The organism is Teichococcus vastitatis (genome assembly GCF_003604215.1).
In the GTDB taxonomy this organism is placed as follows: Bacteria; Pseudomonadota; Alphaproteobacteria; order Acetobacterales; family Acetobacteraceae; genus Pseudoroseomonas; species Pseudoroseomonas vastitatis.
This window is the reverse complement of record NZ_QXGS01000006.1, coordinates 1-55156: the sequence shown is the minus strand read 5'-3', so window position 1 is coordinate 55156 and position 55156 is coordinate 1. Positions and strand designations below refer to the sequence as shown.

Annotated in this window: 55 protein-coding genes (1 of these 55 cut by a window edge); 26 read left to right on the top strand and 29 right to left on the bottom strand. The window is 71.5% G+C overall.

Annotated features, from left to right (window positions below):
- A protein-coding gene (locus D2K64_RS10925) for a DmpA family aminopeptidase (protein ID WP_202910627.1) crosses the window boundary here: on the top strand, positions 1-70 show its end. The gene continues 1001 nt to the left of window position 1, outside the view; 70 of the gene's 1071 nt are visible here — the last part of the coding sequence; its start codon lies off the left edge, out of view; its stop codon occupies positions 68-70.
- A 15-nt stretch (positions 71-85) separates the two neighbouring features.
- Here D2K64_RS10925 and D2K64_RS10920 read toward each other — a convergent pair whose 3' ends face one another.
- Entirely contained in the window at positions 86-505 is a 420-nt protein-coding gene (locus D2K64_RS10920; RefSeq protein ID WP_120008393.1) for a hypothetical protein, read from the bottom strand.
- Positions 462-1538: a P1 family peptidase gene (locus D2K64_RS10915; protein WP_306418942.1), complete on the bottom strand. Its 1077-nt coding sequence runs from the start codon at positions 1536-1538 to the stop codon at positions 462-464. Before D2K64_RS10915 ends, D2K64_RS10920 begins: the two co-directional genes overlap by 44 nt.
- A gap of 28 nt (positions 1539-1566) precedes the next feature.
- Between D2K64_RS10915 and D2K64_RS10910 the strand changes: the two genes are divergently transcribed.
- Positions 1567-3153, top strand: coding sequence for an ABC transporter substrate-binding protein (locus tag D2K64_RS10910; RefSeq protein WP_120008392.1), 1587 nt, complete (start codon positions 1567-1569; stop codon positions 3151-3153).
- A 9-nt stretch (positions 3154-3162) separates the two neighbouring features.
- On the opposite strand, the gene D2K64_RS10905 is transcribed toward D2K64_RS10910, so the two are convergent.
- From D2K64_RS10905 to D2K64_RS10875, 7 genes are all read right to left on the bottom strand, one after another.
- The gene (locus D2K64_RS10905; RefSeq protein WP_120008391.1) at positions 3163-4551 is read right to left on the bottom strand and encodes an extracellular catalytic domain type 1 short-chain-length polyhydroxyalkanoate depolymerase; all 1389 of its coding nucleotides are present in this window, start codon (positions 4549-4551) and stop codon (positions 3163-3165) included.
- A 47-nt stretch (positions 4552-4598) separates the two neighbouring features.
- Positions 4599-5018: a CopG family transcriptional regulator gene (locus D2K64_RS10900; RefSeq protein ID WP_120008390.1), complete on the bottom strand. Its 420-nt coding sequence runs from the start codon at positions 5016-5018 to the stop codon at positions 4599-4601.
- 132 nt (positions 5019-5150) lie between these two features.
- Positions 5151-6134 (bottom strand): tripartite tricarboxylate transporter substrate-binding protein, encoded by a 984-nt coding sequence (locus D2K64_RS10895; protein ID WP_157985809.1) that lies wholly within the window; start codon positions 6132-6134, stop codon positions 5151-5153.
- A 128-nt stretch (positions 6135-6262) separates the two neighbouring features.
- Positions 6263-6697 carry an RbsD/FucU family protein gene (locus tag D2K64_RS10890; protein WP_120008388.1) on the bottom strand — a complete coding sequence of 145 codons (435 nt, stop codon included), beginning with the start codon at positions 6695-6697 and terminating at the stop codon, positions 6263-6265.
- A complete protein-coding gene (locus tag D2K64_RS10885; RefSeq protein WP_120008387.1) occupies positions 6691-7542 on the bottom strand; it encodes an amidohydrolase family protein in 852 nt (283 codons plus the stop codon). Before D2K64_RS10885 ends, D2K64_RS10890 begins: the two co-directional genes overlap by 7 nt.
- A gap of 70 nt (positions 7543-7612) precedes the next feature.
- Positions 7613-8623: a Bug family tripartite tricarboxylate transporter substrate binding protein gene (locus tag D2K64_RS10880; protein ID WP_120008386.1), complete on the bottom strand. Its 1011-nt coding sequence runs from the start codon at positions 8621-8623 to the stop codon at positions 7613-7615.
- A 192-nt stretch (positions 8624-8815) separates the two neighbouring features.
- Positions 8816-9814 (bottom strand): Bug family tripartite tricarboxylate transporter substrate binding protein, encoded by a 999-nt coding sequence (locus D2K64_RS10875; RefSeq protein WP_120008385.1) that lies wholly within the window; start codon positions 9812-9814, stop codon positions 8816-8818.
- Between the two features lie 125 nt (positions 9815-9939).
- Between D2K64_RS10875 and D2K64_RS10870 the strand changes: the two genes are divergently transcribed.
- The 3 genes from D2K64_RS10870 to D2K64_RS10860 all read left to right on the top strand — a co-directional run bounded on the left by D2K64_RS10870 (position 9940) and on the right by D2K64_RS10860 (position 13372).
- Positions 9940-10899: a LysR family transcriptional regulator gene (locus D2K64_RS10870; RefSeq protein WP_238384133.1), complete on the top strand. Its 960-nt coding sequence runs from the start codon at positions 9940-9942 to the stop codon at positions 10897-10899.
- Between the two features lie 89 nt (positions 10900-10988).
- Positions 10989-11945 carry a bifunctional Delta(1)-pyrroline-2-carboxylate/Delta(1)-piperideine-2-carboxylate reductase gene (lhpI, locus tag D2K64_RS10865; RefSeq protein ID WP_120008383.1) on the top strand — a complete coding sequence of 319 codons (957 nt, stop codon included), beginning with the start codon at positions 10989-10991 and terminating at the stop codon, positions 11943-11945.
- A gap of 92 nt (positions 11946-12037) precedes the next feature.
- Complete coding sequence (locus tag D2K64_RS10860; RefSeq protein WP_120008382.1) at positions 12038-13372, top strand: PQQ-dependent sugar dehydrogenase; 1335 nt, start codon at positions 12038-12040, stop codon at positions 13370-13372.
- Between the two features lie 9 nt (positions 13373-13381).
- Here the strand turns inward: D2K64_RS10860 and D2K64_RS10855 are convergent, their stop codons facing one another.
- The 4 genes from D2K64_RS10855 to D2K64_RS10840 all read right to left on the bottom strand — a co-directional run bounded on the left by D2K64_RS10855 (position 13382) and on the right by D2K64_RS10840 (position 18968).
- Positions 13382-14302, bottom strand: coding sequence for a dihydrodipicolinate synthase family protein (locus D2K64_RS10855; protein ID WP_120008381.1), 921 nt, complete (start codon positions 14300-14302; stop codon positions 13382-13384).
- Between the two features lie 41 nt (positions 14303-14343).
- The gene (locus D2K64_RS10850) at positions 14344-16086 is read right to left on the bottom strand and encodes an IlvD/Edd family dehydratase (protein WP_120008380.1); all 1743 of its coding nucleotides are present in this window, start codon (positions 16084-16086) and stop codon (positions 14344-14346) included.
- Between the two features lie 162 nt (positions 16087-16248).
- A complete protein-coding gene (locus D2K64_RS10845) occupies positions 16249-17337 on the bottom strand; it encodes an SDR family oxidoreductase (protein ID WP_120008379.1) in 1089 nt (362 codons plus the stop codon).
- Between the two features lie 56 nt (positions 17338-17393).
- Positions 17394-18968 (bottom strand): alpha-amylase family glycosyl hydrolase, encoded by a 1575-nt coding sequence (locus D2K64_RS10840; protein ID WP_120008378.1) that lies wholly within the window; start codon positions 18966-18968, stop codon positions 17394-17396.
- Between the two features lie 104 nt (positions 18969-19072).
- Here D2K64_RS10840 and D2K64_RS10835 point away from each other — a divergent pair, with 104 nt between their 5' ends.
- Entirely contained in the window at positions 19073-20737 is a 1665-nt protein-coding gene (locus tag D2K64_RS10835; protein ID WP_120008377.1) for an alpha-amylase family protein, read from the top strand.
- 93 nt (positions 20738-20830) lie between these two features.
- Here the strand turns inward: D2K64_RS10835 and D2K64_RS10830 are convergent, their stop codons facing one another.
- On the bottom strand, positions 20831-21604 hold the full coding sequence (locus D2K64_RS10830; RefSeq protein WP_120008376.1) for an isocitrate lyase/PEP mutase family protein: 774 nt from the start codon (positions 21602-21604) through the stop codon (positions 20831-20833).
- A 152-nt stretch (positions 21605-21756) separates the two neighbouring features.
- On the opposite strand from D2K64_RS10830, the gene D2K64_RS10825 reads away from it, so the two are divergent.
- Together D2K64_RS10825 and D2K64_RS10820 are read left to right on the top strand one after the other, a co-directional pair.
- The gene (locus tag D2K64_RS10825) at positions 21757-22323 is read left to right on the top strand and encodes a heme NO-binding domain-containing protein (protein ID WP_120008375.1); all 567 of its coding nucleotides are present in this window, start codon (positions 21757-21759) and stop codon (positions 22321-22323) included.
- The gene (locus D2K64_RS10820) at positions 22307-23875 is read left to right on the top strand and encodes a putative bifunctional diguanylate cyclase/phosphodiesterase (protein ID WP_162306178.1); all 1569 of its coding nucleotides are present in this window, start codon (positions 22307-22309) and stop codon (positions 23873-23875) included. Before D2K64_RS10825 ends, D2K64_RS10820 begins: the two co-directional genes overlap by 17 nt.
- On the opposite strand, the gene D2K64_RS10815 is transcribed toward D2K64_RS10820, so the two are convergent.
- From D2K64_RS10815 to D2K64_RS10785, 7 genes are all read right to left on the bottom strand, one after another.
- Positions 23776-25158, bottom strand: coding sequence for an amidohydrolase family protein (locus tag D2K64_RS10815; RefSeq protein WP_120008373.1), 1383 nt, complete (start codon positions 25156-25158; stop codon positions 23776-23778). The two genes, D2K64_RS10820 and D2K64_RS10815, sit on opposite strands and share 100 nt — an antisense overlap.
- A gap of 84 nt (positions 25159-25242) precedes the next feature.
- Positions 25243-26073, bottom strand: a complete 831-nt coding sequence (locus tag D2K64_RS10810) for an ABC transporter substrate-binding protein (RefSeq protein WP_120008372.1) — start codon at positions 26071-26073, stop codon at positions 25243-25245.
- 29 nt (positions 26074-26102) lie between these two features.
- On the bottom strand, positions 26103-26999 hold the full coding sequence (locus D2K64_RS10805) for a polysaccharide deacetylase family protein (protein ID WP_120008371.1): 897 nt from the start codon (positions 26997-26999) through the stop codon (positions 26103-26105).
- The gene (locus D2K64_RS10800; RefSeq protein ID WP_120008370.1) at positions 26986-27810 is read right to left on the bottom strand and encodes an ABC transporter substrate-binding protein; all 825 of its coding nucleotides are present in this window, start codon (positions 27808-27810) and stop codon (positions 26986-26988) included. The genes D2K64_RS10805 and D2K64_RS10800 overlap by 14 nt, the downstream gene beginning before the upstream one ends.
- A gap of 12 nt (positions 27811-27822) precedes the next feature.
- Positions 27823-28605 (bottom strand): amino acid ABC transporter ATP-binding protein, encoded by a 783-nt coding sequence (locus D2K64_RS10795; RefSeq protein WP_120008369.1) that lies wholly within the window; start codon positions 28603-28605, stop codon positions 27823-27825.
- A complete protein-coding gene (locus D2K64_RS10790; RefSeq protein WP_238384132.1) occupies positions 28602-29477 on the bottom strand; it encodes an amino acid ABC transporter permease in 876 nt (291 codons plus the stop codon). Before D2K64_RS10790 ends, D2K64_RS10795 begins: the two co-directional genes overlap by 4 nt.
- 26 nt (positions 29478-29503) lie before the next feature.
- A complete protein-coding gene (locus D2K64_RS10785; RefSeq protein ID WP_120008368.1) occupies positions 29504-30445 on the bottom strand; it encodes an N-carbamoyl-D-amino-acid hydrolase in 942 nt (313 codons plus the stop codon).
- Between the two features lie 118 nt (positions 30446-30563).
- Here D2K64_RS10785 and D2K64_RS10780 point away from each other — a divergent pair, with 118 nt between their 5' ends.
- On the top strand, positions 30564-31448 hold the full coding sequence (locus D2K64_RS10780) for a LysR family transcriptional regulator (protein WP_202910626.1): 885 nt from the start codon (positions 30564-30566) through the stop codon (positions 31446-31448).
- 64 nt (positions 31449-31512) lie between these two features.
- Here the strand turns inward: D2K64_RS10780 and D2K64_RS10775 are convergent, their stop codons facing one another.
- Positions 31513-32181, bottom strand: a complete 669-nt coding sequence (locus tag D2K64_RS10775; protein ID WP_238384131.1) for a GntR family transcriptional regulator — start codon at positions 32179-32181, stop codon at positions 31513-31515.
- Positions 32182-32297: 116 nt separating this feature from the next.
- On the opposite strand from D2K64_RS10775, the gene D2K64_RS10770 reads away from it, so the two are divergent.
- The 10 genes from D2K64_RS10770 (at position 32298) to D2K64_RS10725 (ending at position 44074) form a co-directional block, all read left to right on the top strand.
- Positions 32298-34031 (top strand): acetolactate synthase catalytic subunit, encoded by a 1734-nt coding sequence (locus D2K64_RS10770; RefSeq protein ID WP_120008366.1) that lies wholly within the window; start codon positions 32298-32300, stop codon positions 34029-34031.
- Positions 34031-35074, top strand: a complete 1044-nt coding sequence (locus tag D2K64_RS10765) for a zinc-dependent alcohol dehydrogenase (RefSeq protein WP_120008365.1) — start codon at positions 34031-34033, stop codon at positions 35072-35074. The genes D2K64_RS10770 and D2K64_RS10765 overlap by 1 nt, the downstream gene beginning before the upstream one ends.
- Positions 35075-35112: 38 nt before the next feature.
- Entirely contained in the window at positions 35113-36345 is a 1233-nt protein-coding gene (locus tag D2K64_RS10760; protein WP_120008364.1) for an ABC transporter substrate-binding protein, read from the top strand.
- A gap of 27 nt (positions 36346-36372) precedes the next feature.
- A complete protein-coding gene (locus D2K64_RS10755) occupies positions 36373-37248 on the top strand; it encodes a branched-chain amino acid ABC transporter permease (RefSeq protein WP_120008363.1) in 876 nt (291 codons plus the stop codon).
- 10 nt (positions 37249-37258) lie between these two features.
- Positions 37259-39067: a branched-chain amino acid ABC transporter ATP-binding protein/permease gene (locus D2K64_RS10750; RefSeq protein ID WP_120008362.1), complete on the top strand. Its 1809-nt coding sequence runs from the start codon at positions 37259-37261 to the stop codon at positions 39065-39067.
- Positions 39051-39755 (top strand): ABC transporter ATP-binding protein, encoded by a 705-nt coding sequence (locus D2K64_RS10745; RefSeq protein ID WP_120008361.1) that lies wholly within the window; start codon positions 39051-39053, stop codon positions 39753-39755. Before D2K64_RS10750 ends, D2K64_RS10745 begins: the two co-directional genes overlap by 17 nt.
- 13 nt (positions 39756-39768) lie before the next feature.
- Entirely contained in the window at positions 39769-40554 is a 786-nt protein-coding gene (gene fabG / locus D2K64_RS10740; RefSeq protein WP_120008360.1) for a 3-oxoacyl-ACP reductase FabG, read from the top strand.
- A gap of 11 nt (positions 40555-40565) precedes the next feature.
- Entirely contained in the window at positions 40566-42191 is a 1626-nt protein-coding gene (locus D2K64_RS10735) for a GMC family oxidoreductase (protein WP_120008359.1), read from the top strand.
- Positions 42192-42260: 69 nt separating this feature from the next.
- Positions 42261-43250, top strand: a complete 990-nt coding sequence (locus tag D2K64_RS10730; protein ID WP_120008358.1) for a quinoprotein relay system zinc metallohydrolase 2 — start codon at positions 42261-42263, stop codon at positions 43248-43250.
- Between the two features lie 5 nt (positions 43251-43255).
- Positions 43256-44074, top strand: coding sequence for a quinoprotein dehydrogenase-associated SoxYZ-like carrier (locus D2K64_RS10725; protein WP_157985808.1), 819 nt, complete (start codon positions 43256-43258; stop codon positions 44072-44074).
- 6 nt (positions 44075-44080) lie between these two features.
- On the opposite strand, the gene D2K64_RS10720 is transcribed toward D2K64_RS10725, so the two are convergent.
- Positions 44081-44560 carry a DUF3280 domain-containing protein gene (locus D2K64_RS10720; RefSeq protein ID WP_202910624.1) on the bottom strand — a complete coding sequence of 160 codons (480 nt, stop codon included), beginning with the start codon at positions 44558-44560 and terminating at the stop codon, positions 44081-44083.
- 121 nt (positions 44561-44681) lie between these two features.
- Here D2K64_RS10720 and D2K64_RS10715 point away from each other — a divergent pair, with 121 nt between their 5' ends.
- The 5 genes from D2K64_RS10715 to D2K64_RS10695 are packed head-to-tail and all read left to right on the top strand — an operon-like array spanning position 44682 to position 49111.
- On the top strand, positions 44682-45869 hold the full coding sequence (locus tag D2K64_RS10715) for an ABC transporter substrate-binding protein (RefSeq protein ID WP_238384130.1): 1188 nt from the start codon (positions 44682-44684) through the stop codon (positions 45867-45869).
- On the top strand, positions 45854-46840 hold the full coding sequence (locus D2K64_RS10710; protein WP_120008355.1) for a PQQ-dependent catabolism-associated beta-propeller protein: 987 nt from the start codon (positions 45854-45856) through the stop codon (positions 46838-46840). The genes D2K64_RS10715 and D2K64_RS10710 overlap by 16 nt, the downstream gene beginning before the upstream one ends.
- The gene (locus D2K64_RS10705) at positions 46837-47682 is read left to right on the top strand and encodes an ABC transporter ATP-binding protein (protein ID WP_202910623.1); all 846 of its coding nucleotides are present in this window, start codon (positions 46837-46839) and stop codon (positions 47680-47682) included. Before D2K64_RS10710 ends, D2K64_RS10705 begins: the two co-directional genes overlap by 4 nt.
- Positions 47679-48497: an ABC transporter permease gene (locus tag D2K64_RS10700; protein WP_120008354.1), complete on the top strand. Its 819-nt coding sequence runs from the start codon at positions 47679-47681 to the stop codon at positions 48495-48497. Before D2K64_RS10705 ends, D2K64_RS10700 begins: the two co-directional genes overlap by 4 nt.
- Positions 48494-49111 carry a hypothetical protein gene (locus D2K64_RS10695; RefSeq protein WP_157985807.1) on the top strand — a complete coding sequence of 206 codons (618 nt, stop codon included), beginning with the start codon at positions 48494-48496 and terminating at the stop codon, positions 49109-49111. Before D2K64_RS10700 ends, D2K64_RS10695 begins: the two co-directional genes overlap by 4 nt.
- Before the next feature lie 19 nt (positions 49112-49130).
- Here D2K64_RS10695 and D2K64_RS10690 read toward each other — a convergent pair whose 3' ends face one another.
- The 5 genes from D2K64_RS10690 to D2K64_RS10670 form a co-directional block, all read right to left on the bottom strand.
- On the bottom strand, positions 49131-49703 hold the full coding sequence (locus D2K64_RS10690) for a PQQ-dependent catabolism-associated CXXCW motif protein (protein ID WP_238384129.1): 573 nt from the start codon (positions 49701-49703) through the stop codon (positions 49131-49133).
- Entirely contained in the window at positions 49700-50521 is an 822-nt protein-coding gene (locus D2K64_RS25490) for a quinoprotein dehydrogenase-associated putative ABC transporter substrate-binding protein (protein ID WP_120008351.1), read from the bottom strand. Before D2K64_RS25490 ends, D2K64_RS10690 begins: the two co-directional genes overlap by 4 nt.
- A 2-nt stretch (positions 50522-50523) precedes the next feature.
- Positions 50524-50952 (bottom strand): c-type cytochrome, encoded by a 429-nt coding sequence (locus D2K64_RS10680; protein ID WP_157985806.1) that lies wholly within the window; start codon positions 50950-50952, stop codon positions 50524-50526.
- Between the two features lie 109 nt (positions 50953-51061).
- Entirely contained in the window at positions 51062-52846 is a 1785-nt protein-coding gene (locus tag D2K64_RS10675) for a methanol/ethanol family PQQ-dependent dehydrogenase (RefSeq protein WP_120008349.1), read from the bottom strand.
- Positions 52847-53140: 294 nt separating this feature from the next.
- The gene (locus D2K64_RS10670; protein ID WP_202910622.1) at positions 53141-53344 is read right to left on the bottom strand and encodes a hypothetical protein; all 204 of its coding nucleotides are present in this window, start codon (positions 53342-53344) and stop codon (positions 53141-53143) included.
- A gap of 188 nt (positions 53345-53532) precedes the next feature.
- Between D2K64_RS10670 and D2K64_RS10665 the strand changes: the two genes are divergently transcribed.
- Positions 53533-54174, top strand: coding sequence for a hypothetical protein (locus D2K64_RS10665; protein ID WP_157985805.1), 642 nt, complete (start codon positions 53533-53535; stop codon positions 54172-54174).
- Entirely contained in the window at positions 54171-54518 is a 348-nt protein-coding gene (locus D2K64_RS10660; RefSeq protein ID WP_238384128.1) for a hypothetical protein, read from the top strand. The genes D2K64_RS10665 and D2K64_RS10660 overlap by 4 nt, the downstream gene beginning before the upstream one ends.
- Before the next feature lie 30 nt (positions 54519-54548).
- Here the strand turns inward: D2K64_RS10660 and D2K64_RS10655 are convergent, their stop codons facing one another.
- Positions 54549-54941 (bottom strand): c-type cytochrome, encoded by a 393-nt coding sequence (locus D2K64_RS10655; RefSeq protein ID WP_120008346.1) that lies wholly within the window; start codon positions 54939-54941, stop codon positions 54549-54551.
- Between the last annotated feature and the right edge of the window lie 215 nt (positions 54942-55156).

Here is a 55156-nt window from a genome sequence, read left to right as displayed (position 1 = left end):
GGCCGACACCACCATGGGGTTCCGCGGGCATTGCCGCCGCAGCCTGCGCGAGGTGCTGGCGCCTCGTTGAAGGCCGCCCTCCCCTTCAGGCCTTGCCGATGCCCCGGCAACGGTAGCGGTCGCTCATGGGCCCGGTGTCGAGGCCGGTCACCGCGGCGCGCGTTACCGAATTCTCGATCAGCTGGAACAGCATCACGAACCGGCTGTCGCGCTGGCTTTCGCGCTGCAATCCCTCGTACAGCGCCGTGCGCCGGACCGGATCGGTTTCGGTGCGCGCCGCGGCGGTGCGGGCGCTGAGCTCCGGGATCAGCCAGTTCGCCCGCCACACCAGGGTCTTGTTGCGCGCGTCGTCGCTGTTGCCGGTGTTGATCAGGAAGGCCCCGGCATTGGTGTTCGGGTCGAAATAATCGCTGCCCCACTGGATCAGCGCGATCCGCGGCGCCGCGGAAGGCCATCCCCTGCTACGCGGCGAAACGGTCCCGCCACGCGGTCTGCGCCCCGGCATAGGGCAGCGCCGCCGCCGCGAACACGCCGCGCGCGATGGCACGGGCCATCACCGCCCCGGCGAGGTGGCCGAGCGCCGCCAGCTCCGCCAGCGGATCGGTAAGCGGCCGCGCCCCGGTGGAGGCCGCGAACACCGTGTCGCCATCGCTCGGCGCATGGGCGGGCAGGATGGCGCGGGCCAGCCCGTCATCGGCCATGATCGCCAGCCGCTGCGCCTGCGCCCGGTTCAGCGCCGCATCGGTGGCGACGATGCCGATGGTGGTGGCGGTGCCAGCGCCGCCCTTCAGCCGCAGCCGCGTATGCTCCGGCCCGAAGCGCGGCGGCAGGCCGAGGCCGCCGAACTCCGCCCCTTCCTCGAAGGGTGCGGCCCAGAACCATGGCCCCTCCCCCACCAGGGGCGAGCCGACGGCGTTCACCGCGACCAGCGCGGCGACGCGGTGCCCCCCGGCGGTGATGCCGCTGGCCGAGCCGATGCCGCCCTTCACCGTCGCCGTGGTGGCCCCGGTGCCGGCGCCGACGCTGCCGAGCGCGAAGGCGCCCTTCCGCGCCGCCACCGCCGCCTGGTAGCCGAACTCGCGATAAGGGCTGAACCGCCCCCAATCCTTGTTGCCGCCGTTGCGCAGGTCGAACAGGATGGCCTGCGGCGCCAGCGGGATGGCCATGCCGCCGAAGCGCTGCCCCCGCCCCTGCTCGCGCAGCGCCGCCTGCACCCCGCCCGCCGCGTCCAGCCCGAAGGTGGAGCCGCCCGACAGCACCAGCGCGTCCACCGCCTGCACCGTGGCCTCGCCGCGCAGCAGCTCGGTGTCGCGGCCGCCGGGCGCGCCGCCGCGAATGGTCACCGCCGCCACCGCCGGCGCGTCGAACACCACCGCGGTGACACCGGAGCCGAGGGCCAGGTCGGTGTGGTGGCCCACCCGCAGCCCGGCGATGTCGGTCAGCAGGTTGAGCGGCGGGGCATCCGGTGCGGCGGTCATGCGGCCATGATGCGGCGCGGCGCGGGACTTGGCGAGGGGCGGCTGGTGCCGTTCAATCACCCGGCCAACCCTCCGGGAGTGTTCTGCCATGCCGCGCCGCCGAACCCTGTTGCAGGCCGCCTCCCTGCTGGCAGCCCCCTTGGCCACGCCGCGCCTCGCCGCCGCGCAGGCGCCGCGCGTGCTGCGATTCATCCCGCAATCCGACCTCGGCGTGCTCGACCCGGTCTGGTCCACCGCCTACGTCACCCGCAACCACGCCCTGCTGGTGTTCGACACGCTGTTCGGGCTCGACGCGCAGTACCGGCCGCAGCCGCAGATGCTCGACGGCGTCTCGGTGGAACGGGACGGCCTCGCCTGGCGGCTGCGGCTGCGCGAAGGGCTGGTGTTCCACGACGGGGCGCCGGTGCTGGCCCGCGACTGCGTCGCCAGCATCCGCCGCTGGGGCGCGCGCGACGCCTTCGGCCAGACGCTGATGGCCGCGACGGGGGAGATCTCGGACCCCGACGACCGCACGATCCTGTTCCGCCTCAAGGCCCCCTTCCCGCTGCTGCCGCAGGCGCTGGGCAAGGCGGGTTCCAGCATCTGCGCCATCATGCCGCGGCGCCTGGCCGAAACCGATCCGTTCCAGCAGGTGCCAGAGATGGTGGGCAGCGGCCCCTACCGTTTCCTGGCGGATGAGAGGGTGGCCGGCGCCCGCGTCGCCTATGCCCGCCACGTCGCCTACCGCCCGCGCGAGGGCGGCGCGGCTGCCTTCACCGCCGGCCCGAAGCAGGTGCATTTCGACCGCGTGGAATGGCACGTGATGCCCGATGCCGGCACGGCGGCGGCGGCGCTGCAGGCGGGCGAGATGGATTGGTGGGAGAACCCCGCCGCCGACCTGCTGCCGCTGCTGCGCCGCGCCCGCGGCGTCCGCGTCGAGCTGCTGGAAGATTACGGCTACATCGGCTGCATGCGCTTCAACCAGCTGCAGCCGCCCTTCAACAACCCGGCGGTGCGGCGGGCGGTGCTGGGCGCCATCCGCCAGTCCGATTTCATGCAGGCCGTGGCCGGCACCGATCCCGCGCTGTGGCAGGAGGGCGTCGGCTTCTTCGCCCCCGGCACGCCGCTCGCCACCACCGCCGGGCTGGAGACGCTGGCGCCGCGGGAACCGGCGGCGGCGCGGCAGGCGCTGCGCGAGGCGGGCTACAGCGGCGAGCCGGTGGTGCTGCTCAACCCGACCGACCTCGCCCCGCTGAAGGCGCTGGCCGAGGTCGGCGCCGATGCCCTGCAGCGCGCCGGCTTCGCCGTGGACGTGCAGGCGATGGATTGGGGCTCGGTGCTGCAAAGGCTGGCCAATACCGGGCCGGCGGCGCAGGGGGGCTGGAACGTGTTCCACACCTTCTGGGCCGGGCTCGACCAGCTCAACCCGGCGGTGCATTCCTATCTGCGCGGCCATGGTCGCGATGCCGGGCGTGGCTGGCCGGAGGCGCCGGCGCTGGAAACGCTGCGCACGCGCTGGCTCGCCGCCGCCACCGAGGCCGAGGCCCGGCAGCTGGCCGAGGCGATGCAGCGGCAGGCGCTGCTGGACGTGCCCTATATCCCCCTCGGCCAGTACAAGGTGCCGGCCGCCTATCGCGACGACCTGTCCGGCGTGCTGCGCGCCTTTCCGCTGTTCTGGAACCTGCGGCGCGGCTGAGGCACGGCGTCAGGCGGCGCCCGGCACCATGGGGTGGGACAGGAAGAAGCGCAGCATCTCGCGCGACGCATCCGGCCCGCGCGGATCGGTGTAGGAGCCGGCGGGGCTGCCGCCGGACCAGGCATGGCCGCCGCCATGCACCAGCCATTGTTCCAGCACCGCCCGGCCGGCGGCGTCGAGGTGGCGGGTGCGGCTGAAGGCGTGGCCGCCCGGCACCTGCCCGCGCTCCACCGCGACGCGCAGCCCGTCCGCCGCCGGATGCGCCGCCGCCTGGGCGATCACTTGGTCGCCGTTGCGCGGATGCACCGTGGTGTCGCGGTCGGCGTGGAACACGATGGCCGGCACCATCCGCGCCGCCGCCGCGCCCGCCCTCGGTTCAACCCCCGGGCCCGCCCCCTGCCGCATGGCGGCGAAGGCCGAGGGCATGTCGCGCGCCGCGCCGCAGGGCAGGCCGGAATGCACCCCCACCGCGGCATAGAGTTCAGGATAGGCGGCGCCCATGATGGCGGCGGCGGCACCGCCGGCGGAGAGGCCGGCAACATAGACCCGCGCCGGATCAACCGGATGGTCGCGCAGGATCTGCCGGGTGATGCCGGCGATCAGCGCCGGCTCGCCGCCGTCGCGCCGCTGGTCGCCGGGGCTGAACCAGTTCCAGCAGCGCTGCGCGTTGGCGGACGCCGTCTGGGCCGGATAGGCGACCAGGAAGCCGTGCTCCTCGGCCAGGGCGTTCATGCGGGTGCCGGCGGCGAAATCGTCCGGCGACTGGGTGCAGCCATGCAGCATCACCAGCAGGGGCGCCGCCGCGTCGCGATGCGCGGCGGGAATGTAGAGCTTGTAGGTGCGGCTGCCGGCCTCGCTGCCGAAATTCAACGACAGGAAGCGCGCGCCCTCCGGCAGCGGCACGGCTGCGCCGGCGGGTCCGCCGGCCGCCATGCCGGCCGGCGCCAGCGAACCGAGCCGCTCGCGCAGCCCCCGCGCCATCTGCGCCAGGCCCGCGTCAGCCAGGCCCCCATTAGCCAGTCCTCCGCCGGCCATACCCCCACCGGCCATACCCCCACCGGCCAAGCCCCCATTAGCCAGCCTCCCGCCGGCCCATCCCGCGCCAGGGAAACCGGCGCCGGCCGATCCTGCGCCGGCCACCCCCGCATCGGCCGGGGCCCTTCCGGCCGCGGCGGCCGCCGCGGCCGGTTCCGCCGTGGCGGCGCCGGTGTCCGGATCAACATCGATGATGCGCGGCGCGCGCGGCGCGGCGCCGGACCCGCGCGGCGCCGCCTCGCGCGGTCGTGGCGCGACCTCGCCGCGCAGCAGGCGCTGCAACAGCGCGGTGGCCTCCGGCAACCGGCCGGCACGGGTCAGGCGGGTCACCTCGGCCATCTCGGCGGGCGATGCAGCGTTCATGGGAGCGAACTTTCGGTCAGAAGAAAGAAGGAAGCGGAGGGGTGGGCTCAGCGCATCCGGTCGGCCAGGGCGGCCTTCACGGCGGCGCTGGCCTGCAGCGATCCCAGCACCGACACCGAGGCGATGGCGGCGCGCGCCAGTTCCGGCGTCACGTCGGCGGCGATGCTGGCCAGGCCGAGCACCCGGATCTCGAGCCGGCGCCCGGAATCGCGGGCAGCTTCCAGGTCGGCGCGGCTGTAATGGCGCAGCCCCAGGTCGAAGCCCTGCCGCGCCACCGACTGACGGGCGGATTCGGCATGGCGCTCGACCTGGTTGCGGATGGCGGTGCGGATGAAGTCGGTGCGGTTGGAATAGAAGCCATCCTGCACCAGCAGGTCGATGTGGCCGAGGTCCACATAGCCCAGATTGATGGTGATCTTTTCGCTGTCACCGGTCCGGGGACGCAGATCCTGTACCTTGCCGGCCATGCTCGCACCATCCACTCGCCATCCGTGTGGATGGTATATGGATGGCGCGAGTTGCTTTGCAAGCCGGTCGAGCCGTGGCGCACCGCGCTTCTTCCCGCGCCTCCCTCCGGCGTGGCCGCGTCGCGCGGCGGCTCAGTCGGCGCGGATGTTGTGTTGCCGCACCACCGCGCCCCATTGCTCGATCTGCGTCTCGAGGAAGCGGCCGAACTCGTCCGGCGCGGAGGCCACCGGATCGATGCCCAGGCTGTTGCCCAGCCGTGCGCGGACCTCCGGTGCCGCCATGGCACTGGCCAGGGCGGCGTGGAACCGCTCCAGCGCCGCGGGCGGCGTTCCCGCCGGGGCCAGCGCCCCCCACCAGGCGCGCGCATCGAGGCCCGGCACGCCGCTTTCCGCCAGCGTCGGCACGTCCGGAAACAGCGCCGATCGCTGCCGCCCGGTTTGCGCGATCGGCCGGACGCTTTGCCCCACCTGCCCGCCCAGCCCCGCATGGGTGGCCATCGGCAGGTCGACCTCGCCGCCCGCCGCGGCGGTGCTGAGCGGGCCGCCGCCGCGATACGGCACATGCGTCAGCCGGATGCCGGTGGCCTGCTGGATCTGCGTCATGGTCAGGTGCGCCAGGCTGCCATTGCCGATGGTGCCGTAGGTGATCGTCTCGGGCCGGGCACGGGCCGCCTCGATCACCCCGGCGAAGCTGGTCCAGGGGCGGCTCTTCGGCGTGGTGACCAGCATGGGCGCGGTGCCGAGCAGCATGATCGGCGCGAAATCCCGCCGGGCGTCGTAGCCGGCATCGGGCAGCAGCGCCGGCGCCACCGCGAAGCTGTCGAACACGAACAGAATGGTCTGCCCGTCCGGCGCGGCACGCGCCGCGGCTGCGGCGCCGATGGCACCCCCGGCGCCGCTGCGGTTCTCGATCACGATGCTGGTGCCGAGAGCCTGCTGCAGCCCGGCCTGCAGCAGCCGCGCCAGGGTATCGACACTGCCGCCCGGCGGAAACGGCACGATGATGCGCACCGGGCCGCCGGCGCGCGGCGATGTCTGGCTCCATGCGGCGCGGGCCGGCGTCAGGGATGCGCCGAGGGACGCGGCCAGCAGGCTTCTGCGGGCAACAGGGGACATGTGCGGTGTTCCTCCCCGGCCGCGCGGGCCGCACGGCCGCATCGTGTTGTTGTGGGCCCTGCCATGCCGGCGGACCTGTACCCTCGCGGCAGCATGGAGCGGCGGCGGCCCGCGCGTCCAGCGGGGCGCTAGCCGGCGATCACGCCCTTGCGGAACAGGAAGCAGCCATAGGGCCGCGGGTCGCCGGCCTGCACCACGGCGAAGGCCCGGCCCGCCGCCTCGTAGAAGGCGAAGCGCTCGATCCCGTGCAGCGCCTGCCCTTCGCCCAGCAAGGCCCGCACCGCCTGCTGGGGCGGCGGAATGGCGGCGGGCTCGCCCACCACCTCCATGCGGCGCAGCGGCTGCGGCTCGAAATCATCGATCGGCAGCACGGACAGGATGGCGGCAGCGGCGCGTTCCACCGGGATGCCGGGCAGGCGGATCGGCCGGCCGAAGGTGGTGGTGCGGGCGACGCGCTCGGCCGGGTGGTTGGCGTCCACCAGCGCGATGTCGTCGCCATGGCCCATGGCCGCCAGCGCCCAGAGCAGGTCAGGCGTCAGCAGCGGATCGATGGTCTTCAGCATGGCTTGCGGCCCCGTCCCGACAGGTAGATGCGCGCGGCGGTGGCGCCGAACACGGCCCCCCGCGCCGCCTCGGGCACCAGCGCCTCGGCGGCCTCGCGCCAGCACCGGTAGCCGCCGGCCAGCTCCACCACCGGCCAGTCGCTGCCCCACATCACCCGCTCCGCGCCGAAGCAGCGCAGGATCTCCGCGGCATAGGGGCGCAGCGTGTCGGCGGTCCAGTCGGCCGGCGCCTCGGTGGCCAGGCCGGACAGCTTGCAGCACAAATTGGAATGCCGGGCGAGGCCGGCCAGCGCCGCGGCCCAGTCCGGGGCGGCCTCACCCGGCGCGCTTCCGGCGATGTCGGGCTTGCCGCCATGGTCCAGCACCACCTGGAGGTCGGGGTGGCGGTCCAGCACCGCCGGGAGGCGGGAGAAATGGCGCGGGCGCAGCAGCGCGTCGAACACCAGCCCGTGCTGCGCCATGGCCGCCAGGGCGGGGGCCAGGGACGGGCGCAGCAGCCAGTTGTCGTCGGGAATGTCGTGCACCATGGGGCGCAGCCCGACCAGCAGCGGATCGGCGGCCAGCTCGGCGACGCGTTGCGCCGCACCGGGGCTTTCCAGATCGGTCCAGCCGACCACCCCGGCAACCAGCGGCGTGTTGCGCGCCAGCTCGAGCAGGAACTCGGTTTCCGCCTCGGTCGGCGCCGCCTGCACCAGGATGGTGGCGTCGATGCCATGCGGCGCCAGCAGGGGCCGGAGATCCCCGGGACCGAAATCACGGTGGATCGGGGCGAGGTCGGGGGTCAGCCAATGGTAGTCGCCGCGCGACAACCGCCAGAAATGCTGGTGCGCATCGATGCCGGTCATGCGGCGATCCTCCCCTGCTCGGCCGGTTCTCCGGTTGTGCCGCGATGCTAGCGCCGGCGTCGCGGCGGCATCAATCCAGCCGGATGTTGGCCTCGCGCACCAGCCGCGCCATGCGGTCCCGTCCCGCCTTGAGATCGGCCGCGAAGGCGTCTGGGCTGTTGCCCACCGGCTCGGCGGCGAGCTGCGCCAGCCGCGCGCGCACCTCCGGCTCGGCCAGCACGGCGACCAGCTCGGCATGCAGCCGGGTCACGGCGGCCGGCGGCAGCCCGGCCGGGCCGAGCAGCGCCGCCCACTCGCTGATCACCAGGCCGGGCAGCCCGGCCTCGGCAAAGGTCGGCACATCGGGCCGCACGCCGACGCGCTGCTCGCTGGCCACTGCCAGGAAGCGGGCCCGGCCGCTGTCCACCGTCGGCCCGGCCGACAGCGCGGTGATGAACACCGCGTCCAGCGTGCCCGCCGCCAAGTCGCGCGCCGCATCGGCGCCGCCGCGATAAGGCACATGCGTCACCTCGATGCCGGCGCGGCGGCCGAACTCCACCAGGCCCAGATGCCCGGCTGTGGCGTTGCCCTGGGTGCCGACGCTGATCTGCCCCGGCCGGACGCGCGCCGCGGCGATGAAGTCCTGCAGGCTCTGCGCCGGAAAGCCGCTCTTCACCGCCAGCACCTGCGGAAAGGTCACCGCCAGCGACACCGGCGTGAAGGCGGTGGCGTAGTCGAAGGGCAGGCCGCGCAGCAGGGACGGGTTGACGATGTGGGAGGACGCGTCGAACAGCAGCGTGGTGCCGTCCGGTGCCGACTGCGCCACCGCCGCGCCGCCAACCGAGCCGCTGGCGCCGGTGCGGTTCTCCACCACCACCGTCTGGTCCAGCCGCTCGCCCAGGCGCGGCGCGATGCTGCGGGCAGCGGAATCGGCGGCGCCGCCGGCGGCGAAGGGCACGATCAGCCGGATGGGGCGCGAGGGGCTCCAGGCCGGCTGCGCCACGGCCGGGGTGGCCAAGGGAGCGGCCAACGGGCTGGCCAGGGTGGCGGCGCCGAGGACGAGGGCCGCGCGGCGGCCGAGAACGGGGGGGAACAGGGTCATGGCGGTGCTTTCTCCCGATGCCGGATGCTGGCGCCCGGCCTTTTCGGGATGGCTACCGCGTCCGCGCACCGGGCAACAGTCCCCAGGAGAGCCATCACCTGGGCAATGATCCCCTGGGCAACGATCCCCTGGGCAACGGCAACGCGCTCCGGGGCGCGCGGGGCGGGAGGGGGATCGCCCCTCCCGCGGGTCTCAGCCGGCGGTGATGTTGTTGGCGCGCACCACCTCGCCCCACAGCTTGTGGTCGTTGCGGACGCGGCGGTCATACTCCTCGATGGAGCCGCCGCCCGGCTCGTCACCCTGCTCGGTGATGCGGCCGCTCACCGCGGGGTCCTTCAGCGCCTGGTTCAGCGCGGCGTTGATCCGCGACACGATTTCGGGCGGCGTGTTCTTGGGCGCCGAGATGCCGATCCAGGAGGTGATCAGGAAATCCTGCAGCCCCTGCTCGGCGGCCGTGGGCACATCCGGAAAGGCCGGCGCGCGCTGCTCCCCCGTCACCAGGATGCCGCGCACCTGCCCGGCCTTGACATAGGGGGCCACCACCGAGGCGGCGTCGAACATGGCGCTGAACCGGCCGGCGATGAAATCCTGCATGGCCGGGCCGCTGCCGCGATACGGCACGTCCTGCATCTCCGGCTTGCCGATGCGGGAACGGAACAGTTCCATCGCGCAATGCGACATGCTGCCGGCGGCGGGGGTGCCGTAATCGACGCCGCCCTTCTGCGCCTTCACCCACTCAACGAATTCCGGCAGCGTCTTCGCCGGCACGGACGGATGCACGCACAGCATCAGCGAGCTTTTCAGCGCCAGCCCGCAGGACACCAGATCCATCGGATCGACGGCCATGTTCGGAAAGGTGTGCGGGTTGATCGCCATGGCGCTGGAGTTGGCGGCCAGCAGCGTGTAGCCGTCGGGCCGGGCGCGCACCACGTATTCGGTGCCGATGTTGCCGCCGGCGCCGCCGCGGTTCTCCACCACCACGGGCTGGCCCAGCGCCGCGGCCATGCCCTGCTGCACGATGCGGGCGGCGAAATCGGTCTGCCCGCCGGGCGGAAAGCCGACCACCAGCGTGATCGGGCGGCTCGGCCAGGACTGCGCCCGGGCAATGCCGGGCAGCGCCAGCGCGGCGGCGCCGGCACCCAGCAGGGCGCGGCGAGACAGCGGCAGGGCGCGGTCTGCGTGAAGCGTCATGTGAACGTTCTCCCGTGGAGGGGCGGACGGAGTCGGCCCCGCTTTCCGCCAGCAGTAGGAAAGCGGCGCGATGCCGTCTAATGCCAAGTTCCGCCCGAAGCATATCGGAAGGAATATGTCTGCCGATGGCCGCCCGCCTGCCGCCCAACTGGTTCGCCCGCGCCCGCCTGAAGCTGCGGCACCTGCAATTGCTCGCCGCGCTGGATGACACGCGCAACCTCAACCGCGCCGCGCAGGCCCTCGGCATCACCCAGCCCGCCGCTTCCAAGCTGCTGGCCGAGATCGAGGCCATGGTCGGCATGGCGGTGTTCGAGCGCCGCCCGCGCGGCCTGCTGCCCAACACGGCGGGGGAAGTGCTGCTGCGCCGCGCCCGCTCCGTGCTGGTGGAGTTGGAGCAGACCGCCGCCGAGCTGAACAACCTGCGCGACGGCGCCTTCGGCCACGTGGCGCTGGGCACGGTGACGGCGCCGGCGGTGGACATCGTCGCCCGCGCCGTGGAGGCGGTGCAGCACGCCCAGCCCAACCTGCGCATCAGCGTGGAGGTGGATGCCAGCCCGCCGCTGGTGGAACGGCTGCTGGCCGGCCGGCTCGACCTGGCGCTGGCCCGCATGCCGCCCGAGACCGCGCCCGAGCTGGTGGAGTACCTGGAGGTGGGGGAGGAAGCGGTGTGCCTGCTGGTGCCGGCCGATCACCCGCTGCCGGAAGACGCGCCCTCCCCGCTGCGTGCGCTGCTGGACTATCCCTGGGTGTTGCCGCCGCCGCACACCCTGCTGCGGCAGGAGATCGACGCGCTGTTCCTGCGCGCCGCCCTGCCGCCGCCGGCGCGCGTGCTGGACACCGAATCCATTCTGCTGGCCATGGCGGCGCTGGCGCAGGGGCCGTCGGTCTGCGCCGTCACCGCTTCCGTGGCGATGCTGCTGGAACCGGGCGGACGCTACCGCCGCCTACCGCCGCTGCTGGATGCGCCGCCCCTGGTGGTGCGGCCCTACGGCCTGATCCGCAGCCGGCTGCGGCCGCTCTCCCCCGCCGCGGCGCGGCTGCACCAGCAGCTGTGTGCCGAGCTGTTCCGGCGGGAGACCGCCTGAAAGACAGCGCCCGCGCGGAACCGGCCGGTGCGTGGACAAGCCGCCGGCCGGTGTGCCATCCGTGGCGGCGCCACAGGGAAGGCCCGATCATGCAACCAGCCCACGCCCTTCCGGTCCGGGATGCCGCCGGCGTCGCGGCCGCCCTGCCCTTCGACCGGCTGGTTCCGGCGCTGCGCGCCGCCTTTGCCGCCGGCGCCGAGGCGCCCCGCCGGCACCAGCACAGCATCGCCCGGCCCGGCGGGCCGGACGCCACCCTGCTGCTGATGCCCGCCTGGCAGCAGGACGGCTTCCTGGGGGTGAAGCTGGTGAACGTGTTTCCCGGCAACGCGGCGCAGGGGCTGCCGGCGCTGCACTCGACCTATGTGCTGTCGGACGGGCGCACCGGCCGGCCCGTCGCGCTGCTGGACGGCAACGAGATCACCGGGCGGCGCACGGTGGCGACCTCGGCGCTGGCGGCTTCCTTCCTGGCGCGGCCCGATGCCGGCTCGCTGCTGCTGGTGGGGGCCGGCCACATCGCCGGCATGACCGCCGCCGCGATGCGCACGGTGCGCCCGATCCGCCGCGTCCGCGTCTGGAATCCAAGCCCGGCCCGCGCGGAGCGGTTGGTGGCGCAGCTGCGCGGTGAAGGCTTCGAGGCGGAGACGGCCGCCGAGCTGCGGGACGCCGTGGCGGCGGCCGACATCATCAGCTGCGCCACCCTGGCGACCGAGCCGCTGGTGCGCGGCGAATGGCTGCGGCCGGGCCAGCACCTGGACCTGGTGGGCAGCTTCCGCCCCACCATGCGCGAGGCCGATACCGAAGCCGTGCGCCGCGCCGCCGTGTTCGTGGACAGCGAGGTGGCGCTGGAGGAATCCGGCGACCTGACCGAACCGTTGCGCGAGGGCGCGCTGCGTCCTGAAGGGGTGGTGACCCTGGCGGCGCTGTGCCGCGGCGAACATCCGGGCCGCACGGATGCGGCGGGCCTCACGCTGTTCAAATCCGTGGGCACGGCGCTGGCCGACCTCGCCGCCGCCACCCTGGTGGAAACCGGCGCCGGCCCGGGCTGAGCCGCAGCCGCCGGCGAAAGCAAACCCGCCGCGGCTCCAGCGTTACCCTTGCAGCGCGCGCCGCCCGGCGCGCCTGGCAAGGAACCTCCATCATGCGCGCCACCGCCGCCATCTGCGCCGCCCTGCTGCTCGCCGCCTGCGGCGACCAGGCCACCCTGTCGGTGGCCGATGGCAGCGGCCCCAGCCCGCAACTGCCGGCGCCGCGCGAAAGCTGGCTTCCCACCGTGAACATCGCCCCGGCGCGGGGCTGGGCGGAGGGGGCGATGCCGGTTCCCGCCGCCGGCCTCCGGGTTCAGGAATTCGCCGCCGGGCTGGATCATCCGCGCTGGCTGCTGGTGCTGCCCAATGGCGACGTGCTGGCGGCGGAAAGCAACGCCCCGCCCAAGCCCGAGGACAGCCAGGGCCTGCGCGACTGGGTGATGGGGCTGGTGATGAGCCGGGCCGGCGCCGGGGTGCCCAGCGCCAACCGCATCACCCTGCTGCGCGACGCCGATGGCGACGGCGTGGCCGAGACGCGCAGCGTGCTGCTGGAGGAACTGAACTCGCCCTTCGGCATGGCGCTGGTGGGCGACTGGCTCTACGTCGCCAACACCGACGCGGTGGTCCGCTTCCGCTACCGCACCGGCGACACGCGGATCACCGCGCCGAGTGAGCCCGTCACCGGCCTGCCCGCCGGGCCGCGCAACCACCACTGGACCAAGACGATCATCGCCAGCCCGGACGGGCAGCGCCTCTACGCCACGGTCGGCTCCAACAGCAACGTCGCCGAGAACGGCCTGGAGGCGGAGGAAGGCCGCGCCGCGGTCTGGGAGATCGACCTCGCCTCCGGGCAGAAGCGGCTCTTCGCCACCGGGCTGCGCAACCCGAACGGCATGATGTTCGTGCCGCAAACCGGGGCGCTGTGGACGGCGGTGAACGAGCGCGACGAGATCGGCAGCGACCTGGTGCCCGACTACATGACCTCGGTGCGCGATGGCGGCTTCTATGGCTGGCCCTACAGCTATTACGGCCAGCACGTGGATGCGCGGGTGCAGCCGCAGCGTGCGGAGCTGGTGGCAAGGGCCATTGTTCCGGATTACGCGCTGGGGCCGCACACCGCTTCGCTCGGGCTGGCCTGGGGCGGCGGCGCGAACGCGCTGCCCGGCGCCTTCGCCGAAGGCGCCTTCATCGGCCAGCACGGCTCGTGGAACCGCAAGCCGCCGAGCGGCTACAAGGTGGTGTTCGTGCCTTTCGCCGAGGGCAGGCCGTCCGGCCCGCCGCAGGACGTGCTGACCGGCTTCCTGAATGCGGAAGGCGACGCGCAGGGCCGCCCCGTGGGCGTGGCGCTGGACGGGCGCGGCGGGCTGTTGGTGGCCGATGATGTCGGCAACCGCGTCTGGCGCGTCAGCGCCGCCGCGCCGGCCCGCAGCGCCAGCGCGGCGCCGTGATCGCGGGGCCTAACGGCCCCAGCGCAGCACCCGGGCGTCAAGGGAGGATGCGATCTCGATCAGCCCCTTGCGCGTCTCGGGATGCAGCGGCATCAGCGGCAGGCGGACGCGGTCGGAGCGGATCACGCCGCCTTCCTGCATCAGCACCTTGGCGGCCACCAGCCCGCATTGCCGGTTCTCATAGTTGATCAGCGGCAGCCAGCGATTATAGGCCGCCATCGCGGCGGCGCGGTCCCCGGCGAACCAGGGGTCCATGATCTGCCGGATGCCGTCCGGGTAGCCGCCGCCGGTCATGGCGCCGGTGGCGCCGGCGTCGAGATCGGCCATCAGGGTGATCGCCTCCTCGCCATCCCAGGGGCCGACAATGGAATCGCCGCCCAGTTCCAGCAGGCTGCGCAGCTTGGCCGCCGCCTGCGCCACCTCGATCTTGAAGTAGGAGACGTTGGGAATCTCCTTTGCCATGCGAGCCAGCAGGGCGGCGGAGAGCGGCGTGCCGGACACCGGCGCGTCCTGGATCATGATCGGAATGTCGATCGCATCCGACACGGTGCGGAAGAAGTCGTAGATGCCGGCCTCGGGCACGCGGATGGTGGCGCCGTGATAGGGCGGCATGATCATCACCATCGCCGCGCCGGCATCCTGCGCGCGGCGGCTGCGCTCGGCGCAGATATGCGTCGCGAAATGCGTGGTGGTGACGATGACCGGCACGCGGCCGGCGACGTGCTTCAGCACCGCCTGCATCACCTGGTCGCGTTCCTCGTCGGTCAGCACGAACTGTTCCGAGAAATTGGCCAGGATGCAGAGGCCGTCCGAGCCGGCATCGATCATGAAGTCGACCGCGCGCTTCTGCCCTTCGAGGTCGAGGCGGCCATTGTCGTCGAAGATGGTGGGCGCGACCGGGAACACGCCGCGATAGGGTGATGATGCCATTCGTTTCCTCCTTTGTTTTGATCCTGCGGGCCGCGACGCGCTCAGTGATTGTCGCGCGGCACGGGCGAGCCGCTGCGGCCCACCAGGAAGTCGAGGTCGACGCCGTGGTTGGCCTGCTGCACGTGGTCCACATACATCTTGACGTAGCCGCGGTCGGCGGCCGGCGGCGGCGGCACCCAGGCGGCACGGCGGGCGGCCAGCTCCGCCTCCTCCACATGCAGGTGCAGCGAGCGCGCGGCGACGTCCAGCGTGATCATGTCGCCGTTGCGCACCAGCGCCAGCGGGCCGCCGGCGGCGGCTTCCGGCGCCACGTGCAGCACCACCGTGCCGTAGGCGGTGCCCGACATGCGCGCGTCGGAGATGCGGATCATGTCGCGCACGCCCTGCTGCAGCAGCTTCTTCGGGATCGGCATGTTGCCGACCTCGGCCATGCCGGGATAGCCCTTCGGCCCGCAATTCTTCAGCACCATGATGCAGGAGGCGTCGATGTCCAGGCTGTCATCGTCCTTCAGCGCATGCAGCTCCTCGATGTTCTCGAACACCACGGCGCGGCCGGTGTGGCGCATCAACTCGGGCGAGGCGGCGGAGGGCTTGATCACGGCACCGTCGGGCGCCAGGTTGCCGCGCAGGATCGCCATGCCGCTTTCTTCCTTGAACGGCTTTTCCAGCGGCGTGATGACCTCCGGGTTGAAGCATTCGGCGGCGCGGACGTTCTCCCAGATCGGCTGGCCGTTGACGGTGGGCGCGTCCTTGTGCAGCAGCCCGGCCTCGCCCAGCTGGCGCAGCACCACGGGCAGGCCGCCGGCGTAGTAGAAATCCTCCATCAGGTAGCGGCCGGACGGCATCAGGTCGACCACGCAGTGCAGGCCGCGGCCCAGCCGGTCGAAATCCTCCAGCGTCAGCTCGATGCCGACGCGGCGGGCGATGGCCAGCAGGTGCACCACCGCGTTGGTGGAGCCGCCGATGGCGCCCAGCGTGCGGATGGCGTTCTCGAACGCCTCGCGCACCAGGATCTTCGACAGCACCAGATCCTCCTGCACCATGGCCACGATGCGGCGGCCGGCGAGGCGGGCCATCTCGTTGCGCCGCGCATCCACCGCCGGGATAGCGGCGTTGCCCGGCAGACCGACGCCCAGCGCCTCCACCATCGAGGCCATGGTGGAGGCCGTGCCCATGGTCATGCAGTGGCCGGAGGAGCGGTTCATCCCCGCCTCGGCCTCGTGGAACTCCTGCAGCGTGATCTCGCCGGCGCGCAGCTGCTCGCTCATGGAGATGATGTTGGTGCCGGAGCCGATGATCTGGCCGCGGTACACGCCGCGCAGCTGCGGGCCGCCGGACACGCCGATGGTGGGCAGGTCGGCGGAGGCCGCGCCCATCAGCAGGGCGGGGGTGGTCTTGTCGCAGCCCATCAGCAGCACCACGCCGTCCAGCGGATGGGCTCGGATCGCCTCCTCCACGTCCATGGCGGCGAGGTTGCGGTACAGCATGGCGGTGGGCCGCATCGTCACCTCGCCCAGCGAGGAGACGGGGAATTCCAGCGGGTAGCCGCCGGCCTCCAGCACGCCGCGGCGCACATGCTCGGCGATGGTGCGGAAGTGGCTGTTGCAGGGGTTCAGCTCGGACCAGGTGTTGCAGATGCCGATCACCGGCTTGTTCTCGAACTGGTCCTGGGGCGTGCCGCTGTTCTTCAGGAAGGAGCGGTAATAGAACCCCATCTTATCCTGCCGGCCGAACCAGGCCTGGCTGCGCAGGGTCTTGCCTTGCGGCTTTTCTTCATTGCTCATCGGGACGTCTCCGCCATGCGGGCAGAGACGCGCCCCACCCCTCCCGGGAAGCTGTAAACCGCCCCGCCATCACCGTCCAATAGGTTTACGGCGCCGAGGCATATCCGGAACGGCATGGGTCCGCCGCCCGATGGGAGGGGCCGCCAGCCCCTCCCCGCCGCCTCAGCCGAACCAGCCGCGCTGCCGCCGCCAGGCCACCGGCCAGCCGCCGCCGCGCTGGCGGGCCTGGTGCAGCGCCATCGCCGTGACCGCCGGGGCGGCCAGCGCCGCCAGCCCCACCAGGCTCAGCCCCGCCACGGTCGCCACCACCGCGTCCCGCGTCCGGCTGGTGACGAATTCGCGCTGCCCCGGCTTCACCCGGTCGGTGAACGGACCATCGATGCCCGGATCGCCCGGCTTCGGCTCGAACAAGTTGCCCTCCGGGTCGGGCGGCGGCTGTGTCGGGTCGAGTTGCGCGTCCCACATCTCCCCCGCCTTGCGGTCGGCGAAGCCCGGCACCAGCGCCTGCGCCGCCGCCATCTGCAGGGTGGAGCGGCCGACCCAGACCTCCCGCACCGGCTGCTGCACGGCGGACAGGATGGCATTGGCGCAGAGGCGCGGGTCGAACACGGGGTCGGGCGCGTTCTGCGCCTGGCCCATGTGGTTGCGGGTGCGGCGGAACTGCGGGGTGTTCACCGCCGGCAGGTACACCACCGTCAGCGTCACCGCCGAGCCGTCATGCAGCAATTCGGAGCGCAGCGCATCGGTGAAGCCCTGCACCGCCTGCTTGGCGGCGCAATAGGCCGATTGCAGCGGCGCCGCGCGCAGCCCGAGCCCGGAGGAAACCTGGATGATGGCGCCGCGGTTGCGCGGCTTCATTCGCCGCAGCGCCGCGAGCGTGCCGAACACCTGCCCGTGATAGGTGACGTCGGTGACGCGGCGCAGCTCCTCCGGCGTGATGTCCATCACCGGCGTGATCACCGTCGCCATGGCGTTGTTGACCCAGGCCTCGATCGGGCCGAGCTCCCGCTCGATGCGGGCGGCGGCGGCGTCCATCGCCTGCGCATCGGACACGTCGGCGGCGATGCCGAGCGCCGGCACGCCCAGATCCTTCAGCTCCGCCTCGGTGGAGCGCAGCCGTTCCTCGCCACGGGCCAGCACCGCCACCGCCCAGCCCTGGCGGGCGAAGGCCTGGGCGGTGGCCCGGCCGATGCCCATGGTGCCGCCGGTCACCACCACCACCTTGCGGTGCGCCGGGTTCAGTTCTGTCATCACCTTGTTCCTTGTTCGATCATTCGGTTCGATGGCTCGGCGTGGGCAGCCGGGGCTCAGGCGTCGCCGCGCAGGATCACCGCCTCATGCCCGCGCAGCTCGAAGCGGCCGCCCACCGGCCCGGTGGCGCGGCCCGGCAGGGTGGAGAACACCAGCGCGGCCGCCGGCAGCGTCACGCCGGCCGGCTCCTGGCCGAGGTTCAGCACCACCCAGCGCTGTTGCTCCCCGAGCGAGCGGCGGAAGCGCAGCACGCTGCCCTCCGCCGCCACGCCGTCGATGGCACCGCCCCGCAGCACCGGGTCGGCGCGGCGCAGCGCGATCAGCCGGCGGTACAGCTGCAGGATGGAATCCGGCTCCGCCTCCCGCTCGGCGACGGAGGGGGTGGCGCCGAGCGGCAGCCAGGGCTCGCCGCTGGAGAAGCCGGCGTTGCGCGTGGTGTCCCACAGCATCGGCGAGCGCTGCGGGTCCCGCCCCAGCCCGAGCCCGGGCTGGTTCCGCTCCGCCGGGTCGCGCACGCGGTCGGGCGGCACGGGTACGTCCAGCATGCCAATCTCGTCACCGTAATACAGCGTCGGCGTGCCGCGCAGCGTCAGCAGCAGCACGGCCGCGACCCGCGCCTGGGCCGGCCCGACGCGGCTGGCGATGCGCGGCTGGTCGTGATTGCCCAGCACCCAGTTGGGCCAGCCGCCGGGCGGCAGCGCCGCCTCGTAGTCGCGGATGATGCCGGCCAGCGTGCCGGCATTCCAGGGCGCGGTGATGAGCTGGAAGTTGAAGGGCAGGTGCGCGCCGCCGCCGCCCTCCCCGTAATACGCGACCAGCCGCTGCACGGGGAGGTAGATCTCGCCGATCATCAGGCGGTCGTCATAGGCGTCGATCACCCGGCGCAGGCCGGCGATCACCTCGTGCACCTCCGGCCGGTCGCCGCCATACAGGTCGAGCAGGCGGTCGCGCGGGTTGCCGCCCTCCCGCCAGTCCGGATTGGCCGGGTTGTCGCGGAACTTGTCATCCTTGATCAGCAGCCAGATCACGTCGATGCGGAAGCCATCCACCCCGCGGTCGAGCCAGAAGCGCAGCACGTCCTCCATCGCGCCCCGCACCGCCGGGTTGCGCCAGTTCAGGTCGGGCTGCTGCTTCAGAAAGGAATGCAGGTAGTACTGGCCGCTCGCCGCGTCCCATTCCCAGGCGCTGCCGCCGAAATGGCTGAGCCAGTTGGTGGGCGGCCCGCCGCCCGGCGCCGGGTCGCGCCAGATGTACCAGTCGCGCTTCGCGCTGTTGCGGCCCGAGCGGCTGTCGAGAAACCAGGGATGCTGGTCCGAGCTGTGGTTGGGCACGAAATCCAGGATCACCCGCAGCCCGCGCCGGTGCGCCTCGGCCACCAGGGCATCGAACTCGGCGAGGCTGCCGAAGATCGGGTCGACATCGCGGTAATCCGCCACGTCGTAACCGAAATCCGCCATGGGCGAGGGCTGGATGGGCGACAGCCACAGAGCGTCGACGCCGAGCGACACCAGGTGGTCGAGCCGTTGCGCGATGCCGGCGAGATCGCCGACGCCGTCCCCGTCACTGTCCTGGAAGGAGCGCGGATACACCTGATAGATCACGCCGCGCTGCCACCAGAGCAGATCATCCATGCCGAAAACCTTTGCTGTTCCGCTAGGCTTACAACGCCAGCGTCGCCATGGGGTTCCTTCGGGTCACCGTTGCGCGGCTTCGCCACAGAAGGGAAACGCCCGGGATGATCGACGACCTCTGGTACAAGAACGCCATCGTCTACTGCGTGTCCGTGGGCACCTACATGGATTCGAATGGTGACGGGATCGGCGATTTCGAGGGGCTGACGCGGCGGCTCGACTACCTCCACGGCCTCGGCGTCACCACCATCTGGCTGATGCCGTTCCAGCCTTCGCCGCGGCGCGACAACGGCTACGACATCGCCGATTACTACGGCGTCGATCCGCGCTACGGCACGCTGGGCGATTTCGTGGAATTCGCCCATGGCTGCAAGCAACGCGGCATCCGCGTGATCATGGACCTCGTGGCAAACCACACCTCGGACCAGCACCCCTGGTTCCAGCAGGCCCGCAGCGACCCGAAATCACCCTACCGGGACTGGTATGTCTGGGCCGACAAGAAGCCCGCCGACGCCGACAAGGGCGTGGTGTTCCCCGGCGTGCAGGACAGCACCTGGACCCGCGACAAGCAGGCGAAGGCGTACTACTTCCACCGCTTCTACGAGTTCCAGCCGGACCTCAACACGGCCAACCCGCATGTGCAGGCCGAGATCCTGAAGATCATGGGCTTCTGGCTGCAGCTCGGCGTCTGCGGCTTCCGCATGGACGCCGTGCCCTTCGTGATCGCCGAGAAGGGGGCGAACATCCGCGAGCCGGCGGCGAATTACGACATGCTGCGGACGTTCCGCGAGTTCCTGCAATGGCGCCAGGGCGACGCCATCATCCTGGCCGAGGCCAACATCCCGCCCGAGCTCAGCATGGAGTATTTCGGCGCCGACGGCGACCGGCTGCACATGATCTTCAACTTCGCGGTCAACCAGGCCCTGTTCCATGCCCTGGCCACCGCCGACACCAGCCTGCTGGCCGAGGCGCTGGAGCAGACGCGCCAGCATCCCGCCACCGGGCAATGGGGCCAGTTCCTGCGCAACCATGACGAGCTGGACCTCGGCCGGCTGAAGCCGGAGCAGCGCCAGGCGGTGTTCGCCGCCTTCGGGCCGGAGAAGTCCATGCAGCTCTACGACCGCGGCATCCGCCGCCGGCTGGCGCCGATGCTGCAGGGCGACCGGCGGCGGCTGGAACTGGCCACCAGCCTGATGCTGACCCTGCCCGGCACGCCGGTGTTCCGCTACGGCGACGAGATCGGCATGGGGGACGACCTGAGCCTGCCGGAGCGCGAATGCGCCCGCACCACCATGCAATGGTCGGACGAGCCGATGGGCGGCTTCACCCGGAGCACCGAGCCGAAGCGGCCGGTGATCGCGGAAGGGCCGTTCGGCTTCGCCCATGTCAACGTGGCGCAGCAGCGGCGCGACCCCCAATCCCTGCTGAACTGGACCGAGCGCATGATCCGCATGCGCAAGGAAGTGCCGGAGATCGGCTGGGGCGAGTTCAGCGTGCTGGACACCGACGTGCCAGGCGTGCTGGCGATCCGCTACGACTGGCGCAACAATTCCGTGCTGATGCTGCACAACCTGCGCGCCGAGGCCTGCGAGGTGCGGCTCGATCCCGAGGTCAGCGGCTCGCATGACGGGCTGCTGATCAACCTGCTGTCGGAAGAGCACAGCCGGCCGGAGGAACAACGCCGCCACCGCATCCTGCTGGAGCCCTATGGCTATCGCTGGTTCCGCATCGGCGGCCTGGACTACCTGCTGCGCCGCGACGAGATCTGACCGGCGCCGCCCCTCACCGGAGGAAGCGGCGCGCCGCTTCCTCGTAATCCCCGGCCCGGGTGACCTGGCGCAGCAGCGCCTCCTCCGGCTGGCTCAGCGCGGCGGGGGCGTGCCGGCGCGCAGCGCCGCCAGCGTGTCGCGCACCGCGCCGATCGCCGCCAGCATCGGCTGGTGTCCCTGCAGCGCCACCCGGACGCCAAGCGCACCCAGCGCCGCCGCATCCAGCGCGCCGAAGAAGCCCAGCACCGGCAGCGCCGTGGCGTCGCGCACCGCCCGCAGCGGCTCCAGCCGGGTGATGCCGGTCAGGAACACCGCGTCGGCCCCGGCCTCGGAATACGCGCGCACCCGCGCCAGCGCGGCCGCCTCGGGCTCCAGCGCGAAGGCGCCGGTGCGCGCGGCGATCACCAGGGACGGGTCCTGGCGGGCCGCCATCGCGGCGCGCAGCTTGCCCAGCCCTTCCTCCAGCGGCAGCAGGGCGGCGCCGCCTTGGCCGCCGAACGGGGCCGGCAGGGCGGTGTCCTCGATGGTCAGCCCGGCCGCTCCGGCCCCCTCCAGCTCCTGCACCGTGCGCATCACCGACAGGGCGTTGCCGTAGCCGTGATCGGCATCCACCAGCAGCGGCAGGGCGCTGGCGCGCGCCATGCGCCGCACCTGCTCGGCCAGTTCGCTCAACGTCAGCACCACGAGGTCCGGCGCGCCCAGCACGGCCAGCGAGGCGGTGGAGCCGGCCACCATGCCCAGCTCGAAGCCCAGATCCTCGGCGATACGGGCCGAGAGCGGGTCGAACACCGAGGCCGGGTGCCGGCAATCGGGGCCTTGCAGCACGGCCCGGAAGCGGGCGCGGCGGGCGGACAGGCTGGCTGGCATGGAAGAACGGCTCCTGGGTTGCGGGGCGCCTTGCGGCCGCACGCGGCGCGTGACGCGCGGCCCCGTTGTTCCGGCCCGTGGGCCCGGCACCCTCGTTACGAGTCGCTTAAGGCATTCGGCGCAATCTGCGGCAACAGCAGGGCAGGCGCACCATGAAGGGGCTCGTTTTCACGGAGTTTTTCCGCCACGTCGAGGCCCGGCACGGGGCCGACATGGTGGATGACGTCATCGAGGCGGCGGATCTGCCGCATGATGGCGGCTACACCAGCGTCGGCAGCTATCCCTTCCCCGAGATGGTGGCGCTGGTGGTGGCCTGCAGCCGGCTGACCGGCACGCCGCTGCCGGAGCTGCTCGACGCCTTCGGCACCCATTGCTTCGAGCGCTGGGTGCATTACGCGCCGCAATTCTTCTCCCGCCAGCGTGGCCTGTTCGACATCCTGGAAGGCATCAACGACTTCCACGAAACCGAGGTCCGCAAGCTGTATCCCGACGCCGAACTGCCGTCCTTCATGACGGAGCAGCGCTCGGGGCAACGGCTGGTGCTCGGCTACCACAGCTGCAAGCCGCTCTCGGCGCTGGCCGTCGGCGTGATCAAGGGCGCCGCCGCGCATCTGGGCCAGCGCGTGGCCATCGCCTGCGAGCCTGCGGAAGGGGATGGCGGCGCCTATACCCGCATCACCATCGACCTGCGCGACAACCCCGATGCTCCGCACCGCTGAAGCCGGCGACGCGACGGCCGGCCGCGTGCAGCGGCTGGAGCGGCGCCTGGCGCGCCAGGTCAGCGCGCGGGAAGAAGCCGAAAGCCTTCTCGAACAGAAGAGCCTCGAACTCTATGCGCTGAACTGCCGCCTCACCGAGCTGAACGCCGAGCTGGAGCAGCGGGTGCGGGAGCGGACCGCGGAGCTGGAAGCCGAGCGGCGCCATGCCCTGGAACTGGCCCAGCGCGACGTGCTGACCGGTCTGCACAACCGGCGCATGTTCCGCGAGCACCTGGAGAGCAGCCTGCAACAGGCGGGAGGCGGCGGCACCCCGGCGGTTCTCGCCATCGCGCTCGACGGCTTCAAGGCCATCAACGACATGCTCGGCTATGCCGCGGGCGACGAGGTGCTGAAGGCGGTTGGCCAGCGGCTGCGGGACTGCGGCCACAACAGCGACATCGTGGCCCGGCTGGGCGGCGACGAATTCGCCATCCTGCGGCCGGCGGTCGGGCAGCGCCGCGCGGCGGCCGGGCTGGCGGATCGCGTGCTGCAGGCCCTGCGGCCTCCGCTGCAGATCCGCGGCCATGTCCTGGTGGTGGGCGCCAGCATCGGCATCGCGCTGGCCGATGAGGAGGCCGGCTGCCCCGACAGGCTGCTGCAGAACGCTGCCATCGCCTTGTACGGCGCCAAGGCGGGCGGCCGCGGCGGGTGGAAGCTGTTTCATCCCGAGATGGATGCCGAGCTGCAGGCCCGCCGCGCCCTGGAGGCCGATCTGCGCGGCGCGCTGGCCCGATCGGAGTTCGAGCTGATGTACCAGCCCCTGGTGGATGCGGGGCACGGTGCCACCACGGGGTTCGAGGCCCTGCTGCGCTGGCACCGTCCGGGCCGGGGCATGGTGCCCCCGGGCGAGTTCATCCCGCTGGCCGAGGAAACCGGCCTCATCCGGCAGATCGGCGCCTGGGTGCTGGAGCGGTCCTGCGCGGATGCGGCGGGCTGGGCCTCGTCCATCAAGGTCGCGGTCAACCTGTCGCCGGTGCAGTTCCAGGGCGGCACGCTGGTCGGGGCGGTGCGGCACGCCCTGGCGGCATCGGGCCTGCCGGCCAGCCGCCTGGAGCTGGAAGTCACGGAATCCATGCTGCTGCAGGACACCGAGGCCACGCTCGGCACCCTGCATCAGCTTCGCGCCCTCGGTGTCGGGATCTCGATGGATGATTTCGGAACCGGCTACTCGTCGCTGAGCTACCTGCAGCGCTTTCCCTTCACCAAGATCAAGATCGACCGTTCCTTCATCAGCGGCCTGGCGCAGGAACGCAGCAGCCTGGAGATCGTGCGCGCCGTGGTCAGCATCGGCCGGGCCCTGCGCATGACGATCCTGGCGGAAGGCGTGGAAACCGAGGAGCAGCTTCGCCTCCTCCGCTCCGAAGGCTGCGACGAGGTGCAGGGCTTCCTGCTGGGCCGCCCCGCCCGCAACACTCAGCTGTTGAAGGCCGCCTGCGCCTCCGGCAGCGCCCACAGCTTCTCGATGGCGGCGGTGCCCGCGCGGGTGATGGCCTGTTCATCGCCCGCCAGGTAATGGCCGTTCTGGACCAGCAGCCGGCCATCCACCATCACGCCATCGATGTTGGCGCGGTTGGCCAGCCAGACCAGCGCCCGCACCGGGTCGTGCAGCGGCTGCAGGTGCGGATGCGTCAGGTCCACCACCGTCAGGTCGGCCTTCGCGCCGGCGGCGACCACGCCCAGATCGTCGCGCCCGATCGCCCGCGCCGCCTGCCGCGTCACGGCGCCGATCAGTTCCGGCGCGCCGGCCACGTCGGGGCGGCCGGCGGCGATCTTGCTGATCATGGCCGCGGCGTTGACCTCGCCCAGCAGGTCCATGTTGTAGCCATCGGTGCCGATGGCGGTGCGCAGCCCCGCCTCCGCGAAGCGGCCGAAGGCGGCGGTGGTGCCGGCGCGGGCGAAGACGCGCGGGCAGTTCAGCACCGTCGCGCCGCGCGCCGCCATCAGCGCCAGGTCGGAATCCGAACTGGCGATGCAGTGCGCCGCCAGCAGATCGGGGCCCAGGACGCCGAGCCAGTCGAGATATTCCGCCGGGCTGCGGCCGCCGTGGCGCCGGCCGATGGTGTCCACTTCCTGCTGGCTCTGCGCCAGATGGGTGGTGAGCGGCACGCCCAGCGCCCGCGCACGGGCGGCGCAGGCGCGCAGCAGGTCGGGGCCGCAGGTGTCGGTGGCGTGCGGGCTCATCGCCAGCCGGATGCGGCCATTCGCCGCTCCGTCCCACCGGGCCTGCAGCGCGTCCCAGGCTTCGAGGTCGGCCGCGCCGTCATCGCCGCGATACGCTACCTGCCCGGACGCGTCCGCCCTGGCATCGGCGGTGGAGAACAGGTAGGGCGCGCCGTAGAAGCGCAGCCCCATCTCCAAGGCGGCATCGAACATCTCGCCGAGGCCGTTGCGGAACGGCTCCATGACCGTGGTGGCGCCGCCCTTCAGCAGTTGCAGCACGCCCATCCGGGCCACCGCCATGCGTTCGTCGGCGGTGAAGATGTCGAGGCCCTTCTTGGTCAGCGGCAGCAGCACCGTGTAGACGATGCTGCCATTGCTCTTGCGGCCCGCCCCGTCCTCGGTGTGGGTGCGCGCCACCGCCTCGGAGAAGCAGTGGTTGTGCAGGTTCAGCAGCCCGGGCAGCACGAAGCGGCCGGGTGCGTCCAGCACGATGTCGGCCTTCGGCTGGCCGGTGGCGATGGCGGCGATGCGGTCACCCTCGGTGATCACCCAGCGATCGCGCAGCACGACCTGGCGGCCGTCCTGCTCGGCCAGCACGTAGCTGCCGAAGATCGCGGTGGTGGGCTGTCCGGTCATGGCTGCATCCTTCTCAGGCGGGCCGCCGCCGATTTCAGATGGCGGTGGTGCAGGGCGGTGCTTCCCGGAGGCCGCGGCCGGGCGTTATTCGCCGGCGTCGATGGTGATGGCGGGCAGCGCCTGCCTGTCCAGCCCGTGCCTCGCCAGGATGGCGGCGTAGCGGCCATCCGCCACCATGCGCGACAGCGCGCCGGCCACCGCGTCCCGCAGCGCCGTCTTGTCCCGGGCGAAGGCCATGCCGGACAGGTTGCGCGAGATCGGCTCGCCGATGGCCACGAAGGTGCCCGGGTTCTGCTGCTGCAGGAACACCACGTATTCGGCGCCGAGGATGGCGCCGTCCGCGCGGCCCTGCTGCAGGTCGGCGCGGGCCGCCGCCGCGCCCTCGGTGCCGATCACCCGGATCGGCGCCCGGCCGGCGGCCACGCAATGTGCCTCGCTCCAGGCCTGGGCCTGCGGGAAGTAGTTGGTGGTGCGCGGCGTGGCCAGCGAGCGGCCGCAGAAATCCGCCGGCCGCATCGCGCCCTTCTGCTGCGCCGCCGTGGTGAACACCTGTGCGCCGGTGGAGACGTAGTCGACGAAGCTCAGCTTCTCCCGCCGCGCCGGCAGGTCGGTCATGGAGGAGCCGGAGAAATCCACCCGGTCCGTGGTGATGGCCGGGATCAGCTGGGCGAAGGCCATCTCCTCCCAGCGGATCTCCAGCGCCAGCTCCTGCCCGATCGCGGTGACCAGGTCGACGTTCAGCCCGCGCCGCTCATTGGTGGCGGGGTCCTTGTAGGCCATGGGCGGATAGGTCGCCTCGATGCCGACGCGCAGGAAGCCCTGGCGGCGGATCGCCTCCGGGACGTCCTGGGCGATGGACAGGGCCGGCGCCAGCACCAGCATGGCGGCGAGGAGGCAGCGGCAATGCGTCAACATGGACCCGACCCTTTCCGTTCGTGCGCTGCTCAGCCGGCGGCTTCGCAGGCGGTGAAATGCGCGGCGATCTCGGCGCCGGTGGCGATCCACACATCGCCATAGCCCTGGGCGTGCTGCAGGAACTCGCGCAGCAGCCGGAGGCGCATCGGCCGGCCGCTGCATTGCGGGTGCAGCACGGTGGTCACCATGGCGCCCCAGTCGCGGATCTCGTCCAGCTCGTCCGTCCACATGGACAGCACGGCCTCGCGCGACTGGAGGGTGTGGCGGCTGTAGCGCTGCGACAGGCCCAGCAGCCAGTCATCGTAGCTGGCGGTGACCGGCAGCTCGACCAGGCCCGGCGTGTTGTCGGCCAGCAGGTGGCGGTAGGGCCGCACATCGTCGCGGAAGGAGGATGTGTAAAGCAGGCCTCGATCCTTCAGCAGGACGCGCAACTCCTCGCAGAACTCGCCGGACGGGGCGCGGTAGCCCTTGGGCACCACGCCCAGCCGCCGCTTCAGCACCTCCAGGCCGCGGTCCACCTCCTCCACCAGCATCGGGTCGCCGGGCTGCGGCATGAGGTGGTGGAAGCCGTGGTGGCCGACCTCGTGTCCGTCCCTCACGATGGCTTCGCACATCGCCGGATGCGCCTCCACCGACCAGCCGGTGATGAAGAAGGTGGCCTTCAGCCCGAGCCCGCGCAGCATCTCCAGCAGCTTCGCCGTGCCGACCCGTGCCTCGTAGCCGCCGAAGGACATGGTCACCAGCTCGCCATAGCGGGCCGGGTCCTTAGCGGTCCAGGCGCTCTCGGCATCCACGTCGAAGCTCAGGAACATCGCCGCCTGGTGACCCGCCGGCCAGGGGTATTCCGGCGCCAGCGGCGCGCGGTTGGCCGGCAGCAGCGGCAGCGCGTCGAGCGCCGCCCTCAGCGTGTTGTCATTCGCCCCCATTAATCTGCACTTCGGTGAGGGTGGACGGCGTGAGCTGCCACTTCTCGGCCAGCTTGGCGTAGGTTCCGTCGGCCATCAGCCCGCGCAGCCCCTCGGCCAGGGCCTGCTGCAGCTGCGTCTCATCCTTGCCGGTGGCGATGCCCATCAGCGTGTAGCGCACCGGCTCGCCCACCGGGGCATAGGTGTTGGGCTCCAGCCCCATGATGTAGGGCAGCGTCTCGCCGCCCTGCATCGCCGCGTCGATGCGGCCCTGGCGCAGCTGGGTGCGCGCATCGGCGGAGCCTTCGGTGGGCACGTATTCCACCGCCGGCTTGCCCTTGGCCACGCATTCGGCGTCGCTGAACGCCTTGATATCGTTCGGCAGCGCGGTGCGGCGGCTGGCGCCGACCCGCTTGCCGCACAGCGCCTGCGGCGTGGTGAACTCCGCGCTCCGGCTGGCCTGGGTGAAGAACTGCGAGCCGGAGCGCAGGTAGTCGATGAAGGTGGCGGTGTCCTGGCGCGACTTCAGGTCGGACATGCCGGACAGGATGATGTCGACGCGCCCGGTGCGCACCGAGGCCACCATCTGGTCGAAGCTCGTCTCCTGCCACTGCATCTTGGTGCCCAGCTTGGCGGCCAGCGCCTCGCCCAGTTCCACGTCGAAGCCGGTCAGCTTGCCGGTGGCCGGGTCGCGCAGGTCCAGCGGCGGATAGTTCGGCACGATGGCGGCGATGATGGCGCCGCGCGAGGCGATGCGGGAGGGCAGCTCCGCCGCCACCGCGCCGAAGGAGGCGGCGGCGAGAACGGCGCCCAGCAGGGCTTGCTTCAGCATGGGTGGCTTCCTTCAGGACAGAACGGCGGAAAGGAAGGCCCGGGTGCGGGCCTCCCGCGGCGAGTTGAGCACGTCGGCGGCGGTGCCGGCCTCGACGATCAGCCCGCCATCCATGTAGACCACGCGGTCGGCGACCTCGCGCGCGAAGCCCAGCTCGTGCGTCACCACGATCATGGTCATGCCGGAGGCGGCCAGCTCCTTCATCGCCGCCAGCACCTCGCCCACCAGCTCGGGGTCGAGGGCGCTGGTCGGCTCGTCGAACAGCATCAGCTTCGGCTTCATCGCCAGCGCCCGGGCGATGGCGACGCGCTGCTGCTGGCCGCCCGACAGGTTGGCCGGGTAGGAGGCCTCCTTGTCCGCCAGCCCGACACGGGCGAGCAGCGCGCGGGCTTCCTCCACCGCCTCGGCGCGGCGGCGGCGCTGCACCTGCACCGGGCCCTCGATGATGTTCTCCAGCGCAGTCATGTGCGGAAACAGGTTGAAGCGCTGGAACACCATGCCGGTGGCCAGGCGCTGGCGGGCGATTTCCGCCTCGGCCAGGTGGTGCAGCCGGCCGCCATCGACGCGGAACCCGGTCAGCTCGCCATCCACCCAGATGGCGCCGCGGTCGATCTCGACCAGCTGGTTGATGCAGCGCAACAGCGTGGTCTTGCCGGAGCCGGAGGCGCCGATGATGCACATCACCTCCCCCGGCATCACGTCGAGGGAGACGCCCTTCAGCGCGTGGAAACCGCCGAAATGCTTGTGCACATCGACGATGGATACGAGCGGGGGAGACGCCGGAGGGGCGCTCACCGGCTGCCCCCGGCGCCGCGGGCGAAGCGGCGTTCCAGCAGCATCTGTCCCGGCGTCAGGATGGTCACGATGATCAGGTACCAGATGGCGGCGACGATCAGCAGCTCGATGACGCGGGAATTGGCGTAATAGATGTTCTGCGCGCTGTGCAGGATCTCGGCGAACTGGATCACGCTGGCGAGCGAGGTCAGCTTGATCATGCCGATGAACTCGTTGCCCAGCGGCGGGATGATCACGCGCATCGCCTGCGGGAACACGATGCGGCGCAGCGACCTCATGCGCGTCATGCCGATCGCCTTGGCGGCCTCGTACTGCCCCTGGTCCACCGACAGCATGCCGGCGCGCATCACCTCGGAGGTGTAGGCGCCCTGGTTGATGCCGAGGCCGAGCAGCGCGGCGACGGCCGGCGTCATCACGTCCACCGTGCGCCAGGACCATTCGCCGAAGCCGATGGTGGGAAAGATCAGCGCCAGGTTGAACCACAGCAGCAGCTGCAGGATCACCGGCGTGCCGCGGAACAGCCAGGCGTAGCCGATGGCGACGCCGCGCAGCACCGGATTGTGCGACATGCGCATCACCGCCGCGGCGATGCCGAGCGCGATGCCCAGCGCCATGGCGCCGACCGACATCACCACCGTGTTGAACAGCCCGCTCAGGATGGTCGGCGCGGTGAAGAACCGCGCGACGTAGTCCCATTCGATCTGGCCCACGGCGAAGGCGCGCACCAGCCCGGCCAGCAGCAGGGCGATGGCCGCCACCGCCAGCCAGCGCCCCCAATGGCGCTGCGGCACGATGCTGTAGCCGGACACGTCCGGCAGGGCGGCCGATCCGGTGGCCATCCGGGCGCCCATCGGGGCGGAGGCAGGCGTCATGGCGGGGCTCTCCGGCGGGGCGGGGATCAGCGCGGCGCCTCGGCGCCGACCTGGTCGACGATGCGGCGGTAGTGATCCGGCCGGCGGTGGCTGGCGAAGTGGAACATCTTGTCCTTGCCCTGGCGCACCGCGTCGAGGTCGATCTCCGCCACCAGCACCTCGTCGCCCAGGCTCTGCGCCTGCGCCACGATCACGCCGTTCGGGTCGACGATGATGGAGCTGCCGATCAGGCCCGAGCCGTCCTCGTTGCCGGCCTTGGCGACGCTGACCGCCCAGGTGGCGTTCATGTAGGCGTTGGCCTGCACCGCGATGTTGGAATGAAAGGTGCGGATCTCCTCGTTCTCCGAGGTGCCGCCATTCGGGTCATAGGCCGCCGAGTTGTAGCCCATCACCATCAGCTCGACGTCCTGCAGGCCGTAGACGCGCCAGGCCTCGGGCCAGCGGCGGTCGTTGCAGACCAGCATGCCCATCACCGGGCGGTGCCACGCCTCGGCGCCGCGGAAGGCGGGGAAGCCGAGGTCGCCATATTCGAAGTAGCGTTTCTCCAGCTGCTGGAAGCGGGCGCCGTCGCGCGGCTCGACGCTGCCCGGCAGATGCACCTTGCGGTACTTGCCGAGGATGGCGCCGTCCGGCCCCACGGTGATGGCGCTGTTGAAATGCTGGCCGTCCGGCGTCAGCTCGGCATAGCCGACATAGAAGCCGATGCCGAGTTCGCGCGCGCGGTCGAACAGCGCCTGCACCGCCGGGTTCGGCATCGCGCGCTCGTAATAGCCCTCCAGCTCGGCGCCTTCGAGCAGCCAGCGCGGAAAGAAGGTGGTGAAGGCCAGCTCGGGGAACACCACCAGCTGCGCGCCCTGCTGCGCCGCCCGCTCCAGCAGCGCGACCAGGCGCGCCAGGGTCACGGGGCGCGGCTCGGCGCGCTGGGTGGGCCCCATCTGGGCGGCGGCGACACGGAGCAGGCGGGCCATGATGGATCCCTTGGACGAAGCGGAAGCGGCAGTAAGCGCCCATTCCCTGGGCCGGACAACCGGCTGCCTTATACGAAATTGCCGTTTCCTATTGGCTGCCGTTATACTGTGCCCGCCGATGACGCTTCGCCAACTCGAAATCCTGCGCGCGGTGATCCGCGGCCAGACCACGCTGGCGGCCGCGAAGCTGCTGGCGATGTCGCAGCCGGCGGTGAGCAACGCCATCCGTCAGATGGAGCTGCAACTCGGCTTTCCGTTGTTCGAGCGGATCAACAACCGTCTCTACCCCACCGATGCCGCCCGCATCATCCACGAGGAATCCGAGCCGCTCTTCGCCATGCATGCGGCGCTGCGCGAGCGGGTGCAGGACCTGCGCGAGTCCAAGGTCAGCCGGCTGCGCATCCTCAGCACGCCGCCGCTCGGCCACGGCGTGCTGCCGCAGGTGCTGGCCGGCTTCAGCCGCCGCCACCCGCAGCTGCGCACCTTCTTCGACGTGCGGGACCTCGACGAGGTGACGCGCGGCGTCGAGAGCGGCCAGGCCGATCTGGGCTTCGGCCTCAATCTGGGCGCGCAGCCGGCGCTGGAGGTGGAGGAGCTGCAGCAATCGCGCATGGTCTGCGTCTTCCGCAGCGACCATCCCCTGGCCCGGCGGGAGGTGGTCACCCCGGCCGACCTGCCGGCCCGGGGCTTCATCGCGCTGGATGCCGGGACGCGCATGGGGGCGGCGGTGCGCGGCGCCTTCCAGGCGGCGCGGCAGCCCTTCCACTTCTCCGTCGAGGTCCGCTACTGCAACACCGCCTGCGTGCTGGTGGAAGCCGGCATGGGCGCCTCGGTGGTGGACCCTTATTCCGCCGCCTTCGCCGGGCGGCCGCATCTGATGGTGCGCCCCTTCGAGCCGGCGATCCCCTGCACCGCCTGGGCCTTCTGGTCGGCGCGCCGGCCGCTGGCCGAGATCGGCCGGCGCCTGGTGCGCGAGGTGCAGCTGGCCCTGGCGCGGCGCTGAGCAGCGCTTCGGCCACCGTGGCGGCGCCGTCCGGCGCGGCCGGGATGCCCGGCGCCGCCCTGGTTCACGGCGATCCGCGGCCGGATCGCGGAAGGGCGGCGCCGAGCACGGCCAGCAGCGGCCGCCCGCCTTCCTCGATGTCGCGCACCATGGCCCGGCGCACGGCCTCGGCATCGCCGCGCCGGAGCCCGTCCAGCGCGTCGCGGTGACCATTAAAGGGCGGCGCCTCGGCATAAAGCTGGCTGAGCAGCGGGCCGCACTGCATCCACAGCAGCTCCACCAGGCCAAGCAGCACCGGCATCCGCGCCAGCCGGCACAGGCCGAAATGAAACTGCTCATTGGCCTGCACGGCGGCGGCGAAATCGCCCGCCGCCTCGGCAGCCTGCATGCGCTCGTGGATGGCGGCCAGGGCGGCGATGGCGTCCGGGGTGGCGTGCGCGGCGGCGGCGGCGGCGGCTTCCCCTTCCAGCTGGCAGCGCAGCCGGCGGATCTCCAGGAACCGCTCGCGGCCGATCACCGGCACCACCACCGTGCCGCGCTCATCCATCTGCAGCGCCTGCTCCGACACCAGCCGCAGCAGCGCCTCCCGCACCGGCGTCAGGCTGATGCCGAGCTGCGCCGCCAGGGGCCGCAGTTGCAGCTTCTCGCCCGGCCGCAGGTGGCTCAGCATCAGCGCGGAGCGCAGGGCGCGGTAGGCGCGTTCGCTGAGGTTCTCGCGCGCGATCGGGCGCAAGGGCCCGGGTTGTTCCGCATGGGCAGCATTGGACATTGACAGGCTCTGCGTCGCCATCTCACTGTTATAACAAATGACGCGCCCAAGCGCGTCGGCATAGAGGGAAGGAAATCGCCATGGACACCGCCATGCCGGCCAGCCGGCCCGGCGTGAACGAATCCGTCGCCATGCGCCTGGCCACCGCCTTTCGCCGCCATGGTGTCGAGATCGTTTTCGGGCAGAGCATTCCGTCCAGCTTCTTCCTGGCCGCGCCGCAGGCCGGCATCCGCCAGGCCACCTATCGCGCCGAGAATGCCGGCGGCACCATGGCCGACGGCTATGCCCGCATCAGCGGCCGCACCGGGGTGGTGGCGGCGCAGAACGGCCCGGCCGCGACGCTGCTGGTGCCGCCCCTGGCCGAGGCGCTGAAGGCCTCCATCCCGATCGTCGCGCTGGTGCAGGACGTGGCGCGCGACACCACCGAGAAGAACGCCTTCCAGGAACTGGACCACCTGCGGCTGTTTGATGGCTGCACCAAATGGGCCCGCCGCATCGACCATGCGTCCCGCGTCGAGGAGATGGTGGACTTGGCCTTCGCCCAGGCCAATGGCGGCCGCCCCGGCCCGGTGGCGCTGATCGTGCCGGCCGACCTGCTGACCGAAACGGCCCGCACCGCCGAGGGCCGCCGGGCCGACCTCGGCCGTTATCCGCTGGACCGCAGCGTGGCCGACCCGGCAGCGGTGCGCGAGGCGGCGCGGCTGCTGGCCGGGGCCCGGGCGCCGCTGGTGATCGCCGGCGGCGGCGTGCATGCCTCCGGCGCCGCCGAGACGCTGGCGGCCTTGCAGGAGGATGCACATCTTCCCGTCGCCACCACCGCCATGGGCAAGGGCAGCGTCGCCGAGACGCATCCGCTGTCGCTCGGCGTTGTCGGCTACTTCATGGGCGATGGCGCGCGCGGGCGGGCATTGCGGCCCCTGGTGGAGCAGGCCGATGTGGTGCTGCTGGTCGGCAACCGCGCCAACCAGAACGGCACGGACAGCTGGAAGCTGTACCCGCGCGGCGCGCGCTTCATCCAGATCGACGTCGACAGCACCGAGATCGGCCGCAACTACGAGGCGCTGCGCTTGGCGGGCGACGCGAAGCTGACCCTGGAGGCGCTGCGCGAGGTGATGCTGGCCGAAGACCTGTCCGCCCGCGCCGAAGCCCGCGCGGGCGTGGAAGCCCGCATCCGCGAGGGTGTCGAGGATTGGCGGCGCTTCACGCAGCGCATCCGCACCGCCGACCGCGAACCGATCCGCCCCGAGCGGGTGATGCAGGCGCTGGAGGAGATCATCGACGCGGATACCATCGTCGCCGCCGATGCCAGCTATTCCTCCATCTGGGTCGCCAACTACCTGACGGCGCGGCGGCCGGGCATGCGCTTCCTGACGCCGCGCGGGCTTGCGGGCCTCGGCTGGGGCCTGCCGCTGGCGATCGGCGCCAAGATGGCGGCGCCGGGGCGGAAGGTGGTGTGCCTGGCCGGCGATGGCGGCTTCGCCCATAGCTGGGCGGAGCTGGAAACCGCGCGGCGCCTGAAGCTCGACATCCCGGTGATCGTGCTGAACAACGGGATCCTCGGCTACCAGAAGCACGCCGAGGACGTGTTGTTCGGCGCCCACACCGATGCCTGCGACTTCGCCGCCGTGGACCACGCCGCCATTGCCCGCGCCTGCGGCTGCCACGGCCTGCGGGTGGAGCGCGCCGCCGACCTCGCCGCCGCGCTGCGGGACGCCTGGACGCAGGAGGGACCAACGGTGGTGGACGTGATCACCGACCCGGATGCGCGGCCGCCGGTGACCTTCTACGACAACACCTATCCCTCGCCCTTCTGATGCTGGCCCTGCGCAAGACCCGGGCGGCGCCGGGGCTGGAATTGCAGGACGTGCCGGAGCCGCCGGCGCCCGGCCGCGGCGAGGTGCTGATCCGCGTCGCCGCCGCCGGCATCTGCGGCAGCGACCTGCATGCCTGGGAATGGACGCCGGGCTACGAGTTCATGGCGCCGCACATGCCGATGACGCTGGGCCATGAATTCGCCGGGGAGGTGATCGCCGTGGGGCCGGAGGTGGACAGCTTCACGCCCGGCGACAGGGTCACCGCCTGGCCCACCATCGGCTGCGGCGAATGCCGCGCCTGCCGCGAGGACCGCCGCCAGGACTGCCAGGGGCGGCGCATTCTCGGGCTGCACTGCGATGGCGGCTTTGCGCCGGTGGTCATCGCCCCCGCCTCGGCCTGCTTCCGCCTGCCGGAGGGGCTGGACCCGGAGCTGGCGGCGCTGGCCGAGCCGCTCTCCATCGCTGACCGCGCGGTGGAAACCGCCGAGATCGGCCCGGGCGACGCCGTGCTGGTGCTGGGGCCGGGGCCGATCGGCCTCGGCATCGCCTGGATGGCGCAGCATCGCGGCGCCCGCGTGATGCTGGCCGGTCATCGCGACGCGCCGCGCCTCGACTGCGCCCGCCGCATGGGCATCGAGGCGGTGGTGGATCTGAGCGAGACGGCGCTGGCCGACGCGGTGCAGCGGCGCTTCGGCGACAAGGCGGACCGGGTGATCGAGGCCACCGGCGCCGTTGCCTCCATCATGGACGGGCTGTCGGTGCTGCGCTCCAGCGGCATCCTGGTGATCGCCGGCATCCATTCCCAGCATCTCGACCTGCCGGTGACCACCATGGTGCGCAACAAGCACCAGCTGCGCGCCACGCACGACACCACGCGCCAGGCCTGGCCGCGCGTGCTGCGCCTGCTGGCCGATCCGGCGCATGGCGCGGCGCTCTCGGCCATGGTCACGCACCGCCTGGCGCTGCGCGACGGGCCGCAGGCTTTTGAACTCGCGCGGTCCAAGACTGCGGTGAAGATCCTGCTGCGGCCAGGCGACGGCTGAACCGCGCATCCGGCACGGCGAACAGGGAGAACAGAACAATGAACACAGGATATCGGACCAGGGGGCGCTGGACACGCAGGCTGGCGCTCGGCCTCCTGCTCGGCGCGGGCGTCGCGGCGGCGCAGCCGGCACGGGCGGAGGTGCGCTTCGGCGCGCTGTACCCCTTCAGCGGCGAGCTGGCGGTGCTGGGCGACGAGAGCTGGCGCGGCCTGGAGCTGGCGGTCGAGGAACGCAACGCCGCCGGCGGCATCAAGGGCGAGAAGATCGTGCTGCTGCGCGGCGACGCCGTGGACAACAACCAGGCGGTGGCCGAGGCGCGGCGGCTGATCTCGGTGGGCGGCGTCAAGGCGATCTTCGGCACCTATTCCTCCGCCCGCGCGCAGGTGGCAAGCCAGGTGGCCGAGCTGGCGCGCATCCCGTATTTCGAGATGGGCGCGGTGTCGGACGCCATCACCGAGCGCAAGTTCCGCTACCTGTTCCGCACCAACCCCACCGCACGCAACATGGCCGAGCGCTCCATCGACCTGGTGGTGAACGCCGTGGCCAAGGGGCTGTCCGTGGAGCCCGGCAGCCTCAACGTCGCGATCATCCACGAGGACAGCCTCTACGGCACCACCGTCGGCCGCTACCAGGCCACCTATGCCAAGGAGCGCGGCCTGAAGATCGTGGAAACCATGCCCTACCCGGCCAACGTGGTGGACATGTCCTCGCTGATCCTCAGGCTGCAGGCGGCCAAGGCGGACGTGGTGCTGCAGACCTCCTACCAGAACGACACGGTGCTGTTCTTCCGCCAGGCGAAGGAGGCCGGCTTCAAGCCGCGCGCCATCATCGGCGGCGGCGGCGGCTATTCCCTGCGCGAAACCATGCAGGCGGTGGGACAGGAGGTGATGGAAGGCGTGCTGAACGTCGACTTCACGCAGATCGCCACCAACCCCCAGGCGGCGCCGGGCATCGACAAATTCGTCGAGGCCTATCGCGCGAAGTACAACATGGAGCCGCGCTCCGGCCACAGCCTCGGCAATTATGTCGGCGCCAAGGTCTTCCTCGACGCCGTGGCCAGCGCCAAATCCACCGCCGCCGATGACATCCGCGCCGCGGTGGCCGCGGTGGACATCCCCGATGGCGGCACGGCCGAGGGCTGGGGCGTGAAGTTCGGCGCCGACGGGCAGAATGAGCGCGCCAAGATGATGGGCCTGCAATGGCAGGACGGCAAGCTGGTCACCGTGTTCCCGCCGGAGGCCGCCGTGTCCGAGATCCGCCTGCAACGCTGAGCCCGCCAGCCAGGGAGCCCGCGCGCCATGGACACCTTTGTGCAACTGGTCCTCAACGGGCTGATGCTGGGCGGGCTGTTCGCCATCATCAGCGTCGGGCTGACGCTGATCTTCGGCATCATCCGCCTGGTCAACTTCGCCCATGGCGAACTGCTGATGGTGGGCATGTACCTGACCTGGATCGGCACCACCCAGCTCGGCGTCCATCCCTACGTGCTGGCGCCGGCGGTGGTGCTGGTGCTGTTCGTGGTCGGGCTGCTGATCCAGCGCTTCATCCTGCAGCCGCTGCTGGAAGCGCGGGACGCGCATGTGCAGATCTTCGCCACGGTCGGACTGTCCACGGCGCTGATCAACCTGGCGCTGCTGGTGTTCGGCGCCGACCTCTACGCCACGCCATCCAGCGGCGTGCGCGATTCCATCGCCATCGGCCCGTACCGCATCCTGGTCGGTCAGCTGGTGATGTTTGTCTGCGGCATCGCCGTGGTGGCGGCGCTGCACCTGTTCATGGAGCGCAGCTATCTCGGCCGCGCCATCCGCGCCACCGCGCAGCACCGCGCGGCGGCGCAGCTGATGGGCGTCGACGTGAAGCGCATCTACATGGTGACCTTCGGCATCGGCGCCGCCTGCGTCGGGTTGGCGGCGGTGCTGGTGGCGCCGATCTACCCCGCCTCCCCCACCGTGGGCACCTATTTCGTGCTGACCGCCTTCGTGGTGGTGGTGCTGGGCGGCATGGGCAGCCTGCACGGCGCCTTCATCGGCGCGCTGATCATCGGCCTGGTGGACAGCCTGAGCGGCTTCTACATCGCGCCGGACCTGAAGGAAGTGGTGATCTTCGGGCTGTTCATCGGCATCCTGCTGCTGCGCCCGACCGGCCTGTTCGGCCTCGGCCGTGGCTCGGAATAAGGAGGGGCGCATGAGCGACGTGACCATCCCGGCCACGGCCCGGGCCGCCCCGCGCCGGATCGACGCCGGCGTCATCGCCGTGATCGCGCTGCTGGCGCTGATCCTGCTGGTGCCGCTGCTGGTGGGCGATGATTTCGTGTTCCACGTCTTCATCACCATCTGCCTGTATGGCGCGCTGGCCACCGCGTGGAACATCGTTGGCGGCTTCGCCGGGCAGCTTTCGCTCGGCCACGCCATCTTCTACGGCATCGGCGCCTACACCGCGGCGCTGCTGGTGCCGCTCGGCATCTCGCCCTGGATCGGCATGGTGGCGGGGGCGGCGGTGTCGGCGCTGGTGGGGGTCGGCATCGGCCTGCCCTGCTTCCGGCTGCGCGGGCCGTTCTTCGCCCTGGCCACCATCGCCTTCCTGCAGGTGATCCGCCTGCTGGCGCTGCACTTCACCGGCTTCACCGGCGGCGCGGTCGGGCTGATGGTGCCGCTGCAGACCGGCTGGCAGTGGATGATCTTCTTCGAGCGCTGGCCGTCGCTGCTGATCGCCTTCGGGCTGCTCGGCCTCACCCTCGCCGTCGCGGCCTATATCCGCCATTCCCGCTTCGGCTACTACCTGGTGGCCACGCGGGAGCGCGAGCCGGCGGCGGCGGCGGCCGGCGTCAACACGCTGCGCGTCCGCCTCGCCGCCGTGGCGGTGTCGGCGGCGCTGACCTCGACGGTCGGCACCTTCCACGGCATGTACCTGACCTTTATCGAGCCGGAAGCGATGTTCTCCCTCGCCTTCTCGGTGCAGATCGCGATGTTCGCGCTGATCGGCGGCATCGGCACGGTGCTGGGCCCGCTGTTCGGCACGCTGCTGGTGGTGCCGCTGACGGAGCTGGCGCGCGGCTGGCTGGGCGCTTCGGCGCTCGGCCTGCACGGCTTCGTCTACGGCAGCGTGCTGGTGCTGATCGTGTTGTTCCTGCCCGACGGGCTGGCCGGGCTGTTCCGCCGCAGAACCGCCACGGACACCTCCGACGTCGAGGCCAGCGCCCCCGCCGCCACCGTGCCCGCCGAGGCAAAGCCGGCGCGCCCGCCGCTCGGCGAGCCGATCCTGGTGGCCGAGCACCTGAACCACCGCTTCGGCGGCCTCGCCGTCACCACCGATGTCAGCCTGTCGCTGCGCCGGGGGGAGGTGCTGGGCATCATCGGCCCCAACGGCGCCGGCAAGACCACGCTGTTCAACCAGCTTTCGGGCTTCCTCGCGCCGCAGAGCGGCGTGGTGCGGGTGCGGCTGGCGGAGGGTGGGCTGGTCACGCCCACCACGCCGCACGGCTTCGCCCATGCCGGGGTTGGCCGCACCTTCCAGATCGTGCAGCCCTTCGCCGCCATGACGGTGCTGGAGAACATCATGATCGGCGCCTTCCACCGCCATCCCGGCCGCGCCGAGGCGCGGGAAAAGGCGCTGGAAACCGCCGCGCGCATGGGGCTGTGGCCGCAGCGCGAGGTGGAGGCGCGCTCGCTGACCATCGGCGGGCTGAAGCGGCTGGAGATCGCCCGCGTGATGGCGATGGAGCCGCGCATCCTGCTGCTGGACGAGGTGATGGCCGGCCTCAACCAGACCGACGTGCGCCGCGCCATCCGCCTGATCGAGCAGATTCGCGACGAGGGCGTCAGCGTCGTCGCCATCGAGCACGTGATGCAGGCCATCATGGCGCTGTCCGACCGGGTGATCGTGCTGAATTCCGGCCGGGTCATCGCCGAGGGCCAGCCGCAGGAGGTGGTGCGCGACCCCACCGTGATCGAGGCCTATCTGGGGAAGGACTTCGCCCATGCTCACCCTGCATGATGTCCAGGCCGGCTATGGCCGCACCACCATCCTGCACGGCATCAACGTCGAGGTGCGCGCCGGCGAGGTCGTCACCGTGGTCGGCGCCAATGGCGCGGGCAAGACCACCACGCTGCGCACGATCGTCGGGCTGGTGCGCCCGACCGCCGGGCGCATCACCTTCGAGGGCGAGGAGATCGGCCGGCTGTCGCCGCATGAGGTGGTGGCGCGCGGCATCACCCTGATCCCCGAGGGGCGGCAGCTGTTTCCCTTCATGAGCGTGCGCGACAACCTCCGCATGGGGGCCTACACCCCGCACGCCCGCGCCCGCATGGCGCAGACCCTGGACGAGGTGCTGGACCTGTTTCCGCGCGTCCGGGAAAAGCTGGAACAGCATGCCGGGTCCCTGTCGGGCGGCGAACAGCAGATGGTCGCCATCGCCCGCGGCATGATGGCGCGGCCGAAGCTGCTGATGTTCGACGAGCCTTCGCTGGGCCTGGCGCCGATCATCGTCAGCCAGGTCTTTGACGTGGTGGAGCAGATCGTGCGCACCGGCGTCACCGTGCTGCTGGTGGAGCAGAACGTGTTCCGCACCCTGTCCATCGCCGATCGCGGCTATGTGCTGGAGAATGGCGCCATCGCCATGAGCGACAGCGGCGCCGCCCTGTTGCGCGACGACCATGTGCGCCGCGCCTATCTTGGAATCTGAGGGAGCCGTGCCGATGCAGGATCTCGCGACCCGCCCCAGCCATGCCGGCCGCACCGTGCTGGTCACCGGCGCCGGCCAGGGCATCGGCGCCGCCATCGCCGCCGCCTTCGGCCGCCGCGGCGCGGCGGTGGGGGTGCTGGACGCGGTGCCCGGCCGCGCCGAGGCCGTGGCCACGGCGATCCGGCAGAATGGCGGCAGCGCCAGCGCCGCCGCCGCCGACGTGGCGGACTACGCCTCGCTCTCGGCGGCGGTGGGCGCGCTGCAGGCGGCACTGGGCCATGCCTTCGACACGCTGGTCAACAATGCCGGCATCTCGCCCAAGCATGACGGCCGCGCGCATGAGGCGTGGGAGATGGCGCCGGAGGAATGGAACCGCGTCGTCGCCGTCAACCTCAATGGCTGCTTCAACGCCATCCGCCTGCTGACGCCCGCCATGCGCGCGGCGGGGCGCGGCAACATCGTCAACATGTCCTCCGTGGCGGGGCGCACCTATTCGACCGTGGTGGGCGCGCATTACGCGGCCACCAAGGCGGCGCTGATCGGGCTGACCAAGCACCTGGCGGGCGAGCTCGGCCCCCATGGCATCCGCGTCAACGCCATCGCGCCGGGCCGCATCGACACGCCGCTGATCCGCACCGTGTCGGAGGAGGTGAACCGCGGCCAGGTGCAGGCGACGCCGCTGCGCCGCCTGGGCCGCCCGGAGGAAGTGGCGGACCTCGCCCTCTACCTCGCCTCCGACGAGGCATCCTTCGTCACCGGGCAGGTGGTGGATGTCGCCGGCGGCATGATGATGACCTGAGGCGAAGCAGCGTGAACGAGACGGCGGATTACATCGTGGTTGGCGGCGGCAGCGCCGGCTGCGTGGTGGCGGCACGGCTGTCGGAAGACCCGCGCAACCGGGTGCTGCTGCTGGAGGCCGGGCCGGGCGACCGGGACATCTGGATCCACGTGCCGGCCGGCTATGCGCGGCTCTTCGCCAGCGGCCGCTACGACTGGGGTTTCGCCACCGAGGCCGAGCCCAACCTCGATGGCCGCAGCATCCGCTGGCCGCGCGGGCGGGTGCTGGGCGGCTCCGGCTCGGTCAACGGGCTGGTGTTCCTGCGCGGCTCGCCGCGCGACTATGACCGCTGGGCGCAGGCCGGGGCACGCGGCTGGTCCTACGAGGAGGTGCTGCCCTTTTTCCGGCGCCTGGAGGATTGGTCCGGCGAGGCCGGCGAAACGCGCGGGCGGGGCGGCCCCCTGCCCGTTTCCCCCGTGCGCCGCCTGTCGCCCGGCGCCGCCGCCTTTATCGCCGCCTGCGAGGCGCTGGGATATCCGCGCAACCGGGACATGAATGACGGCCCCATCGACGGCGTGATGCCGATCCAGATGAATGTGCGCGGCGGGCGCCGCTACAGCACGGCGCGCGCCTATCTGCATCCGGCGCGGCGGCGGCCGAACCTGCGGGTGCTCACCGGGGTGGAGGTGCGGCGCCTGCTGCTGCGCGACGGCCGGGCCGTGGGCGTGGTCGCGCGCCGGGAGGGCCGCGGCGCGGACGAGGAATTCCACGCCGGCGCCGAGGTGGTGCTGTGCGCCGGCGCCATCGCCACGCCGAAGCTGCTGATGCTGTCGGGCATCGGCGATGGCGGCGATCTGCAGGCCGCCGGGGTGCCGGTGGCGCATGCCCTGCCCGGCGTCGGGCGCAACCTGCAGGACCACCTGATCGCCCGCCTGAGCTTTCGCACCCGCGCCGCCGGCACGGTAAACGAGATGATGGCCAGCCGCTGGGCCCTGGCGCGTGCCGTCTGCGGCTATGCCTGGCACCGCGCCGGGCCGCTGGCAGTCGGCGCCACCGAGGCGACGCTGTTCGCCCGCGTCACCCCGGGCGCCGAGGAGGCGGAGGTTCAGTTCCAGTTCATCAACTTCGCCCTGGCCTCGGTCGGCTACGTGCTGACGCCGGAGCCGGGAATGATGCTGAATTTCGGCCAGTGCCGCCCGGACAGCCGCGGCGAGATCCGGCTGCGCGGCCCCGATCCGGCCGACAAGCCGGTGATCCACGCCAACTACCTCAATGCGCCGGGGGATCAGCGGGTGATGCTGGAGGCGGCGCGGCTCGGGCGGCGCATCGGCCGCACCGCACCCTTCGCCGACCTGGTGGAGCTGGAAACCGCGCCGCTGCGCGAGGTGGAGGATGACGCGGCGCTGCTGGGCTATCTCCGCGCCGCCGCCACCACCGTCTACCATCCCTGCGGCACCTGCCGCATGGGCAGCGACGACGCGGCGGTGCTGGACCCGCGGCTGCGGCTGCGCGGCCTCGACGGGCTGCGGGTGGCCGATGCCTCGGCCTTTCCGCTGGTGCCATCGGGCAACATCCAGCCGGCGGTGATCATGCTGGCCGAGCGCGCCGCCGCGCTGATCCGCGAGGATGCGCGCAGCGCCGCCCTGCAATCCGCCTGATTGACTTCCGCCGGGGTCGGCCCAAGCTTCATCCTGCCGGGCCAACGATCCCGGCGGGAAGGAAACGGCATGGACCGCCCGATGCTGTGCACCGCCGCCGGCGGCTCCGGCGGCCTGCTTCGCGCGCTGCCGCACCGGCGCGGGGTTCTGCTCGGCCTCGTTGGCGCGGCCCTGGCGCCCGGCGCCCGCGCCCCGGACGCGGAGGAGGCGGATGGCTGCGTCGAGGTGGCGCCCGGCCTCTGGGTCCTGCCGGGCCGCATCGAGGAAGCCTCCCCCGCCAATCTGAACGCCATCGCCAACACCGGCTTCATCGCCGGCCGCGACGCCACCGCGGTGATCGACCCGGGCGGCAGCCTGCCGCATGGCCGCCACCTGCGCCGGGCAATCGAAGCGCGCAACCTGCCGCCGGTCCGCCACCTGGTGCTGACCCACATGCACCCCGACCACGTGATGGGCGCGGCGGCCTTCGCCGACCTCCGCCCCGAGGTGATCGGCCATGCCCGGCTGCCCGAGGCGCTGGCGCAGCGCGGCGCCTTCTACGCCGCGGCGCTGCGCGACCAGATCGGCCCGGCGGCGGAGGGAAGCGCGCCCCTGGCGCCGACGCGGCTGGTGCAGAACACGGCCGAGCTGGACCTCGGCGGCCGCGTGTTGCTGTTGCGGGCGCACCCGCCGGCGCACACCGACAACGACCTGACATTGCTGGACCACGCCACCGGCACGCTGTGGCTGGCCGACCTGTTGTTCGTCGACCACATCCCGACGCTGGACGGCGACCTGGGCGGCTGGCTGCGCGTGCTGGAGGGCCTGCGCAGCGATGCGGCGCGGCAGGCCGTGCCCGGCCACGGCCCCCCGGTCGTGCCCTGGCCCGGAGCGGCGGAGCCGGAGCGCGACTACCTCGCGGCGCTGCGCGACGACACCCGGCGTGCCATCCGTGCTGGCACCGGCCTGGCCGAGGCCCCGGGCCGCGTCGCCGTGACGCAGGCGGCCCGCTGGAGGCTGCGGGAGCTGCACCATGGCCGCAACGTATCCGCCGCCTATCGCCAACTGGAATGGGAGTGACGCCGATGCCCCGCCTGTCCCGCCGTCCCTTGCTGGCGCTCGGCGCCGCCGCCGCCCTGGCGCCGGCCCTGCCGGCCCTCGCGCAGGAGGAGCCGCGCCGCGCCGAACGATGGGCCGACCTGCGCGGCCTGGTGTTCGGCGACCGCCCGATGGAGGATGCGGGCGACGCCCTGGCGATCACCGCGCCGCCGCGCGCGCTGGACGCCGCCGCCGTGCCGGTGTCCATTGCCCTGGCGCCGGAGCTCGCCGCCGGGCTGCGCAGCCTCAGCCTGATCATCGACGAGAATCCTTCGCCACTGGCCGCCGTGTTCCGGCCCGGCGCGGCGGTGCCGCTGCGCCATGTCAGCACCCGCATCCGCGTCGATGCCTACACTTTCCTGCACGCCGTGGCCGAGGCCGCCGATGGCCGCCTGCTGATGACGCGGCGCTTCATCAAGGCGGCGGGCGGCTGCTCGGCGCCGATGAGCAGCGACCTGCGCGCGGCGCGCGAGCGCATGGGCCGGGCCCGGCTGGTGCTGCCGGAAGGCGCCCCCGCCGCGGACCGCCCCGTGCCGGCGGAGGTGGCGCTGAGCCATCCCAACACCTCCGGATTGCAGATCGACCAGGTGACACGGCTCTCCATCCCGGCCGAGTTCGTGCGGCAGTTCCGCATCTCCTATCGCGGCCAGCCGGTGCTGGAAGTGGAGGGCGACATCTCCATCGCCGAGAATCCGACCTTCGGCTTCCACTTGGCCGGGGAGCCGGGCGGAGAGTTGCTGCTGGAAGCCGAGGACAACAAGGAACGCCGCTTCACCGGCCGCTGGACGCTGCAGCCGGCCGGCTGAGGATCGTCACGGCGGCGGCGGCGCCAGCACGCGGTTGCGCAGCAGCCAGCGCAGCGCGTGCTGCCAGCTCTCGTCGGTGTTGCCGCGGAACTCCGCGGTCCAGCTGCCGCGCACCGCGCCCGAGGGTGCCTCGCGCAGCGTCAGCGTCAGGTTCAGGATCAGGTTGCTGACCTTCTGCACCAGCCCGGTCAGGGTCAGCTCCGCCTCCAGCCGCGCTGCCTCCGGCAGCTCGCAGCCATTGCAGTTGCGCAGCGCCGCGCCCGAGGGCGAATCCGGCTGCAGCACCCGGTAGCGGCCGGAGGCGGCCAGCGCGTCGCGCAGCTCCGCCGTCAGGCGCCCGAGCCGCGCTTCCTGTTCCGGCTGCGGCGGCTGGCCGGAGGTGTCGTAGAGTTCCAGCGGAAACACCGCGAGGCGCGGCGGCTCGGCGGACCAGGCCTGGCCCCGCAGGGCCAGCAGAACCAGCATCAGCACGATGGATCGGCGCATTGTTTGGGTCCCCTGCACCAACCAAGCATTGATGTGGGCAGCGATGCGCGCAAGACTGCTGACAAAGCCCGGGCGGCGCCACCGCGCCGTTTATGGGGAAAAATGCAGGGGAGGATCTGGCTTGCCGGCAGTCCGCGCATTGGCGCTGGTGCTCGCGCTGCTCGCCGCCGCACCGGCCATCGCGGCCGAGGCGGTGCTGACGGTGGGCTATCTGGGATTGTCCGTCCCGCGCGTCATGCCCAACACCTATCTCGACCCGCCGCCGGAGGATGAAGGCATCCAGGGCGCGCGTCTCGGCGCCGCCGACAACAACACCACCGGCCGCTTCACCGGCCAGCGCTTCCTGCTGGAGGAACGGGTGGTCGCCGACCCGGAGGGCGTGGCGCCGGCGCTGCGCGAGCTGCAGGCCGGCGGCATCCGGCTGGTGGTGGCCGACCTGCCGGCGGCGCAGCTGCTGGAGGTGGCCGACCTGCCGGAAGCGGCCGGGCTGACGCTGCTGAACGTGCGCGCGCCGGATGATGCGCTGCGCAACGAATCCTGCCGGCGCGACGTGCTGCACCTGCTGCCGTCGCGGGCCATGCAGGCCGATGCGCTCGGCCAGTTCCTGGCGGCGCGGCGCTGGCGCAACATCCTGCTGATCAGCGGCCCGGCGGAGGGCGACAAGCTCTACGCGGAAGCGATCCGCCGCACCGCGCGCAAGTTCCAGCTGCGCATCGTCGCCGAGAAGCCCTGGACCTTCGACCCTGGGGCGCGCCGCACCGATACCGGCCATTACGGCATCGCCGCCGAGGTGGCGCGCTTCACCCAGGGGCTGCCGTCGCATGACGTGGTGGTGGTGGCGGACGAGAATGGCGACTGGGGCGACGACGTCGCCTGGCGCACCGCCGAGCCACGCCCCGTGGCCGGCACGCAGGGGCTGGTGCCGACCAGCTGGGCGCGCCCGCATGAGCAATGGGGCGCCACCCAGCTGCAGCGCCGCTTCCGCGCCCGCACGCAGCGCTGGATGCTGCCGCGCGACCATGCCGCCTGGCTGGCGCTGCGCGCGGTGGGCGAAGCCGCGACCCGTGCCCGCAGCACCGAGCCGGAAGCGGTGGCGGCGCGCATGCGCGCGGCGGGGTTCGAGCTGGCCGGCTTCAAGGGCGTGCCCCTCTCGTTCCGCGACTGGGACGGGCAGCTGCGCCAGCCGGTGCTGCTGGCCAGCGACCGCAGCCTGGTGTCGGTGTCGCCGCAGCCGGGCTTCCAGCACCAATTCTCGGAGCTCGACACCCTCGGAACCGACAAGCCGGAGACACGATGCCAATTCCGCTGATTCCGGGCGCCGCCTACGGCGTCGCCGCGCTGCTGCTGCCGCTGCTGATCGCGCAGCCGCCGCGCGCCGAAACCATCCTGGTGTCCAACGAAAAGGACAACACCATCACGGTGATCGACGGCGCGACGCTGAAGATCACCCACACCGTTCCCGTGGGCGAGCGGCCGCGCGGCATCGTGCTGTCGCGCGACGGCACGCAGCTCTATGTCTGCGCCGGCGACAGCGACCGCATCGACGTGCTCGACCTCGCCACCTGGCGGGTGGTGCACCACCTCCCGAGCGGCTCCGACCCGGAGCTGCTGGCGCTGCACCCGGACGGCAAGCGCCTCTACGTCGCCAACGAGGACGACAACCTCGTCACCGTGGTGGACGTGCAGCAGCGCGCCGTGCTGACCGAGATCCCGGTGGGCGTCGAGCCGGAAGGCATGGGGCTGAGCCCGGATGGCCGGTTCCTGGTGAACACTTCCGAAACCACCAACATGGCGCACATGATCGACACCGGGAGCGGCGAGATCGTCGCCAACGTCCTGGTCGGCGCCCGGCCGCGCGCAGCGGTGTGGGAAGCGGATGGCAAGCGCTTCTGGGTCTCGGCCGAGATCGGCGGCACGGTCAGCGTGATCGACGCCGAGGCGCAGTCGGTGACCGGCACGGTGGAATTCAGCGTCCCCGGCGTCCCGCGCGAGGCGGTGCAGCCCGTGGGCATGGTGTTCTCGGCCGATGGCGCCCTGGCCTATGTGGCGCTCGGCCCCTCCAACCGCGTCGCGGTGGTGGATACCCGCAGCCTGGAGGTGCAGCGCTACCTGCTGGTCGGGCAGCGGGTGTGGAACGTGGCGCTGTCGCCGGATGGAAAGCGTGTCTTCACCACCAACGGCGTCAGCAACGACATGTCGGTGATCGACACCGCGACGCACCGCGTCACGCATTCGGTGCCGGTGGGCCGCGCGCCCTGGGGCGTGGTGGTGAAGCGGTGACGGCGGCGGCGCCGCGCAGCCTGACCCCCGCCAGCCCGGCTGCCAGCGCCGCGTCCCTGCCGGCGCTGGAGGTCAGCGCCCTGTCGCACGCCTATGGCCCGCGCCGCGTGCTGCACGACGTGTCGCTGCGCGTCATGCCGGGCGAGTTCACCGTGCTGCTCGGCCCCAATGGCGCCGGCAAGAGCACGCTGTTCGCCCTGGTGACGCGGCTGTTCGATGCGCGGCAGGGCAGCATCCGCATCTTCGGCGCCGCGCTGCGACAGCAGCCGGGGGTGGCGCTGGCGCAGCTCGGCGTGGTGTTCCAGCAGCCGACGCTCGACCCCGATCTCAGCCTGCGGCAGAACCTCGCCTACAGCGCCGCGCTGCACGGCATGAGCCGCGCCGAGGGGCGCCGCCGCGCCGAGGAGGAGCTGGCGCGGATCGGCCTGCTGGAGCGGGCCGGCGAGGCGGTGCGCCGGCTGTCGGGCGGCCAGCGGCGGCGGGTGGAGATGGCGCGCGCCCTGATGACCCGGCCGCGCCTGCTGCTGATGGACGAGCCCACGGTGGGGCTCGATGCCGCCAGCCGCTCCTTTCTGCTCGATCATGTGCGCCGGCTGTGCCGGGAGGAGGGCCTCGCCGTGCTGTGGGCCACGCATCTGATCGACGAGGTGGACGCGGCCTCCCGCCTGATCGTGCTGCATGCCGGCCGGGTGCGCGCCGCCGGCGGGCCGGAGCAGATCCTGGCCGAGGGCGGCGGCGGCACCCTGCGCGACGCCTTTGCCCGCCTCACCGATGAGGAACGGGCCAGCGAGGACCGGACCAGCGAGGAACGGGCCGGCGATGCGCGGGAGGCGCCGCCGTGACCGCGCTGCATTATTTCCGTTGCCTGGAAGGCATCGTGCGGCGCGAGGCGCTGCGCTTCGTGCAGCAGCGCGGCCGCTTCCTGTCGGCGCTGGTGCGGCCGCTGGTGTGGCTGCTGATCTTCGCCTCGGGCTTCCGCTTCGTGCTCGGCGTGTCGATCATCCCGCCCTACCAGACCTATGTCATGTACGAGGAATACGTGGTGCCGGGGCTGTGCGGCATGGTGCTGCTGTTCCAGGCCATGCAGAGCAGCCTGTCCATGGTGTATGACCGGGAGATGGGCAGCATGCGCATGCTGCTGACCAGCCCGCTGCCGCGCTGGTGGCTGCTGGGCTGCAGGCTGCTGGCCGCTGTGCTGGTGGCGGTGCTGCAGGTCTATGTGTTCCTGCTGGTGGCCTGGTTCTGGGAGGTGCGGCCGCCGCCGCTCGGCTACCTGCTGGTGCTGCCGGCGCTGTTGCTGGCGGGCATGATGCTGGGCGCGCTCGGGCTGCTGCTGTCGGCGCGCATCCGGCAGCTGGAGAATTTCGCCGGGGTGATGAACTTTGTGATCTTTCCGATGTTCTTCGCATCCTCGGCGCTTTACCCGCTGTGGCGGGTGCAGGAGGCCAGCCCCGTGCTGTGGCATCTCTGTCAGGCCAATCCCTTCACCCACGCGGTGGAGCTGATCCGCTTCGCGCTGTATGGCCGATTCGATCCGGTGTCCGCCGCCGTGGTCGGCGGGGCGCTGCTGCTGTTCGGGGCGCTGGCCGTGCTGGCCTATGACCCGGCCCTGGGCGCGATCGGGCGGCGCGGCGCGCCCGCGGGGGCGGCCGGATGAGGGGCGCGCTGCTGGGATTGCTGCTGGGGCTGGGTGCCACCGGCGCGCAGGCGGTCACGGGAAGCGACCCGGACTGGCCCTGCGTGCAGCGGCTGGTGCCGGTGCTGAGCGCCGGCAGCATCTGGTCCGGTCCGCCCCTGCCGGAGGGCGATTCCTGGCGGCAGGCGCCGGAGGTGGCCGCCCTGGTGACCCGCATCGCGCCGCGCGCCGTGGCCGAGCCGGAGGGGCTGCGCGCCATCGAGGGCTTCGCCGCGCCCTTGTCGCCGGAGGCGCGGCGGCGGCTGGTGCCGCTGGCGGTGGCCGGCACGCTGGCCGAAACCAACCGGGCCCGCAGCGGGCTGATCGAATCCATCCGCGGCTTCGCCCGCCGCCAGCGCGGCCTGGCCAAAACGGTGCAGCGATTGTCGGAACAGCTGGACGCCGCCGATGCCGAGGCGCGGGGTGAGGCGGCGGCGCGGCGGGCCGAATTGCAGCAGCGCCTGTTTTTCGCCACCAAGACCTTCCAGGATGCGGAGCGCACCATGCGCTACATGTGCGAGGCACCGGTGCGGCTGGAATCCCGCTTCGGCGCTTATGCCCGCGCCTTCCAGGCGGCGCTGCCGGACGGCCCGTGACAGGCGCCCCGCGGCGCCGTCAGGGCATACCCGGCGCCGGTTGCAGCACCTCGGTCGGCAGGCCGGCGGCTTCCCAGCCATCGGTGCCGTCCCGGTACCAGCGCACGTCGCGCCAGCCCCAACCGAGGGCACGGCGGGCGGCGTTCCAGCTCATCCAGCAATCGGCCCGGCAATAGAACACCACCGGCCGGCCGCGATCGCCGCCCGTGGCCCGGTCCAGGGCGCCGCGGAACCAGCTTTCCAGCGCCGGGTCGAGGCTGCCGCGCCCGGCTTCCGGCAGCCACAGGCTGCCCGGCACGCCGAGCCGCGGCGTGGGGCGCCACAGGCTGCCCTCCGGCAGGCCCTCCGGGCGGCGCGCGGCGGGCAGCACGTCGAACCAGGCCGCGCCCCCCTGCTGCCAGAGCGCCGCCGCGCCGGGGGTGTCGAGCGTCGCCGCGCCCGGGAGCTCGGCCGGGGTGGGCGCGCGATAATCGCCCATGCGGAAGCCCTCTGGCGCCGGCACCATCTGCGTCTGAGCGGGGGCGGCAGGGGAGGCCACCGTAAGGGCCAGCAACAGCGGCCACAGGGCCAGCGCCGGCAGCAGGTGCCTCACGGCACGCCGGCGGCGATCCGGCCGGCGGCGTCCAGCATCGGCACGCCGTATTCCCGCAGCACGGCATCGATCTCCGGCTGCTTCTCGCGGATGGCGGCGTTGACGCGGCGCCGCCATTGCGGCTCGTTGGCGCGCACCCCCATGGTGATGCGGTAATCCATCCGTGCCGCGCCCGGCGCGCCGGGCAGGGCACGCATGCCGAGCGGCAAGTGCTGCACGTGGATCTGGTAGCCGGCGATCGGTCCCCAGACCAGCGCCACGTCCAGCTCGCCGGAGGCCACGTCGCGCAGCATCTGCGAGGCCGGCGATTCCACGCGGGTATCCACTGCCAGGGCGTAGGAGCGGGTGCGGTCGAGCAGGCCGTTGCGCAGCAGGAGATCCACCGGCGGGGTGCGCGCCACCACGCCGAAGCGCAGGTTCCGCGCGGCGGGATCGCCGAGATCGGCGGGCGGCGGCGCATCCTTGCGGAACACGGCCACGTAGGTGGTGTGGTAATAGGGGTTGGTGTTCTGCATCAGCTCGTCGCTGGCCACCGTGCCCATCACCAGATCGCAGCGCCGCAGCCCCAGCGTGTTGCGCACGAAGCCCTGCACCTGCGGAAAGAACACGCTGCGCACCGGCAGCCCCATCGCCTCGCCCAGGATCAGCGCGATGCGGTTCTCGAAGCCTTCGCCGCGTTCGTTGGAGAAGGGCAGGTTGGCGGGATCGGCGCAGACGCGGAGCTCGTCCGGCGGCACCAGCTCCGCCGTCTGCGCCCGGGCCGGCGGCGGCGGCAGGACCAGCAGCAGGGCGGCCAGCGCCAGAGCGGCGGAGCGCATGGTCAATTCGCCATCCGCTGCGGCCGGCCGTGCCCCAGCACGCCATCCGATCGCGCCTTGAGGTAGGCGTAGATGTCGTCCAGGTACAGCACCACATCCTCGACCTGGCCGAAGGGCGGCATGACGCTCTGCTGCGACGAGGTCACGTTCTGCCGGCCGTTGATCACCGTTTCCGCGAACTGCTCATGCGACAGGCGCTTCAGCGACTGGGTGAGGTCGGGCGCGAAGCTGCTGCCGGAACCGTCCTGCCCGTGGCAGCGCTCGCAGGCATTGCCGTAGCGGCGGTAGCCATTATAGGTGCCGCGGTCCACTTTGCCGTTCTCGATCTGGTAGGGCTTTTCCTCGGCCTGGGCGCTGGCCGGCCGCGGTGCAACAAATCCCATCGCCAGGGCGCAGCCCATGACCGCGACCAGCTGTGGTGCAAACCTCATGCGTGACGTCTCCATCCGGTTCCGGAGCCATACGGGCCGGCCCCTGTCGGGGGACCGGCCCGCGGCAATCCTCGGGCCCCGTGGCCCGGCGATCAGTTGGCCAGCGCGATCAGTTCGGCAGGGCGAACACGGTCAGCACGCCGCCGAGCTGGGTGTAGTTGGACAGCGAGCGGTAGGCGCCCGCCGCGCCCAGGCCCTCCGAGTCACCCTGCAGACCGGCCGCCATGCCGATGCCGGCCCAGCCGCCGACACCCGACAGCACGGCGATGTATTGCTTGCCGTTGTGGGTATAGGTGTTGACGTTGCCGATGATGCCGGATGGCGTGCGGTAGGAGAACAGCTCCTTGCCGTCCCGGGTGTCCACCGCCTTCAGATGGCCTTCCAGCGTGCCGTAGAAGACGATGTCGCCCGCCGTGGCCAGGGCGCCCGACCACACCGAGAAGCGCTCTTCCTTGCTCCACAGGATCTTGCCGGCGCTGGCATCCCAGGCGATGAAGTTGCCCATGTGCTGCTCGCCCTTGGGCGGATACATCGACAGGGTGGCGCCGACATAAGGCTGGCCCGCCGTGTAGGACACGCGGAACGGCTCGTAATCCATGCAGACATGGTTGGTCGGCACGTAGAAGACCTTGCTGCGGGGCGAGAAGGCCGCCGGCTGCTGATCCTTGGTGCCGAGCGCGGCGGGGCAGACATTCTCGGTGTTCGTGTCCTCGCCATTCTGCCGCGTGGAATACTGGCTCACCACCTGCGGGCGGCCGGTTTCCATGTCCACCTTGGTGGCCCAGTTCACCGCGGGATCGAATTTCTCCGCCACCAGCAACTCGCCGGTCTCGCGGTCCATGGTGTAGGCGAAGCCGTTGCGGTCGAAATGCACCAGCGCCTTCACGGGACGGCCGCGCACCTCGATGTCCGACAGGATCATCTCGTTGACGCCGTCATAGTCCCACTCGTCATGCGGCGTCATCTGGTAGACCCACTTGGCCTGGCCGGTCGTGGCGTCGCGGGCGAAGATGGTCATCGACCATTTGTTGTCGCCGGGCCGCTGCACCGGGTTCCAGGTGCCGGGGTTGCCGCTCCCGTAATAGATCAGGTTCAGCTCGGGATCGTAGGAGAACCAGCCCCAGGTGGCGCCGCCGCCGATCTTCCACTGGTCGCCTTCCCAGCTCTGCAGCGAGCTGTTGGCGCCGACCGGCTTGCCGAGGCTGGTGGTCTTCTCCCCGTCGAACAGGATCTCGTTGTCCGGGCCGACCGAATAGGCCCGCCAGGCCATCGAGCCGTCCTTGAGGTTGTAGGCGGTGATGTGCCCGCGCACGCCGAACTCGCCGCCGCTGATGCCGACCAGCACCTTGTCGCCGAACACCATCGGCGCGGCGGTCATGGTCTCGCCCTTGCCGGCGTCGCCGTTCGACACGGTCCAGGCCACCTTGCCGGTCTTGGCGTCCAGCGCGACGACCTTGGCATCGGCCTGCGCCAGGATGATCTTGCCGTCACCATAGGCGACGCCGCGGTTCACGGTGTCGCAGCACATCACGGCGATGACGCTGGGGTCCTGGGTCGGCTCGTAGCGCCAGACGATCCGGCCCGGCTCCTTCAGGTCGAGGGCGAAGACCTTGTTGGGGAAAGGCGTGTGAATGTACATCAGGTCGCCGATCACCAGCGGCCCACCCTCATGCCCGCGCAGCACGCCGGTGGAGAAGCTCCAGCTCGGCCGCAGCTGGCTGACATTCTCCCGGGTGATCTGGTTCAGTTCGCTGTAGCGATGATTGGCGTAGTTGCCGGTCGGCATGACCCACTGGTTGGGATCCCGCTGCAACCGAAGCAATTCCTCGTTGGCGCTCGCACTGCTGATGCAGAGTCCAAGCGCCGCTGCCGAAACAGCGATTTTCCTGAACATGATTGCCCATCCCTTTCGCCATCGGTCAGCCACTGCGGCTGCCGGACGTTGTTTCTTTGCGGGCGCTTGAATGCTTCGGCATTGCTGCATGGTGGCCACCGCGCAGCGGAAGCAGGTAAAGATTCGCCCGCGGGAATGGTATGGTGCTTTCACGACGGGCAGCAAGAACAAAGCTGGGCAGAAATCATCGCTCGCGGCATAAAAGCGCAGCGCCGGCGTCGTAGCGGCCGATCCGCAACATTGCAGCGCAGGCCACCAGCCTTGTCCTGGGCCCGGGGAACGCTGCAACGGTGATCAGGTCGGCGTCTGGCGCGCGATGCGGGGCTGGCAACGCCATTCCGCGACGCGGTAGGCCGGGTGCTGGCTGGCCCATTCCGCTGCCCTGAACTGCCCCTGGGTCATGCAGCTCGTGAGCGAATCGCCCGCATGCTGCGGCCATTCCTCCCGGCAGGTGGTCGGGGACGACAGCAGGCACACGGTGAGAACCAGTTCGATCATGGTGTTCTCCATTCGCGGATAAACGGGCAATGATGAGGCGTCGTCTTGGAAGGCCTGGTCAGGAAAACTTCGCCGCATGGGCCATGCAAAGGCGGCGAAGCAGTGCCACAATGGAGCCGGCGGACGGTTCGATCCAGCCAGCCGACGGGGAGAAACACAAGATGGTGCCTTTCACCAGACGAACAGCCATGCTGCTCATCACGGCTCTGGCAACACGAGCCGAAGCCGACGAGGCGCCTCCCCTCAGCCCCGCCCAGATCGCTTTGTTCGAGACGCCGCATCTGGCTTCCATCACGCAGCCCACGCGTCTGCGCTACAGCTTCCGCCGCAGCGAGGGCGGCCACGACACCGTGGACGACGCCATCGTGCTGGAGATCCGCCGGATCGGCCCGGACGGAAAGCATGATGTTTATCCGGACTTCCTGACCGGATCCCGCCGCATCGAGTATCCCGCTGCGCTCGGCTTCAAGGGCAATCCGCTGTTGCTCTTCGCGCTGGATCGCGGGGCGCGGGAACTGGCCTCCGCCACGGGCGGCTCGATGAACTGGTTCCGCAGCCGCTTCCGCTCGGCCATGCTGCACCGCGCGGAACTGCGGCAGGAAACGGTGCGGCCTTCGCCGGATGCCGCGCCCGTGGCGGCGCGGCGCATCATCGTGACGCCTTACGAGCAGGAGCCGAGGGCCCGCCGCTTCCAGGCCATGCGCTACGAATTCCTGCTGTCGGACACGGTTCCGGGCGGCTTCCTGCAGCTGCTAACGGAGGTTCCGGCCGGCGAGAATACCGCGGCCATCAGCGAGATCATCGCCTTCACAGGGAGCGAACCATCGTGAACCGCACCAGCTTCGTCGCCGCCGCGGTGATGTCGATCCTCGCCACGGCCGCGGCCGCAGCCCAGGCTTCCGATTACCCGACCATGGCGCGGGTTGATTACGTCATCGGCTGCATGGCATCGAACGGAAACTCGCAGATGGCGCTGGAGAAATGTTCTTGCTCCATCGATGCCATTGCCGAGCAATTGCCTTATACCGGCTATGAGGAAGCAGAAACCGCACTCCGCATGCAGGCGGGCGTTCTGGGCGAAAGGGGCGCCATCTTCCGCGACCCTCCCGAAGTGCGTCGCGCGATCGAGGCGTTGCGCCAGGCCCAGGCAGAGGCAACGCTGCGGTGTTTCTGAGGTCCGCCTCGTTGCCCCGATGCCCGGCCGTTACTTCAGTGTTTCCAGATAGGCGATCATATCCGCGCGCTGCTTCGGGTTCTTGAGGCCGGCATAGATCATGCGCGTTCCCGGAACATAGCCCCGCGGATCCAGCAGATACGCGTCCAGCGTCTCGGCATCCCAGGTCTTGTTCGCTTCCTTCATCGCGGGCGAATAGTTGAATTTCGGCACTGCGGCCGATTTCCGCCCCACCACCCCGGCCAGGCTGGGGCCGACCTTGTTCTGCCCTTGCTGCACGGAATGGCAGGCCATGCATTGGCGATTGAAGATGGCACGTCCATCCTCCGCATTGCCCGCGGCATCCTGGGCATGGCTCGGCAATGCCGGCGCCAGCAAGCCCATCACCATCGCGGCCGCCGCGAGCACAGGTATTTTCCGCATTCCGTCGATGTCCCTTCCTGTTCTTCTTGTGGCCGGACGATCGGCCAGCAGTTCATCCGGGTCGTCCTGCGCTGCGGAAACAACGGTTCCGTTGCTCAACAGTTCCGTTGGCGGGTGGGAAAGGCCCGCGCTGCGCCCTTCCCCCCTCCTTCCGGCGCCGTGGAGGTCAGTACAGCACGACGCCGCGGATGGACTCGCCGCGGGTCATCAACTCG

Bases quoted from the DNA above. Each gene is read 5' to 3' on its own strand.
- D2K64_RS10920 (WP_120008393.1), bottom strand. From the start codon at position 505: ATGCCGGGGCGCAGACCGCGTGGCGGGACCGTTTCGCCGCGTAGCAGG.
- D2K64_RS10910 (WP_120008392.1), top strand. From the start codon at position 1,567: ATGCCGCGCCGCCGAACCCTGTTGCAGGCCGCCTCCCTGCTGGCAGCC.
- D2K64_RS10905 (WP_120008391.1), bottom strand. From the start codon at position 4,551: ATGAACGCTGCATCGCCCGCCGAGATGGCCGAGGTGACCCGCCTGACC.
- D2K64_RS10900 (WP_120008390.1), bottom strand. From the start codon at position 5,018: ATGGCCGGCAAGGTACAGGATCTGCGTCCCCGGACCGGTGACAGCGAA.
- D2K64_RS10895 (WP_157985809.1), bottom strand. From the start codon at position 6,134: ATGTCCCCTGTTGCCCGCAGAAGCCTGCTGGCCGCGTCCCTCGGCGCA.
- D2K64_RS10890 (WP_120008388.1), bottom strand. From the start codon at position 6,697: ATGCTGAAGACCATCGATCCGCTGCTGACGCCTGACCTGCTCTGGGCG.
- D2K64_RS10885 (WP_120008387.1), bottom strand. From the start codon at position 7,542: ATGACCGGCATCGATGCGCACCAGCATTTCTGGCGGTTGTCGCGCGGC.
- D2K64_RS10880 (WP_120008386.1), bottom strand. From the start codon at position 8,623: ATGACCCTGTTCCCCCCCGTTCTCGGCCGCCGCGCGGCCCTCGTCCTC.
- D2K64_RS10875 (WP_120008385.1), bottom strand. From the start codon at position 9,814: ATGACGCTTCACGCAGACCGCGCCCTGCCGCTGTCTCGCCGCGCCCTG.
- D2K64_RS10870 (WP_238384133.1), top strand. From the start codon at position 9,940: ATGGCCGCCCGCCTGCCGCCCAACTGGTTCGCCCGCGCCCGCCTGAAG.
- lhpI (WP_120008383.1), top strand. From the start codon at position 10,989: ATGCAACCAGCCCACGCCCTTCCGGTCCGGGATGCCGCCGGCGTCGCG.
- D2K64_RS10860 (WP_120008382.1), top strand. From the start codon at position 12,038: ATGCGCGCCACCGCCGCCATCTGCGCCGCCCTGCTGCTCGCCGCCTGC.
- D2K64_RS10855 (WP_120008381.1), bottom strand. From the start codon at position 14,302: ATGGCATCATCACCCTATCGCGGCGTGTTCCCGGTCGCGCCCACCATC.
- D2K64_RS10850 (WP_120008380.1), bottom strand. From the start codon at position 16,086: ATGAGCAATGAAGAAAAGCCGCAAGGCAAGACCCTGCGCAGCCAGGCC.
- D2K64_RS10845 (WP_120008379.1), bottom strand. From the start codon at position 17,337: ATGACAGAACTGAACCCGGCGCACCGCAAGGTGGTGGTGGTGACCGGC.
- D2K64_RS10840 (WP_120008378.1), bottom strand. From the start codon at position 18,968: ATGGATGATCTGCTCTGGTGGCAGCGCGGCGTGATCTATCAGGTGTAT.
- D2K64_RS10835 (WP_120008377.1), top strand. From the start codon at position 19,073: ATGATCGACGACCTCTGGTACAAGAACGCCATCGTCTACTGCGTGTCC.
- D2K64_RS10830 (WP_120008376.1), bottom strand. From the start codon at position 21,604: ATGCCAGCCAGCCTGTCCGCCCGCCGCGCCCGCTTCCGGGCCGTGCTG.
- D2K64_RS10825 (WP_120008375.1), top strand. From the start codon at position 21,757: ATGAAGGGGCTCGTTTTCACGGAGTTTTTCCGCCACGTCGAGGCCCGG.
- D2K64_RS10820 (WP_162306178.1), top strand. From the start codon at position 22,307: ATGCTCCGCACCGCTGAAGCCGGCGACGCGACGGCCGGCCGCGTGCAG.
- D2K64_RS10815 (WP_120008373.1), bottom strand. From the start codon at position 25,158: ATGACCGGACAGCCCACCACCGCGATCTTCGGCAGCTACGTGCTGGCC.
- D2K64_RS10810 (WP_120008372.1), bottom strand. From the start codon at position 26,073: ATGTTGACGCATTGCCGCTGCCTCCTCGCCGCCATGCTGGTGCTGGCG.
- D2K64_RS10805 (WP_120008371.1), bottom strand. From the start codon at position 26,999: ATGGGGGCGAATGACAACACGCTGAGGGCGGCGCTCGACGCGCTGCCG.
- D2K64_RS10800 (WP_120008370.1), bottom strand. From the start codon at position 27,810: ATGCTGAAGCAAGCCCTGCTGGGCGCCGTTCTCGCCGCCGCCTCCTTC.
- D2K64_RS10790 (WP_238384132.1), bottom strand. From the start codon at position 29,477: ATGACGCCTGCCTCCGCCCCGATGGGCGCCCGGATGGCCACCGGATCG.
- D2K64_RS10785 (WP_120008368.1), bottom strand. From the start codon at position 30,445: ATGGCCCGCCTGCTCCGTGTCGCCGCCGCCCAGATGGGGCCCACCCAG.
- D2K64_RS10780 (WP_202910626.1), top strand. From the start codon at position 30,564: ATGACGCTTCGCCAACTCGAAATCCTGCGCGCGGTGATCCGCGGCCAG.
- D2K64_RS10770 (WP_120008366.1), top strand. From the start codon at position 32,298: ATGGACACCGCCATGCCGGCCAGCCGGCCCGGCGTGAACGAATCCGTC.
- D2K64_RS10765 (WP_120008365.1), top strand. From the start codon at position 34,031: ATGCTGGCCCTGCGCAAGACCCGGGCGGCGCCGGGGCTGGAATTGCAG.
- D2K64_RS10760 (WP_120008364.1), top strand. From the start codon at position 35,113: ATGAACACAGGATATCGGACCAGGGGGCGCTGGACACGCAGGCTGGCG.
- D2K64_RS10755 (WP_120008363.1), top strand. From the start codon at position 36,373: ATGGACACCTTTGTGCAACTGGTCCTCAACGGGCTGATGCTGGGCGGG.
- D2K64_RS10750 (WP_120008362.1), top strand. From the start codon at position 37,259: ATGAGCGACGTGACCATCCCGGCCACGGCCCGGGCCGCCCCGCGCCGG.
- D2K64_RS10745 (WP_120008361.1), top strand. From the start codon at position 39,051: ATGCTCACCCTGCATGATGTCCAGGCCGGCTATGGCCGCACCACCATC.
- fabG (WP_120008360.1), top strand. From the start codon at position 39,769: ATGCAGGATCTCGCGACCCGCCCCAGCCATGCCGGCCGCACCGTGCTG.
- D2K64_RS10730 (WP_120008358.1), top strand. From the start codon at position 42,261: ATGGACCGCCCGATGCTGTGCACCGCCGCCGGCGGCTCCGGCGGCCTG.
- D2K64_RS10725 (WP_157985808.1), top strand. From the start codon at position 43,256: ATGCCCCGCCTGTCCCGCCGTCCCTTGCTGGCGCTCGGCGCCGCCGCC.
- D2K64_RS10720 (WP_202910624.1), bottom strand. From the start codon at position 44,560: ATGCGCCGATCCATCGTGCTGATGCTGGTTCTGCTGGCCCTGCGGGGC.
- D2K64_RS10710 (WP_120008355.1), top strand. From the start codon at position 45,854: ATGCCAATTCCGCTGATTCCGGGCGCCGCCTACGGCGTCGCCGCGCTG.
- D2K64_RS10695 (WP_157985807.1), top strand. From the start codon at position 48,494: ATGAGGGGCGCGCTGCTGGGATTGCTGCTGGGGCTGGGTGCCACCGGC.
- D2K64_RS25490 (WP_120008351.1), bottom strand. From the start codon at position 50,521: ATGCGCTCCGCCGCTCTGGCGCTGGCCGCCCTGCTGCTGGTCCTGCCG.
- D2K64_RS10680 (WP_157985806.1), bottom strand. From the start codon at position 50,952: ATGAGGTTTGCACCACAGCTGGTCGCGGTCATGGGCTGCGCCCTGGCG.
- D2K64_RS10675 (WP_120008349.1), bottom strand. From the start codon at position 52,846: ATGTTCAGGAAAATCGCTGTTTCGGCAGCGGCGCTTGGACTCTGCATC.
- D2K64_RS10670 (WP_202910622.1), bottom strand. From the start codon at position 53,344: ATGATCGAACTGGTTCTCACCGTGTGCCTGCTGTCGTCCCCGACCACC.
- D2K64_RS10665 (WP_157985805.1), top strand. From the start codon at position 53,533: ATGCTGCTCATCACGGCTCTGGCAACACGAGCCGAAGCCGACGAGGCG.
- D2K64_RS10655 (WP_120008346.1), bottom strand. From the start codon at position 54,941: ATGCGGAAAATACCTGTGCTCGCGGCGGCCGCGATGGTGATGGGCTTG.